Origin of the sequence: Nocardiopsis sp. NPDC057823 (assembly GCF_042797335.1) — a bacterium.
GTDB classification, from domain to species: domain Bacteria; phylum Actinomycetota; class Actinomycetes; order Streptosporangiales; family Streptosporangiaceae; genus Nocardiopsis; species Nocardiopsis changdeensis.
Map to the genome: position 1 here is coordinate 665,098 of NZ_JBHVLR010000001.1, position 57,671 is coordinate 722,768.

Consider the following 57,671-nt stretch of genomic DNA (forward strand, 5'->3'; position numbering starts at 1 on the left):
GACATCGCCCGCCGGGGCGCAGCGATGGGCTGCAAGGAGGCCCTCATCACCCTGGGGGACCGCCCCGAGGACCGGTGGAAGCAGGCCGCCGAGTGGCTCGACGCCCACGGCTACGACGACACCCTGTCCTACGTGCGCGCCGTCTCCATCATGATCCTGGAGGAGACCGGGCTGCTGCCCCACCTCAACCCGGGCGTGCTCACCTGGGCCGACTTCCAGCGCCTCAAGCCCGTCGCCCCGTCCATGGGCATGATGCTGGAGACCACCTCCCGGCGGCTGTTCGAGGAGAAGGGGCAGCCCCACTACGGCAGCCCGGACAAGGACCCGGCCGTCCGCCTGCGCGCCCTGGAGGACGCGGGCCGCACCAGCGTCCCCTTCACGACCGGGATCCTGCTGGGCATCGGGGAGACGTTCGCCGACCGGGCCGAGTCCATCTTCGCGATGCGCTCCGTCGCCCGCCGCCACGGCGGGATCCAGGAGGTCATCGTCCAGAACTTCCGCGCCAAGCCGGACACCGCGATGATGCACCGGGCCGACGCCGAGATCGACGAGATGGCCGCCACCATCGCCGTCACCCGCCTGGTCATGGGGCCCAGGGCGCACATCCAGGCCCCGCCCAACCTCATCGGCGGGCAGGACGGCGGCCGCGACGAGTACGCCCTCATGCTCCGCGCGGGCATCGACGACTGGGGCGGCGTCTCCCCGCTCACCGCCGACCACGTGAACCCGGAGCGGCCCTGGCCGCAGATCGACGACCTGGCCGCCCGCACCGCCGCCCAGGGGTTCGAGCTCAGGGAGCGGCTCACCGCGTACCCGGAGTACGTCCTCGCCGGCGAGCCGTGGCTCGACCCGCGGCTGCGGGCGCACGTCGAGGCCCTGGCGGACCCCGAGACCGGCCTGGCCCGCGAGGACGCCCCCGTGGTGGGCCGCCCCTGGCAGGAGCCCGAGGCCGTGCTGGCCGACACCGGGCGCACCGACCTGCACACCGCGGTGGACACCGAGGGCCGCACCGGCGACCGGCGCGGCGACTTCGACTCGGTGTACGGCGACTGGGAGTCCCTGCGCGAGGGCGTCGACCGCGAGGGCGCGGTGCCCCGCCGGTTCGACCCGGAGGTCGCCGACGCCCTGCGCGCCGCGGAGAAGGACCCCGCCGGGCTCTCCGACGCCCACGCCCTGGCCCTGCTGCACACCGACGGGCCCGAGCTGGAGGCCCTGGCGGAGCTGGCCGACGGGCTGCGCCGCGACGCGGTCGGCGACGACGTCACGTTCGTGGTCACCCGGAACATCAACTTCACCAACGTCTGCTACACCGGCTGCCGGTTCTGCGCGTTCGCGCAGCGCCGCACCGACGCCGACGCCTACACCCTGTCCCTGGACCAGGTGGCCGACCGCGCCGAGGAGGCGTGGAACGCCGGCGCCACCGAGGTGTGCATGCAGGGCGGGATCCACCCCGACCTGCCGGGCACCGCCTACTTCGACATCGCCGCCGCCGTCCGCGAGCGCGTCCCGGGCATGCACGTCCACGCGTTCAGCCCGATGGAGGTGGTCAACGGGGCGGCGCGCACGAACCTGCCCGTCCGCGAGTGGCTCACCCGGGCCCGCGACGCGGGGCTCGGGTCGATCCCGGGCACCGCGGCGGAGATCCTCGACGACGAGATCCGCTGGGTCCTCACCAAGGGCAAGCTCCCGGCGAGCGAGTGGATCGAGGTCATCACCACCGCGCACGACCTGGGCATCCCCACCACGTCGACGATGATGTACGGGCACGTGGACTCGCCCCGCCACTGGGTGGCGCACATCAAGCTGCTGCGCTCGCTCCAGGAGCGCTCCCTGGAGCGCAACGGGCGGCCGGGGTTCACCGAGTTCGTGCCGCTGCCGTTCGTGCACACCAGCGCGCCCATCTACCTGGCCGGCCTGGCCCGCACCGGCCCCACCGTCCGGGAGAACCGGGCGGTGCACGCGCTGGCCCGCCTGCTGCTGCACGGGGCGATCGACAACATCCAGTGCTCGTGGGTGAAGCTCGCCGAGGACACCTGCCGCCTGCTGCTGCGCGGCGGGGTCAACGACGTGGGCGGCACCCTGATGGAGGAGACGATCAGCCGGATGGCGGGCTCGGACCAGGGCTCGTACAAGACCATCACCGACATCCGCGCGCTGGTCGGGCCCACCGGCCGCCCGCTGCGCCAGCGCACCACCCTCTACGGCGAGGTTCCCGAGGAGCGCCGCGCCGTCGCCGAGGCCAGCGACGGCGTCGCCCCGAGCATCCTCCGCCGCTCCCTCCCCCTCGTCTGAGAACCCGCACGCGCCTTCCCGGAGAAGCACGGAGGGGCGGGAGCGCCGGGGGAACGGCGCTCCCGCCCCTTCTCATGCGGGGCCGCGCGGAGCGGGTGGGGGGACGGGCCCCCGCGCGCGGCCCGGGGTCAGCAGGCGCCGACGAGGCGCCAGACGCCCCATTCGCCGGTGGTGCCCGGCTCGTCGCCCTGGGTCCACCACTGGGCGCGCCATTCGGAGCCCTCGTGGGAGACCACGTCGCCGCCGTTGTAGACGGTGCCGGAGGCCCAGGCGGGGGCGGTGCAGTCGCCCGGCTCGCCGCCGCCGGGGTCCCCGCCGCCGGGGCCCTCCACCACGGTGCCCTCGCGCGGGTGGTCGTAGGTGATGGCGTACTCGGTGCCGCCCACCTCGATCCGCCAGTTGGAGGGCTGCGCGATGGGCAGCCGCCAGCTGAGGTCGAACGAGAACGTCCCGCCCGCCGGGATCGACTGCCAGCCCGGCACGGTGATCTGCGCCCGGTGGAAGTCCCCGTCGAGACCGCCGACGTTGTTCGCCCGGTCGTGCCCGATCCGGAGGTGGGTGAGCCCCAGGCCGGACTGGTCGCCCATGTTGCCCGGGGCGGAGGTGCCGTAGTCGAAGGTGATCTTGGACCCGCCGGGGATCTCGACCGCCGAGTTGTTGGTGATGGTGACCTTGGGGTTGATGGGGTAGTTGTTGTCGCCCAGCGCGAATTCCCCGAAGTCCACGTCCACGTCCAGGACCTCGGCCGGGGCCTCCGTCTCGGCCTTGATCGCGCCGTACGGCCCGGCGTCGCTCAGGGTCTCGTGCAGCGACGTGATGAGGGTGTCGCCCATCTCGTACTGGCCCGCGGCGGTGTTGTAGGAGTAGTCGCCCGCCATCTCCCAGATCATGACGCCGCCCAGGCCGGTGTCGGCCACGTAGTCGGCCTTGGTCCGGATGGTCTGTTCGGCGTCACCGGTCAGGAACGTGCGGGTCTGCGCGTTCCACCACCACTCGTTCTTCGTGACGTCGTCCCAGTGCCGCACGTAGGTGCCCTCGAGGGTGCCGTCCACTCCGTAGTCGTCCACGTAGTCCCCGACCACGCCGTCCTCCAGGTTGAGGACGTGCCAGATCGGGTTCGCGCCCGCCGGGATCTCCCCGCCGGTCACCGGGTCGCTGTCGTGCCACAGGTTGTCGATGCCGCCGGCCCCGTTGCCGCAGGGGGTGTTGACGCCGGTGCCGGGCGGGCACTGCGTCTGGTCCGGCAGCGCCGAGGTCCCCCACAGCCCGTTCGTGCCGCCCTGCACGTCCGTCCAGCCGCGTGTGTAGAACGGCACCCCCAGGTTGATCCGGCCCGCCTGCATCGCGCCCCGGAAGTAGTGGTGGGCCCAGTCGGCGTTGAGGTAGCCGATGCCGTTGTAGGCCCCGTACACCGCGCTCAGCTCGGGGTCCAGGCCGCTGTCGTACAGCGCGCCGTTGTGGCCGACGAAGTGGTTCCAGGTGCCGTGCAGGTCGTAGGTCATCATGTTGACGAAGTCGAGGTACTGCACGACCTGGTGCACCTCCTGGCCGCGCAGCAGCCAACCGGAGGCGGGCACCGCGGCGGTCAGCTGGTAGTACGTGCCGTCCTGGGCGGACGCCTCGTCCAGCTTCTCGCGCAGGACGCGCATCAGCTCCTCGTAGCCCTCCCACAGCAGGCCGCGCCGGGCGTCGGAGATCCAGAAGTCGTCCGGGCTGCCCGCGCCGTTGTTGGAGGTGGCGTACTCGTAGTCGATGTCCAGCCCGTCGAACCCGTACTCGCGCACGAACTCCACGGCCGAGTCCGCGAACGTCTCGATGCCCTCGTGGTTGACCCCGGTGGGGGTCGTGGTCATCGAGTAGAACCCGCCGCTGGCCACCCGCTCGCCGTCCGCGTCGAAGTACCCGCCGGTCTCGGCCCAGCCGCCGACCGCCACCAGGGTCTTCACCCCGGGGTGCTCCTTCTTGAAGCTGTTGAGCAGGTTGAAGTGCCCCTGGTAGTCGAACTCCGGGTCGGGCTCCAGCCCCTCCCAGGTCATCCCGGTGGCCGGGTTGTCGGGGGTGTCGGCGCCCACGGAGACCCGGTTGTCCGGGCCCACGTGCGCGAAGGCGTAGTTGATGTGGGAGATCCGGTCCCAGGGGATGTCGTCGGCGAGGTACTCGGGCTGCCCGTTGGCGCCGTTGCGCCAGCTGGTGAAGTACCCGATGACCCGGCGGTCCAGGTCGTTGGGGAGCTTCTCGCGGCCGTCGGTGTCGTAGACGTCGCAGTAGGGGACGTCCACGCCGGGGGTGGGGTACAGCCCGTCGGGGCGGCACTCGGCGTCGGAGGAGGCGGACACCTCGGCCGGAGCGGCCGGAGCGGTGGGCGCGACCGGTGCGGCCTGGGCGACCGCGGGGGTGAACAGCGCCCCCGCCGCCAGGGTCAGCGCCGCCAGGGCGGAGCCGAACCGGCGGGCGGGGCCGCCGCGGGGTCGGGTTTCGGGCATGGGGGACCTTCCTCGGGATCTCGGGGGATGCGCCGGACCCGTCCGAGGGCACGGCAGAGGACCCCGCCGGCCGGTGGCCGGGGGGAGCGGGGGAGGGGAAGGGGCGTGGGCGGGGCGCCCGGCGGGCGGCGCGCGCCCGCCCCCCCAACGGCCGGGCCGGACGGGGCCGCCACGACCCACCCCCCCCCAACACCCCCGGGGGCCGGGGGGGCGGGGGGGTGGGTATGGGGGGGGGGCGGGCCGCCCGGCGGCCTGCGCCGGGCGGCCCGATCAGGGGCGGGTCAGCAGGCGCCGACGAGGCGCCAGACGCCCCATTCGCCGGTGGTGCCGGGCTCCTCGCCCTGCGTCCACCACTGGGCGCGCCATTCGGAGCCGTTGTGGGAGACCACGTTGCCGCCGGTGTAGACGGTGCCGGAGGCCCAGGCGGGGGCGGTGCAGTCGCCGGGCGGGTTCGTCGGAGGGTCGGTGGGCGGGTCCGTCGGCGGGTTGGTGGGGCCGGTGCCGGGACCCTGCGCCAGGCGGTCGGAGATGGTGTTCGCGAACGCGTAGCCGTTGGTGGCGTCCCAGTTGATGGACCAGGTCATCACGCCGCCGATGGGGCCGTACGGGGTGGCGGGGGAGAAGCTGCCGCAGTTGGTCCCGGCCTCCAGGCAGTCGAGGGCGCGGACGACCTGGCTCGGGGCCATGTGCCCGCCGCCGGCGGCGCGGGGCGTGGCCGGCAGTCCCAGGCCGACCTGGCTCGGGGCCAGGCCCATCTCCAGCTGGATGCAGGCCAGGGCGGCGACGAAGTCGGGCGTGCCCTGGGAGTAGACCTTCTGGTCGCAGCCCATCATCGTGCCGGAGTTGTAGTACTGCATGTTGACGATGGTGAGGATGTCGGAGATGTTCGACGCCAGCTGGTAGTACCCCATGGTGGGGGCCTGGAAGTCGATCGTCTGCGGCGCCATCGTGATGATCAGGTCGTTCCCGGCCTGGCCGTGCAGGTCGCGCAGCGCGTCCGTCATGTACTGGGCGTTGATGCCGTGTTCGAGGTCGATGTCGACGCCGTCGAACCCGTAGTCCTGCATCAGCGCGTACGTGGTGTCGGCGAAGTTCTGCGCCTGCGTCGGGTTGGAGACGATCACGTTCCCGCGCTCGCCGCCGACGGAGATGACCACCTTGCGGCCCTGGGCCTGGATGGCCGCGATGTCGGCGCGGAACTGCGCGTCGGTGTACCCGTTCAGTTCGCCGCTGGCCAGGTTGAACGTGATACCGCCGGGGAGGCTCGGGTGGTTGTCGGCGAAGGCGACGGCGACGAGGTTGTACTCGGAGGGGATCTCCGACAGCGGCATGACGGTGGAGCCGTTGTCGAAGTTGTGCCAGTAGCCGGTCAGCCACTGCCCGTTCGCCTGCACGGCGGCCTCCTCTGCGGCCACGGTCTCGGCCTCGGTGGGGCCTGCGGGGAGCTGGGCGGCGCCGATGGCGAACGCGGCGGTCAGGAGCGCGAAAGCCCCGGCCACCAGGGCTTTCGCCCGGGGGGAACGGCTTCGGTGACGGTTCACGGTCGGGGGTTCCTTCCGTCGAGCGGGTGACGAAGGTCGGGGGATTGAATTGTTAAGAAACCTTAGAGTTGCCTTACCCGCGCGTCAATGCAATGGGAAGGAAAGCTTTCAGTTTTCTTCGGGGCCCGGTACCGAAAGGGACTCCATTCGTCCGCCTGGAATTCACCCGCCCTGGAACGGCCCGCCCTTGCTCTCGCCGAGGTCCATGTCCCTGCTCAGCGACTGGAAGACCGCGTGGTCGATGCGCCCTTCCCGGTACAGCGCCTTCAGGGTGTCGCGGCGGGCGCCCAGGATCCGCGCGTGCACCGCCTTGACGCTCTCCGCCCGCTCGAACGCCGAGTCGTCCTCGTCCAGCAGCGCCTGCACCTCGCCCACCCGCCGGGAGTACGCGCTCCGCAGCGACTCCGCGGTCCCGGCGTCGACCTCCCCGGAGGTCTGGAGCTCATCCACCTTGCTCAGCGCCGCGCAGCTCATCGCGTGGTCGGCGATCAGGAACTCCTTCCGGTGGGAGTCCCCGCCGCCCACCCCCAGCCTGCGCAGCACCAGGGGCAGGCTGAGCCCCTGGCCCATCAGCGTGCCCATCACCACCACCCCGGCGACGAAGATCAGCCCCCCGCGCTCGGTGAACGGCTCGCCCCCGACGGTGGCGGGCAGCGACAGCGCGATCGCCAGCGACACGGCGCCGCGCATCCCGCTCCACCCGATGACGACCCTCTCCCGGAAGGACGACACCTCCAGGTTGAGGAAGGGGATCACCCGTTGCAGCGGGATCACCACCATCATCAGCCCCATCCGCAGGACCACCGCCGTGACCGTCACCAGCAGCGCCACCAGTACCAGCCGCGGGAACGAGTAGTGTTCGCGGACGGCCGTGATCACCGCGTCCAGCTGCAGGCCCAGCAGCACGAACAGCATGGACTCCAGCACCGCCACCAGGGTCTGCCACAGCGTCTGCGCGGTCACCCGCACCTTCGGCGGCAGCAGGCCCTCGCCCCGGGTGCCCAGCACGATCCCGGCCAGCGCCGCCGACAGCACCCCCGAGAAGCCCAGCATCTCCGAGGGGACGTAGGCCGCGAACGGGGTGATCAGCACGATCATCAGCTGGACGGAGGAGTCCTCGATCAGCCTGCGCGACCAGGACACCAGCCACGCCACCAGCGCGCCGAACGCCAGCCCGCCCACCACGACCTTCGCCAGCTCCACGACGCCCTCGGACGGGGTCAGCGGATGCGACATCGCCGTCAGCGCCAGGCTGAACAGGGTGAGTGCGACCGCGTCGTTGATCAGCGACTCGCCCTCCAGGATCGTCAGCACCCGCCGGGGCGTGCCCACCCGCTTGAGGATCGCCGACGCCGCCACCGCGTCCGTCGGCGCGATCGCCGCCCCCAGGGCGATCGCCGCGGGCCAGCTCACCGCCGGGATGAGGAAGTAGACGACCGCGGCCAGCCCCAGCGCCGTCACCAGGGTCACCCCGACCGCCATGACCACGATCGGCCGGAGCAGCTCCCGGAAGTCCCTGGGGGAGGTGAAGAACGCGGCGTTGTAGATCAGCGGCGGCAGGAACACCAGCAGCACGATCTCGGGGGCGATCGTCAGCGAGTCCACCCCGGGCAGCAGCCCCAGCGCCATGCCCAGCACCACCAGGACGATCGCGTCCGGGATCCGCAGCCTCATGGCGATCAGCCGGCCGATGATCACCGCCACCACGACCACCAGCGTGCCGACCACGTACTCTTCGACGCCCATACCGCCGCCCCCTCGCCCGCACCCCCGTACGGCACCCCAGGATGCCCGCCGCACCGCGGCCGGGCCCCCGGCGACGCGCCGGGCGCCCCCGGGCGGGGCGGCCCGGAGGCACCGCGGCCGCGGGCCCGGCGCTCGGCGGGGACCCGCGGCCGCGGCGCCGGGGACCGGCCTCAGCGGACCTCGATGAAGTCCTCCGGGTCGCGCGGCGGCCGCTCGCGCGGCGGCTCGGCGGCGTGCCCCACCGCGACCGCGCCCATCGGCCGCCAGTGGTCGGGCACCTCCAGCACCTCCCGCACCACGTCGGCGCAGAACATCGTGGAGGAGATCCAGGCCGAGCCCAGCCCCTCGACGGCCAGCCCCACCAGCAGCCCCTGCACCCCGGCGCCCATCGCCACGTGGAACATGGTCCGCTCGGCGTCGGCCCGCCGCTCGTCGGGATAGGCGTGCGCCCCGTCGGCCACCAGGAACGGCACCACCAGGTAGGGCGCCCCCCGCAGCACGTCGCCGCGCCGGGTGCGCCGGGCGATCGCGCCCTCGTCGAACCCGTCGCCGCGCAGGTCGGCCACCCACGCCTGGAGCATCGCGTCCAGCAGCCGCTTGCGCACCGGCGCCGACTCCACCAGGACGAACCGCCACGGCGTCGTGTGGTGCGGGGCGGGCGCGGTGACCGCCGCCGCCACCGCGCGGCGCACCGCCGCGGGGTCCACCGGGTCGTCGGTGAACGCGCGCACCGTGCGCCGGGCGGGCACCACGTCGCGCGAGCCGTACCGGAACAGGTCGGCGTCCGCCGTGCGCACCAGCGCCGCGGCCCCCGGCCCGTCCGCGTCGGTGACGACCGACAGGCCGCTGACCACCGCCACCGGCACACCGCTCGTCTTGCCCTTGACCAGCTCGCCGGCGGCGGCGATCTCGTCGGCGACCGCGTTGACGGTCGCCTCCATGAGGTTGCCGTGGGTGTCCGTCGTGCCCCGGAGGTCCTGCACCGGGTCCAGCCCGGCCGCGCCGATGGCCACGTCGGTCTGCCCGACCCGCCAGGGCCGCCCGAAGGTGTCGGAGACGATCACGCCCACCCGCACCCCCAGCCGCTCGCGCAGCCCGGCGCGCAGGGCGCGGGCGGACGCGTCGGAGTCCTCGGGCAGCAGCAGCACCGTGCCGGGTTCGACGTTGGAGGCGTCCACCCCGGCGGCGGCCATCACCAGCCCGTGCCGGGTCTGCACGATCCGGGTCCTCCCGGCCCGGGCCACCACCCGCACGGTCTCGGCGTCGACGGCGGCCTCCCGGGCCATCCGGCGCAGCCGCCCCTCGGCCTTGGCGACGATCTTGGAGGTGACCACCAGCACGTCGCCGTCGGCCAGCGGCTCTCCCGAGGCCTCGACGGCGTCGGCGATCAGCGCGACCAGGTCGGCGCCCGCGCCCACCTCCGGCAGGCCCGCCAGCCCGCGCACCCGCACGTCGCTCCCCGCGTCCGCGCTCACTCGCCGCCGCCCTTGCGCCCGGCCAGCTCGCGGCCCAGGTCCAGGGCGGCCCGGGCGATGGCCTCGGTGGCCCGGGGGTCGCTCATGTACAGCGGGCGCGAGCGCACCTCGATCCCCTCGACCTCGGTCCCGGCGTCGGCCTCGTCCACCAGCCACCCGTCGAGCAGGTCGGCGCCCAGGTGGGCGGCGACCGCCCCGGCGCTCGTCTCCACACCGATCGCGTCCAGGCAGGCGTCGGCCATACCGCGCACCGGGGCGCCGCCGATGATGGGGGAGACGCCCACCACGGTCTTGGCGGCCAGCGCCTCCCTGATCCCGGGGATCCCCAGGACGGACCCCACGCTCACCACCGGGTTCGACGGCGGCAGGACCACGAGGTCGGCCTCGGCGATCGCCTCCAGCACCCCGGGCCCGGGTTTGGCGTCCTCCGCGCCCACGCTCACGATGCTCTGCGCGGGCACCGCCGCCCGGTGCCTGATCCACCACTCCTGGAAGTGGATCGCGCGCCTGCGCCCGTCCTCCTCGACGACCACGTGCGTCTCGACCTGGTCGTCGGTCATCGGCAGCAGCCGCACCCCGGGCCGCCACCGGTCGCACAGCGCCTCGGTGACCGCCGACAGCGGGTACCCCGCCGCGAGCATCTGGGACCGCACGATGTGGGTGGCGGTGTCCCGGTCGCCCAGGCCGAACCAGGTGGGGCGCATGCCGTAGGCGGCCAGCTCCTCCTTGACCGTGAAGGTCTCGTCGGCCCGCCCCCAGCCGCGCTCCTCGTCGATACCCCCGCCCAGGGTGTACATCACCGTGTCCAGATCCGGACATATCCTCAGTCCGAACAGAGTGATGTCGTCACCCGTGTTGCCGATGACGGTGATGGCGTTCGTGCTCTGCTCCTCCGGGACCGGGGAGTCGATTCCCAGGGCGGCCTTCAGGCCCCGAAGGAAGCGTGCTCCGCCGATACCACCGGCCGGTACGACTATCCGCATGCGTCCAAGTCTGGCAGGCTGGAAGCATGTACGGGTCGTCTGCCCCACCGTGGGCGCGACCCCGGCGTGACCGTACCGGTACCGCCGGTTCGCCGTTCGGCCGAACCCCGGTACCGTGGCCGCCGTCCCACTTTCACGGTCCGGTCCTCCGGCGTCCCCGTGTTCCGCGGCCGGGATCGACCGATTCCAACCGAACAGCCCGACGACAGAGCCACTCTTCCTCCCACGAGGGCGGCGACGAAGCAGCAGAGGGGAATCTCCCTTGAACAACGAAACACTGGAACGCCTGCGCCTACCCGCGGCGTGGGTCCTGATCGGTGCCGTCGGCGCCGGTGTGCTGGCGGGTTTCATCCGGTTGATAGCCGGATCGGGCTACCCGGGGTCCTTCGCCTCGGCACTGGGGGGCGCGGGGGGCAACTTCTTCGGCCTGTCCGTTGTGGTCCTGCTCGCCGCCGCGGTGCTCCTGGTCCTCACCTCCGAGCGGACCCGGCCGGCGGCCTTCGGCGTCGTGCTGACCGCGCTCATCTTCTCCGGCCTGGGGCTGCTCTTCGCGCTCATCAACCTGATCACCGAGTTCATCGCCGCCAGTGAGATCGACGCGATCAGCCTCGGCTTCGCGGGCTTCCTGAGCACCCTGGGCCAGGGTGCGGTGCTGGGCATCTTCGCCTTCGCGCTGCTCAAGGCGTTCAACGACCCGAACCTGGTGCCGCGGGCCACCCCGCAGGCGCAGACCTACGGCGGCTACCCGCAGGCGTACGGCCAGCCCGGCTACCAGGACCCGACCATGACCGGCGGCCAGCCCGCGGCCGACCCCGCTCAGGCCGTCCCGGGCCAGGCGCAGCAGCAGGCGGCGTACGACCCGAACCAGTACGGCCAGGCGCAGGTCCAGCAGCACTACGCCACGGGCGCCCAGCAGTCCTACGCCCCGCAGCAGTCCTACGACACGTCGGGCCAGCAGGCGCAGGCCTACGACGCGTCCCAGACGCAGCAGCCGCAGGCCGGGTACGACGCGAACCCGTACGGCCAGACGCAGGTGCAGCCGCAGTACGGCACCGGCGCCCAGCAGTCCTACGGCCAGGCGCAGTACGGCACCGACGCGTCCGGTCAGCAGCCGGCCTACGACCCCAACCAGTACGGCCAGGCCCAGCAGCAGTACGGCACCGACACGTCGGGCCAGGCGCAGCCGCAGGCCGGATACGACGCGAACCCGTACGGCCAGACGCAGGTGCAGCCGCAGTACGGCACCGACGCCTCGGGCCAGCAGCAGGGCTACGGCCAGGCCTACGACCCGTCCCAGTACGCCCCGCAGCAGGGCGAGCAGCCGGCCTCCGGCGAGCAGGCGGCCCAGGACGCCATCAACTACGGCTGGTACGGGCAGGGGCAGGCCCAGGGCCAGCCGTCCGAGAGTGGAGTTGAACCTTTCTTTAACTCCGGTGAGAACAACGCCACGGAGACGACCGACCAGGGCGGCTCCGGCTACGGAGACCAGTACGGCTCGGGCTCCGGATACGGCTCTGACCAGCAAGGACAGGGCGGTACCGGGGGCCAGCAGGGCTGGTACGGGGGCGAGGGCCAGCGCTGAACCCTCCGCGTGGGCCCCGAGCCCCCCGCCTCCTTGGAACGTCGTGAATTGCGTGGTAATCCGCAGAACGGACATGAACCGAGCAGCGTTGGCGCTTCGTTACATGATATTCAGTGGATTACCACGCAGGGCGCTTGACGAGTAGCACTGCGTCCACGTGTAATTTCAAGGTGGGATTCTGCCCGGCCCGGGGGACGAAATGGGTCGGGTCATCTATGGGGGGCAACAGGAGGTGCGCATGAGCGAGGTCATCCCGCTGGCGCACGGCTCGGATGAGGATCTGGGCTGGCAGGAACGCGCACTGTGCGCACAGACCGACCCGGAGGCGTTCTTCCCCGAGAAGGGCGGCTCGACCCGGGAGGCGAAGAAGGTCTGTCAGTCGTGCGACGTGCGCGCGGAGTGCCTGGAATACGCGCTCGAACACGATGAGCGCTTCGGTATCTGGGGGGGACTCTCCGAACGCGAGCGCCGAAGGCTGAAGAAAGCCGCCGGAGGGGATTTCGATTTCCTGGCGGACATGCTGTAGCAGGGCGCGCGCGTGAGGCGCGCCCGGGCCGCGAGCCCGGGCGCGCTTTTTTCATGTTCCCGACCGTTCAGGTCCAAAGTGAGGTTTGGCACGCAAGGCCCCGCAATGGCGAATAGGGGGATAAGTCGCCGGACGTCGGACCGGAGGCGAATAGGTACGCAATGGTGTGAGGTGGCGTAGGGTGATGTCCCGCACGCACCCGTGCCACCCCCGACCCGCGGTCGGGACCGGCGTGACCGCACGCCCACCGCCCCGGCGCCCCCGCCCTTCGGCCCGGCGCCCGGGAGGCCCGCCCCTTCCCTCGGAGAGAACCCACCACAGCCGTGCTCGACCTCGACTCAGCCCGACACGTCGTGACCGCGGTCATCGTGTCCCACGACGGGGCGCGCTGGCTGCCGGAGACCATGGCCGCGCTGCGCGCCCAGAGCCGTCCGGTGCAGCGTGCCGTGGCCGCCGACACCGGCAGCACCGACGGCGGCGTGGACGTCCTCCGCGAGTACCTGCCGCCGGACGCGGTCATCGGCCTGCCCGCCCGCACGGGCTACGGCGACGCGGTGCGCGCCGCCCTCGAACTGCCGCGCTCCACGTCGCCGGTCCACGGGTTCGACGAGGACGCCACCGAGTGGATCTGGCTCGTCCACGACGACCTCGCCCCCGAGGAGGACGCCCTCGCCCACCTCCTCGCCGCCGCCGACCGCGACCCGCGCGCCGCCGTCCTGGGCCCCAAGCTCCGCGACTGGTTCGACCGCCGCCTGCTGATCGAGGCCGGCGTGACCATCGACGGCGCGGGGCGCCGAGAGACCGGGCTGGAGCCGCGCGAGTTCGACCACGGCCAGCACGACGGCACCCGCCAGGTCCTGGCCGTGTCCAGCGCGGGCATGCTGGTCCGCCGCGACGTGTGGGAGCGCCTGGGCGGCTTCGACCGATCCCTGCCGCTGTTCCGCGACGACATCGACCTCTGCTGGCGCGTGGGCGGTGCTGGGCTGCACGTCCTCATCGTCACCGAGGCCGTCGCCTACCACGCCGAGGCCTCCGCACGCCGGCGGCGACCCATCGGCGCCACCCGCAACCACCCGCGCCGGGTGGACCGCAGGCACGCCGTGTTCGTGCTGCTGGCCAACCTGCCCTTCGGCGGCATGCTCGCCGCGCTGCTGCGCAACTCCGTCGGGTCGCTGCTGCGCGTGATCATGTACCTGTTCATGAAGCAGCCCGCCAACGCCCTCGACGAGGCGGCCGCGATCACCCTGGTCTACCTGCGGCCGGACAAGCTGCTGCGGGCCCGCTTCCGGCGCCGGCGCGACCGCCGCCGCACCTACAGCGCGATCCGGCCCTACCTGGCGCGCGGTGTGGCGATGCGCCAGTTCGCGGACTTCCTCACCGGGGTGCTCTCCGGCGAGCCGGTCATCGACACCGCGGGCCGCCACCAGGCCGTCACCACCGCCCCCGCCCCCGAGGACGAGGAGGCTCCCACCGACACCGGGGGCTTCCTGCGCCGGGTGGTGCTGCGGCCGGGCCCGCTGCTCGTCATCGCGCTGACGGTCGTCGCGCTCGTCGCCGAACGCTCCCTGCTCTTCGGCCCCCTGCTGGCCGGCGGCGCCCTGCCGCCCGTCGCGGGCGGCGCCGCCGACCTGTGGAACCTCTACCTGTCCGGGGCCCCCGACTCCGGCCTGGGCTCCGACGGCCCGGTCCCGCCCTACGTCGGGATCCTGGCCCTGCTGTCCACGGCCACTCTCGGCAAGCCCTGGATCGCGGTCTCCGTACTGCTGCTGGGCTCCGTGCCCCTGGCCGGCGCGACCGCCTACCTGCTCGCCCGCGAGGTGCTCGGCTACCGGCCCGCCCGCGTCTGGATGGCCGCCTCCTACGCACTGCTGCCGGTCGCCACCGGCGCGATCGCCCAGGGGCGGCTGGGCACCGCCGTGGTCCACGTGCTCATGCCGGTCCTGGGCCTGCTGCTCATCCGCGTGGTGGCCATGCCGGCCAAGCACTCCCGGCGGGCCGCCTGGGGGCTGGGCCTGACCCTGGCCGCCGCCACCGCGTTCGTCCCCCTGGTGTGGCCGCTGGCGCTGGTCACCGGCCTGCTGGTGGCGGCCGCCTTCGGGCACCTGGGCCGCCGCCTGTACGCCGACGTCGGCATCGCCCTGGGCGTCCCCCTGGTCATGCTCATGCCCTGGACCCTGGACCTGCTGCTGCACCCCTCCCAATGGCTGCTGGAGGCCGGGCTGCACCGCCCCGAGCTGTCGGAGCCGGGCGCCACCCCCGAACAGCTGCTCATGCTCTCCCCGGGCGGACCCGGCGCGCCCCCGGTCTGGGTGACCGCCGGGCTGCTCGCCGCCGCCCTGTGCGCGCTGCTGCTCCTGCGCAACCGCGTCCTGGTCGCCGCCGGCTGGTCCCTGGCCGTGTTCGGGCTGCTCGTCGCGATCCTCACCTCCCGCCTGGTGGTCGAGCCCCACTTCGGCGGACCGCCCGCGGCGGTCTGGCCCGGCGTGGCGCTGACCTTCGCCGCCACGGCGGTGCTGCTGTCGGCGGCCACCGCCGCCCGCGCCTTCCGCACCATGCTGTCCCTGGGCGGCCTGCGCAGGGCCTTCGCCGTCGGCGTCGCACTCCTCGCCGTCGCCACACCCCTGGCCGGGGCGGGCGTGTGGATGTGGGAGGGCGTGGACGGACCGCTCACCTCGCGCGCCGCCCCGGTCCTGCCCGGCACCCTGGTCGGCGCCGGGGTCGGCCTGAGCGACGACGGCACCGAACCGCGCACCCTCGTCGTCGCCCCGGACGGCGAGGGCGGTGTGGGCTACACCGTCGTCCGCGGCCGCGAACCCCGCCTGGGGGAGGAGCGCATCCGCCCCGACGACGCCTCCCGGGCGGCCGTGGACCGGGCCGTCGCCGAACTGGCCATCGGGCAGGGCGGCGACCGGCTGCGCGTCCTGGCCGACCACGGCATCCAGTACGTGCTCTACCCCCGGCCGCGGACCGGAACGCTCACCGACGTCACCATCGTGGACATGCTGGACGGCACCCCCGGGCTGATGCGGGAGTCGCTGTCCGACCGCTACGGCCTGTGGCGGCTGGCCGAGCCCACCGGGCGGCTGCGCGTGGTCTCCCAGGACGGGCTGGAGACGGAGCCGCTGCGGGTGAGCGGGCCCGGCCACGACTTCACCGCCCGGGTGGAGGAGGGCGGCACCGGGCGCCGCCTGGCCCTGGCGGAGACCGCCGGGAACGGCTGGCGGGCGGACATCGGCGGCACCGAGCTGACCCCGGCCGAGGGGCCGGGCGGGACCCAGTCCTGGGAGCTCCCGGCGCAGGGCGGCGAACTCCGGGTGTGGCACACCGACCACGTGCACACCGCCTGGGTGGCCACCCAGGGCGTGCTGCTGCTCGTCGTCGCGGTCCTGGCCGCCCCCGGCGTGCGGACCGAGGAGGACGCCCGCCTCATCGAGTCGACCCCCGCCCCCCGGCCCCGCCGCCCGGCGGGGCTGCGCGTACCGCGCCGCGGCCGCCGAGGCTCCCGGGCGCGCACCGCCCCCGGGGCCGACCCGGAGGCCGACGCCGGGGAGCCGTCCCCGGACGGAGGGGCGGAGGAGCCCCCCACCGGGGAGCCCCCCACCGGCGGGTTCGCCACAGGGGAGCCCGCCACCGGCGAGTTCGCCGTCACCGACACCGGGTCGATCCGAGCGGTGCGCGGCCGCCGCCGCGGCACCCGCCGCAAGGGGCGGCGCCGGGCCGGTTCCGCGCGGGACGGTGCGGGCCCCGACACCGGTGCCGACGCCGCCGGCGACGAGAGGGAGGAGTAGGCCGTGCGACTGATCGTGGAGAACCGGTTCGCGCTGTTCGGACTGGTCGCGCTGGCCCTGGCCGCGCTGTTCGGCATCGCCGTGGCGGTCCGGCCGGTGACCGCCGAACTGGGCGTCACCGGCCCCGGGACCGCCCGCCCCTCCCACACGCTGCGGGTCTGCCCGGCACCGCACGACGAGGACGCCGACAGCTCCGTCGCCGCGTTCGCGCCCCGGGTCAGCCGCGACGACACCGGCGGCCTGTGGGCCGTCCCGGTCCCGCCCGCCGCCGAGGACACGGACGAGGACACGGACGGGGCCGGGGGCGCGGCGGGGCGGGACGGCTCCGACGCGCAGAGCACCTCCACCGGCACCAGCGGCGCCCCCGACCCCGACATGCTCCTGGGCGAGGAGCTGACCGAACCCGGCAGCGTGTGGGGGGTCGACACCTCCGGCGCCGCCGAGCCGACCGCCGTCCACGCCCGGGGCTCGCTCGCCTCCGGCCTGGAGTCGGCCCAGATCACCGTCGCCTCCGACGGCGTCACCGAGGTGCGCTGCGCCGAGCCCTCGGTGAGCACCTGGTTCGCCCTGCCCGGCGGCGGCGACTCCGAGGGCGTCCGGCTGGAGCGGATCACCGTCCACCTCGCCAACCCCGAGACCTCCCGGGCCACCGCCAGCCTGGACATCCACACCAGCGGCGGGCCGTCCTACTCCCTCGACAGCCGGGGCATCTCCCTGCTGCCCGGTCAGTCCACGGAACTGGACATCACCGAACTGGCACAGAGCATCGGCGGGATCGGCGTGCAGGTGCGCACCAGCACCGGCCGGGTCGCCGCCTCGCTGCTCGCCGAGCACGTCGAGGGGCACACCGACTGGGTCCCGCCCACCGCGGCCCCCGCCCGCGAGCACGTGATCCCGGGCGTCCCGGGCGGCGGCGGGCGGCGCCACCTGGTCGTCACCGCCCCGGGTGAGGAGCCCGCCCGGGTGCGCGTCCACGTCATCGGGCCCGACGGCGGATCCGGGCAGGCCGGGGAAGGGGCCGGGGAGGGCGGGGAGGACGACGCCGTGGCGGCCGAGGGCACCCCGGACGACCCTCTGGAGCTGCGGGTCCCACCCGCCGCCTCCGCCCGGGTCAGCCTGGACGCCGCCCTGGCCGGGCGGGCCGGAGCGGTCGTGGTGGAGTCCGACGTGCCCGTGGTCGCCGGGGTGGCCGCCGAGTCCACCGGCGACGACCCCGACGAGATCCTGGAGACCGCCTACACCGCGGCCGTGCCGCCGCTGTCGTTCCCGCTGGACACCACGGCGGTGCTGCCCGACTCCCCGGAGGGCACCACGACCCGGCTCGTGCTCACGGCCCCGGAGGGCGACGTCCGGCTGATGGCCACCCCGGTCGGGGCCGACGGCACCCAGGGCGACGCGGTCCGCACCGAGATCGCCGCGGGCACCACGGCGGTGTTCGGCGGGGACGGCGAGGGCTGGACGGCACCGGAGGGGACCGACCCCGCGGACGGCTACACGGTCCGCCTGGACCTGCTGGAGGGCTCGGGGCCGCTGTACGCGGCCCGGATCCTCACCGACGGCGACGGTCTCAGCGCGCTGCCGGTGCGCCCGGCGCCGGTGGAGGTGGCCCTGCCGGTCGTGCGCGACACGATGGTGGGCCTGGTGCCCTGAGCGGCGCGGGCCGGGGCCCGGCGGCGGTCTCCACGGGCCGCCTCCGGGACCGGGACCCGGCCGGCGCGGTCAGTTCTCGGGGTCGACCGACTCCGGTTCCACGCCGAGCAGGTTGGCGACCTCCTCGACCACGGTCTCGTGGACGAGGAGGGCCATCTCCTCCGGGTCCTTGGTCCGGATCTCCAGCGGACGCCGGTACACCACGATGCGGGCCCGGCCCGAGGGATCGGTCTCCAGTCGGGAGAAGGGGATCGCCTCGGTCAGGGGGCCCCGGGGCGGAACCGGCGGGACGTCCTCCACGAGGAAGTCGACGTTCGCCAGTTCGCGCGCCCACAACCGCTCCAGGCGTTCGACCGCGTCCAGCACGAGGTCGTCGAACGCCTGCGCACGGCTGCGGAACACCGGCAGGTCGGAGGGCACGAGAGGACCGCGGATGCCTCGGCCGCGGCGGTCCCGGCGTCGCACTCGGTCAGGTTGGCCATGGGAAGGGCGCACTCGTCGCACACTTCGAGACTAAGCCATCACGGGCGCCTCGCGTAGCCCCGCGGGCGCGCCGATCGACCGGCCCCCCGCGCCGCCCCGGCGGAAGGCGCGTCCGGCACCGGTATCGCGTTGGACACCACGAAACAGACCAGGTCGTGGAACGATGCTGGCGTGTCCCTCAGTAAAGGCATACAGTCGAACGCTGTGAGCCCTGTTCGACGCTGCTCCCGAACCGCCTGCCGGCAGCCCGCCGTCTTCACGCTCACGTACGTCTACGCCGACTCGACGGCCGTCCTCGGACCGCTCGCCGCCTACGTGGAACCGCACTGCTACGACCTCTGCGCCATGCACGCCGACCGCCTGACGGCACCGCGCGGCTGGGAGGTCGTCCGGCTCCCCGTCGAGACGGTGGGCGGAGGTCCCGGAAGCGACGACCTGGAGGCCCTCGCGGACGCCGTACGTGAGGCGGCGCGCCCGCCGGCCCGTCCGGCCGACGACGCCGACGGCCCCGACGGCATGCGCCGAGGACACCTGCGGGTCGTCCGCTCCGACCCCTCCCGGCCGGATCCCCGACCCTGAGCGGCCGGCGCGCCCTCGTACCGGGGGGCCGCCGCGCCCCTTGCTAGGTTGGTACCGCGCGCGGGCGTGCCCGCGCGGCATGACCATTCGGAGCAGGACCGATCCGGCCGGAGAAGACGTGGCAGACCTCGCAGGCATCTTCAAGGCATACGACGTACGCGGTGTGATCCCCGACACCCTCGACGCGGACATCTCCCGGGCGATCGGGGCGGCCTTCGCCCGGACCGTCGGCGGACCGGCGGTCGTGGTCGCCCACGACATGCGCCCCTCCTCGCCGGAGCTGGCCCGCGCCTTCGCCGACGGGGTCACCTCACAGGGCGTCGACGTGGTCTTCGCCGGACTGGGCTCCACCGACCTGCTGTACTACGGCTCCGGCGCGCTCGACCTGCCCGGCGCGATGTTCACCGCCAGCCACAACCCCGCCCAGTACAACGGCATCAAGATGTGCCGGGCCGGGGCCGCCCCCATCAGCGCCGAGACCGGCCTGGCCGAGATCCGCCGGCTGGCCGAGGAGGGCGTGCCCGCCCACGACGGCCCGGCCGGCACGGTCACCGAGAAGGACCTGCTCACCGGGTACGCCGACCACCTGCGGACCCTGGTGGACCTGTCCGGGATCCGGCCGCTCAAGGTCGTCGTGGACGCGGGCAACGGCATGGGCGGCCACACCGTCCCGGCCGTCCTGGAGCAGGGCCTGCCGCTGGAGATCGTGCCGCTCTACTTCGAGCTCGACGGCACCTTCCCCAACCACCCGGCCAACCCCCTGGACCCGGCCAACATCGTCGACCTCCAGAAGAAGGTCCGCGAGACCGGCGCGGACATCGGCCTGGCCTTCGACGGCGACGCCGACCGCTGCTTCGTCGTGGACGAGAACGGCGACGCCGTGCCGCCCTCGGCGATCACCGCTCTGGTCGCGGTGCAGGAGCTGGCCCGGGACCCCGGCGCGACGGTCATCCACAACCTCATCACCTCGCACGCCGTGCCCGAGATCGTCCGCGAGCACGGCGGCGTCCCGGTGCGCACCCGCGTGGGCCACTCCTACATCAAGGCCACCATGGCCGAGACCGGCGCGGTGTTCGGCGGCGAGCACTCCGCCCACTACTACTTCCGCGACTTCTGGAAGGCCGACACCGGCATGCTCGCCGCCATGCACGTCCTGCGCGTGCTGGGCTCCGACGAGCGGCCGCTGTCGGAGATCACCGCCGAGTACTCGCGTTACGCCGCCTCGGGCGAGATCAACTCCGAGGTCGCCGACGCCGCCGGCCGTACGGCCGCGGTGCGCGACGCTTTCGCCGGGCGCGAGGGCGCCGAGGTCGACGAGCTGGACGGCCTGACCGTCACGCTGCCCGACGGCTCCTGGTTCAACCTGCGGGCCTCCAACACCGAGCCGCTGCTGCGGCTCAACGTCGAGGCCCCGGACGCGGCCGCGGTCAACGCGCTGCGCGACGAGGTGCTGGCCATCGTCCGCTCCTGAGAGGGGGCATGATGGAGGGGTGGGACGTTCGGCCGTCCCGCCCCGCACGACGAGGAACGAGGACCATGAGCACGAAGATCGACGGCTGGCTGCTGGAGATCCTGGCCTGCCCGCAGAGCCAGGCGCCGCTGCGCCACGACCCCGAGACCGACGAGCTGGTCTGCGACGAGAGCGGTCTGGCCTACCCGATCCGGGACGGCATCCCCGTCCTGCTGGTCGACGAGGCCCGCAAGATCGGCTGACGGTGTCCCGGACGGGGAAGGGGCCGAATTCATGTCGGACCCTTATGGAACGTTATGGGCATTCCGGTAGTCATAGCGGGTGCGACGAAGTGAGAGACTTCGTCTCCGGGGGGTGACGGACGCACCGTCCCATACCCCCGCAAGCCGTACCCTGTTCGTGCCCACCCCGTCCAACACGACCTCCCTGGAGGACACCGATGCCCGGTCCCGAACCGCTACAGCCGAGCGACCCCTCCGCGTTCGGCGATTACAGCGTGACCGGACGCCTGGGCAAGGGCGGCCAGGGCATCGTGTACCTGGCCGAGGACCCGCAGGGCGAGGAGTACGCGGTCAAGGTCCTCAACGACCAGTGGTCCCGCGACAGCGACCTGCGCAAGCGGTTCGAGAAGGAGGTCCGCGCCGCGCAGAAGGTCGCCTCCTTCTGCACCGCCGCGATCATCGACGCGCAGCTCGACAGCGATCCGCCCTACGTGGTCAGCGAGTTCGTGCCCGGCAAGGACCTCCAGGAGACGGTCGCCAAGGGCGCCCCGCTGCGCGGCTCGGCGCTGCAGCGGCTCGCGGTCTCCACCGCCACCGCGCTCGTGGCCATCCACAAGGCCGGGATCGTCCACCGCGACTTCAAGCCCGGCAACGTGCTGCTGGGCCCGGACGGGCCCCGCGTCATCGACTTCGGCATCGCCCGGGTCGACGACGGCACCGCCACCATGACCAACTCGATCGTCGGCACGCCCTCCTACATGGCGCCCGAGCAGATCGAGGGGCGCGGCATCACCGACAAGTGCGACGTCTTCGCCTGGGGCTGCGTCATCGCGTTCGCCTCCAGCGGGCGTGCGCCGTTCGGCTCCGACACCGTCCCGGCGGTCGTGCACCGGGTCATCAGCGCCCCGCCGGACATCGACGGCGTCGACGAGGCCCTGCGCCCCATCGTCGCGGCCTGCCTGAACAAGGACCCCGCCCAGCGGCCCACCGCCCAGAAGCTCCTCATGCGCCTGCTCGGCCACGAGGACGCCGACGAGGCCCCCTCCACCGAGGATGCCCTCAAGCAGGGCGAGCAGATCGCCCAGACCGGCCTCATCCCGCAGGGGCAGATGCCGGTGCGCCCGCAGACCGGGCCCCAGGGCGGGTTCGGCCACGGCCACCCCGGCACCTCCAACCCGCGGCCCGGCATGGGCCTGCCCGGGCACCCCGGGACGTCCAACCCCCAGCACGGAATGGGCGTGCCCGGCCACCCCGGCTACCCGCACCCGGGCACCTCCAACCCGCGGCCCGGCATGGGCCTGCCCGGGCACCCCGGGACGTCCAACCCCCAGCACGGCATGGGCGTGCCCGGCCACCCCGGCACCTCCGGCCCGCGGCCGGTCGGCCCCTACCCGCAGGGGCCCCAGCCGCAGTTCGGCAACCCGCTGGTCACGGGCAACCCCAACCAGACCTACGGGGGACCGGCGCAGCAGCCGCCCGCCGAGGAGTCGATCCTCCAGCAGAGCTGGGTGATCCCGGCGGTCCTCATGACGATCCTCATCCTCGTCCTGCTGCTGGTCCTCATCGTCGTCTCCTGAACGCGAACGCCCGCGGGGCCCGGCACCGCGCGGTGCCGGGCCCCGCGGGCGTTCGAGGGCGTCAGACCCGGGTGAGCCCGCCCAGCGCCAGGGACACCCCCTCGTCCACCAGGTCGCGGATCCGCGGCCAGCGGTCGTCCACGCAGTCGGCGGGCATCAGGGTCACGGCCTCGGTGCCCGAGATGCCGGGAACGTCGCGCACCCCGTCCGGGTCGGTCAGTCGCCCGTCCACGGTGACCGCCAGCACCCCCGTCCGGGGGCGGCCGATCTCCTGCACCACCACCACGAGCGACAGCGTCGTGTCCTCCACCGTCAGCTCCAGCGCCGTCCACCAGTGAGCGGCGCCCGGGGTGAGCACGGCCCGCCCCGCCTCGGAGAGGCCCTCCGCCCCGGCGCCGGAATCGTGGCCGCCGGTGCGGACCACGGCGCGCGCCGCGGGGTCCAGGCCGCGCAGGATGAGGCCCACCGACTCCCGGTGCGAGCGCAGGTGGTCCGTCACCCGGCGGCGGGTCACCGCCGCCAGGGGCGGCACCGGCTCCCCGGGGTCGGGCGCGGATCCCGGCGGCGTCCAGCTCAGCTCGTCGCGCAGCGCCGCCGTGACGGCCCGGGCCAGCGCCGAAACGGTCGGCGCCAGGCTCTCGTCGGAGTCCGGGCCGGGGCCCGCGGGCGGGTGCACCGGCGGCAGCGGCGGCAGGTCCGCACGGCGCAGCACCAGCGCGGCCACCAGCCACGGCAGCAGCCGCGGGGCCTCGTTCCCGCGGTCCAGCTCGGTGACGGCCGCCAGTGTCTCGGCGTAGGTGTGCGCCGCGCGGACCAGGGGGTGGCCCGGGACCGCCGCGGGGGCGGCCACGGCGCGGGCCCGGTCGTACTCGACCAGGGGCGCGGCCGGGGCGCGGAAAGCGCCCGGGTCGGGCAGGGAGTGGACGCGGTCGGCGAGTTCGAGCACGTAGTCGGGGTCGAGCGCGCGGCCGCCCATCCCGTCCGCCAGCGCCGACTCCAGGTACTCGGCCAGGGGCCCGCCGACCCCGGCCCCCTCGATCCGCGACCGGACCAGGGACCGGCGCGCGGCCTCGCGCGCCTCCCGGGGCTGGGCCTGCCGGTGACCGGACCAGATCCGGCGCAGCCGGTCGACGTCGGTCAGCTCTTCGCGCACGCGGTCGGGGAGCCGCTCCGGGTCCGCACTCAGGCGTAGGGTATCCACGCTCTCTCCGTAGCCCGTGGGCGCTCCGGTGAAACCTGCCCGATGGCCCCTTGACCGGGCGCCCGGGCCCGCCCGTACGGCGCGGCGGCTCCGACCTGCGCGATCAGGGGCGCCGGCCCAGCAGGCGCATCGCCTTCTGCTTCTCGAAGTCCAGGGCGCGGGCCGGCGCCGGGGCCAGCCGCCCCAGCCGCTCCCCGTGGGCGCGCACCCGCGCCAGCACCTCGGGCTCGGACAGCACGCGCAGCGCGAACGCCAGCGCGGCCGGGGGGATGTCGAACTCCCGCTCCAGCTCCAGGCCGGTCGCGATGGTCCGCACGTCCTCCTCGGTGAACCGGCGGTGCCGGTGCCCCCGCCCCGTAGGCTGCTCCTGGGTGCGGGGCAGCAGCCCCAGCCCTTCCCGGTACCGGAGCATGCGCGGGGTCGTCCCCACCCGTTCGGCGGCGGCCGAGATGGGCATCGGAACGCCGTACGCGGCGGAGGTGTCGTGCAGGGCCATGCCGACGACCCTAACCGAGCCCGGCGCCCATACCGGCGCAACCTGACACCGCGTTGTCAGATTCGTGCTGATGGCGGGCGCCCGGGCCTAGAATCAGGGGCGCCACGACCATCACGAGTGAGGAACGCATGGCTTTCGACTTCAAGGTCGCCGACCTGTCCCTGGCCGCCTTCGGCCGCGACGAGATCCGGCTCGCCGAGCACGAGATGCCCGGCCTCATGGCGACCCGCGCCGAGTACGGTGACAGCAAGCCGCTCCAGGGCGCCCGCATCATGGGCTCGCTGCACATGACCGTCCAGACCGCGGTCCTCATCGAGACCCTGGTCGCGCTGGGCGCCGAGGTGCGCTGGGTCAGCTGCAACATCTTCTCCACCCAGGACCACGCCGCCGCCGCGGTCGTCGTCGGCCCCGACGGCACCGTCGACGACCCCAAGGGCGTCCCGGTCTTCGCCTGGAAGGGCGAGACCCTGGAGGAGTACTGGTGGTGCACCGAGCAGGCGCTGACCTGGCCCGGCGGTGAGGGCCCCAACATGATCCTGGACGACGGCGGCGACGCCACCATGCTCGTCCACAAGGGCGCCCAGTACGAGAAGGCCGGGGCCGTCCCCGACCCCTCCACCGCCGACAGCGAGGAGTTCGAGGTCGTCCTCAAGCTGCTCCAGGCGAGCCTGGCCCAGGACCCGACCAAGTGGACGACCATCGCCGAGCGCATCAAGGGCGTCACCGAGGAGACCACCACCGGTGTCCTGCGCCTGTACGAGATGCAGCGCGACGGCAGCCTGGCCTTCCCGGCGATCAACGTCAACGACTCGGTCACCAAGAGCAAGTTCGACAACAAGTACGGCATCCGCCACTCGCTGCCCGACGGCATCATGCGCGCCACCGACGTCCTCATCGGCGGCAAGGTGGCCGTGGTGTGCGGCTACGGCGACGTGGGCAAGGGCGCCGCGGAGGCGCTGCGCGGCCAGGGCGCCCGGGTCGTCGTCACCGAGATCGACCCGATCAACGCCCTCCAGGCCGCCATGGACGGCTACCAGGTCACCACCCTGGAGGACGTGGTGGGGACCGGTGACATCTTCATCACCACCACCGGCAACTTCAACGTCATCATGACCGAGCACATGTCGGCGATGAAGCACCAGGCGATCGTCGGCAACGTCGGCCACTTCGACAACGAGATCGACATGGCCGGCCTGGCGAAGGTCCCCGGCATCACCAAGAAGGAGATCAAGCCGCAGGTCCACGAGTGGACCTTCCCCGACGGCCACACCATCCTGGTGCTGTCCGAGGGCCGCCTGCTCAACCTGGGCAACGCCACCGGCCACCCCAGCTTCGTGATGTCCAACAGCTTCACCAACCAGGTCATCGCGCAGATCGAGCTGTTCACCAAGCCCGACGAGTACCCGATCGGCGTGTACACGCTGCCCAAGATCCTCGACGAGAAGGTCGCCCGCCTCCACCTGGACGCCCTCGGCGTCAAGCTGACCAGGCTCAGCAAGGAGCAGGCCGCCTACATCGGCGTGGACGTCGAGGGCCCCTACAAGTCGGACCACTACCGCTACTAGGGCGTCCGCCATCTCCGGGGCCGGCGCCGCACGCCGGCCCCGGAGCCGCCACCACAGAACGGGCTCCATGACCGGGACTCCACACGAGGTCGCCGACCTGGCCCTGGCCCCGGCCGGGGTGCGCCGGGTCGCCTGGGCCGAGCGGTCCATGCCGGTGCTGCGCAGTATCCACGCGCGCTTCGCCGCCGAGCGGCCCCTGGCCGGGCTGCGCGTCGCCGCCTGCCTGCACGTGACCGCCGAGACCGCCAACCTCCTGCGCGTCCTGCGCGTCGGCGGAGCCGAGGTGGCCCTGGCCGCCTCCAACCCGCTCTCCACCCAGGATGACACGGCGGCCGCGCTGGTCGCCGAGTACGGGGTGGCCGTGCACGCCTGGGCCGGGATGGACCCCGCCTCCTACGACCGCAACCTGGTCACGGTGCTCCGGACCCGGCCCCACCTGCTGCTGGACGACGGCTGCGACCTCGTCCACACCCTGCACGCCGCCCGCCCCGACCTGCTCGAAGGCGTCCTGGGCGGCTGCGAGCAGACCACCACCGGCGTCATCCGGCTGCGCCGCATGAGCGCCGAGGGCGAACTGCGGCTGCCCATGGTCGCGGTCAACGACACCGCCACCAAGCGCATGTTCGACAACCGGTACGGCACCGGCCAGTCCACCATCGACGGCATCCTGCGGGCCACCAACACCATGCTCGCGGGCCGCACCGTCGTCGTCGCCGGGTTCGGCTACTGCGGGCGCGGCCTGGCCGAACGCGCCCGCGGCATGGGTGCCCGCGTCATCGTCACCGAGGTGGACCCGGTCAAGGCCCTGGACGCCGTCATGCAGGGGTACACGGTCGCCGCCATGGAGAGCGCCGCCCCGGTCGGGGACGTGTTCATCACCGCGACCGGCAACCGCGACGTGATCCGCGAGGAGCACCTCGCCCTGATGCGCGACGGCGCGATCCTCGCCAACTCGGGCCACTTCGACCTGGAGATCGACCTGGCCGCGCTGGACCGGCTCGCGGTCGCCGTGGACCGCGGGGTGCGCGAGCACGCCGACGAGTACGAGTTCGCCGACGGCCGCCGGGTCCTGCTGCTGTCCGAGGGCCGCCTGGTCAACCTGGGCGCCGCCGAGGGGCACCCGGCCGCCGTCATGGACCTGTCGTTCGCCGCGCAGGCCCTCACCACCGCCTGGCTGGCCCGCGCCCACGCGGACCTCGCCCCGGGCGTCGTGGACGTCCCGGACGAGATCGACACCGAGGTCGCCGGGCTGGAGCTGGCCGCCCTGGGCGTCGCCATCGACACGCTCACCCCAGAGCAGGAGTCCTACCTGCGCTCCTGGCACCCCTGACCGGGGCGTGTCCCGGCACTGGCCGGGAGGCGGCGCGCGTCAGGAGGCGGGGCGGTGCTGGGAGCGCTGCTGCTGGAGGGCGATCTGCTGGCGGCGCCGGCGCTCGGCCAGCACGGCCGCGAGGAAGTCCGCGGGCGCGACGCCCGGCGGCGGGGGCGGGCTGATCTGCGCGGCCACCGCGTCGGCCAGCCGGACGCCCATCTCGTGGCGGGTGTGCTCGGCCAGCTCGTAGTAGCGCAGGACGTACTGGCGGGCCGCCGCGGCCGTCTCCGGCGCGAGCCGGGACAGGTCGGCCCCCGACGCCCACCCCGCCAGGTACGGCGGCATGGGGATGTGCTCCTGGCGGGGGCGCCCCGTCCGCTCCTCCACGACCATGGTGCCCGCCAGGAAGTCGCCGACCCGGCGCCCGTCCTTGCTGATCATCGAGGTGATCAGCGCGATCACGCCGGTCGTCGCCCAGATCTCGAAGAACCCCGCCAGGGCCCGCGCCAGCGCCTGCCGGAACCGCTCGGGCGTCCCGTCGGTGCCGACCACGCGCAGGCCCAGCGCCATCTTGCCCAGGGACCGGCCGCGCGAGATGGTCTCGAACGCCGTCGGGTAGCCCACGAAGATCAGGATCATGCCGCCCAGGAACACCGCGGCGGTCGCCGCCGGGTCCACGGCGGTGCCCATCCAGGCCACCAGCACCATGTGCAGCACGAAGAGCGCGCCCTGCACGATCACGTCGATGAGCAGGGCCACCGCACGGGTCGCGAACCCCGCCGCGCGCAGGTCCAGGACCACCGCGTCCCCCGTGACCAGGGGCGTCGTACCGTACGCGTCGCCGCGCACCTCACCACCGCCGGGATAGGACACCGGTGCTGCTCCCTCGGGGCCGAACGGAACTTCCGACCCCGACACTACCCGCAGGCCGGGCACCGCGTTCCCACCGGCGGCGTTCCCGGGCCGCGAGACGGTAGGGTCCCTTGCGTGGATATCGACGTTTTCGCCGCGGCGCACAACGGGGACTGGGAGCGCCTGGAACGGCTGGTCCGCCGACGGCGCCGACTCGACGGCGCCGAGGTCGACGAACTCGTCGACCTCTACCAGCGGGTGTCCACCCACCTGTCGGTGGTGCGCTCCTCCGGCCAGGACCCCGCCCTGGTGGGCCGCCTGTCCGCGCTGATCGCGCGCGCCCGCTCCGCGGTGACCGGCGCCCACGACCCCGCCTGGCGCGACCTCGTGGGGTTCTTCACCCGGGTCTTCCCCGCGATCCTGTACCGGCTGCGCTGGTGGTGGCTGGGCATGACCGCGGGCACCGTCGGCATCGCGGCGGCCGTGGCCTGGTGGATCGTCGCCGACCCCGCGGTGATGCACGCGATGGGCACGCCCGAGTACGTCGCCCAGGTGGTCGAGTACGAGTTCGCGAACTACTACGTCGAGAACCCGCGGGGCTCCTTCGCCGCCCAGGTGTGGACCAACAACGCGTGGGTGGCGGCGCAGGCGATCCTGTACGGCGTCGCGTTCGGGGTGCCGACGCTGTACGTGATGCTGTTGAACGCGCTGAACCTGGGCGCCATGGCCGGGCTGATGATCGGCCACGGGCGGGCCGACGTGTTCTTCGGGCTGATCCTGCCGCACGGCCTCCTGGAGCTGACCGCCGTGTTCGTGGCGGGCGGCATCGGCCTGCGGCTGGGCTGGTCGCTCATCGCCCCCGGCGACCGCACCCGGCTGCGCGCCTTCGCCGAGGAGGGCCGCTCGGCGGTGGCGGCGGCGCTGGGGCTCGCGGTGGTGCTGTTCATCTCCGGCCTGATCGAGGGCCTGGTCACGGGGAACACGGTCGCCGGGCACATCCCGATCCCGGTGGCGCTGGGGATCGGCGTGCTGGCGGAGGTGCTGTTCCTGCTGTACGTGTTCGTGGTCGGCCGCCGGGCCCACCTGGAGGGCGAGACCGGGGACATCAGGAACGCGCCCGCGGCGGTGCCGGTGGCCTGAGTGCCCTGGCCCGCCGGGCCCGGGTGTGGCAGTGTCGGGCCCATGAGCGAAGCCCCCCACTGGTTCAAGAGCTCCTACAGCAGCTTCGAGGACGCCTGTGTCGAGGTGGCCTTCGGGGTCCCGGCCGGTGTCATGGTGCGCGACACGCAGAACCGGTCCGCCGTCGTCCTGGCGGTCGGCTCACGTGAGTGGTCCGCCCTCGTCACCTCGGCCGCGCGCGTCTGAACCCTTCACGGCCCGTCTGGCCCGCTCCGCGCGTTCACGGGCCTGGACGACCAGTGTGTTCTCCTCGCCCATGGCCGCGGCCCGTGTCCGGGCGACCTCGTCGAACATCGCGGCGGCGCGGGCGTGGTCCCCGCGCTCGGCCGCGTTGCGGGCCAGGAAGTAATCGGCCTGGCCGGTGTTCGGGTGATCCTCGCCCAGAGCACGGCTCCAGGCTTCGCGGACCCTGAGGAAGCCCGCCTCCGCTCCGTCATTGTCACCGCGGAGCATGCGGATGTAGGCGAGGTTCTGCAGCGCGTGGAGCGCGGTCGGCTCCTCCTCCCGCCCCTCGTAGGCCGCCAGTACCGTCTGAAAGCCCTGTACCGCGGCTTTCAGGTCACCACGCAGCCCGGCGATGAGGGCGACCTGGTGCAGGCTGCTCAGAGTATCGGGGTGGTCGGGTCCGAGCCTGGACGCCCGGTCGCTGTGGACCGAGCGGTAGATCTCCTGGGCCTCGCCCCACCGGTCCAGGGCGCGCAGTGAATCGGCCCAGGCGTGCCGGGCGCGCAGCGTCTCCGGGTGCGTGCCGCCCAGGGCGGCTTCGGCCGTCTCGACGAGCCGGCCCAGGGACCTCTCCGCCTCCAGCCGGTCCCCGAGCAGCATCGCGACCCTGAAACGCCCCACGGAGGCCTGGACGACGGTTGGATGCCGGGCGTGGTGTACACGGGCCAGGACCCCGGCCAGCGCTGCATAGGCGGAGGCCTCCAGGGTGAAATCGCTGTCGGACTGCCACTGGAGCAGACCGCTGACGATGTCCGTCACCGCACTGTCGCCGATCCCCGCGCGGACGGTCTCCGCCACCAGGGGGTGCATCCGCAGCGCCGCCTCCCCGCCGTGCTCGCCCAGGGCGACCAGTCCGTGCACGATCAGGGCGTTGACGGCGCGTGCCAGCCCCACGTCGTCGAGGCCCTCCAGCGGACCGGACGCCAGTTCCGCCGGGGGCAGCCGCCGCAGCGGCACCGGCACCGCGTTCGACCCCAGGACCGCCAGGACCTGGAGCAGGGGGCGGGCGTACGGCTCCCGCTCCGCCACCGACCGCAGCGACAGGTCCCACACGCCCGACAGCAGCCGCCGGTCCACGTCGGGCCCGGTCACGAACGGCGCCGCCAGCTCGTCCAGCCGGTCCACGCCCTCCTCCAGGCGCGCCAGCAGCGCGCGGGCGTCGGGGAACAGCACCCGGTGCGTCGCCAGGATGCGCCCGGCCAGCGACAGCGCCAGCGGCACCCGGCCCAGCCGCTCCGCCAGCTCCTCCGCCCCGGCCGTCCCCGCCAGCGCCGAGTGGTCGGCCAGCGCCGCCGCCGCGGCCCCCGCCTCCAGCGCCTCCACCCGGTGGATCCGTGCGGGCGCCCACTGGGCGGGGTCGTCCACCCGCGTCGTCACCAGCACGAACCCGCCCGGACTGGCCCGCATCCACCCCAGCTGGTCGCCGGGCCGGTTCTCCGGATCCAGCTCCTCGGGCCGGTCGGCGTTGTCGATGACCAGCAGCCACGGCCGCGGTGCGTCGTCCAGGTGCCGCCACACCCACCGCATCGCCAGATGCCGGGTGGTCCGCACCTCCTCGGCCTCCCGCCGCGACCCGCCCAGCTCCACGGCGACCTCGATCATGCTCGCCGCGACGCTGCCGGGCCGCACCCAGAACACCGTCCGCCCCTCGGCCCGCGCCCGCCCGGCCAGCTCCGCCGCCACCGTGGTCTTGCCGAACCCGCCGGGCCCGGTCAGCACGTGCGGCACGTCCGCCCCGGCGCGCATCTTCGCCAGCAGTTCCCCGACCAGCCCCTCCCGGCCGCGCACCGCCGTCGCGGGGCGCGGCGGGTCCAGCACCACGTCCGCCCCCGGCGGGGGAGCGGGCCGCTCCCCGGCGTTGATGGTGAGGCTCTGGATGTCGCGCGCCTGGACCAGCCGCCCGTACACGCCGCCGTCCACCGAGTTCACGTGCGGTCCGGGGGAAGAGTCCATGCCCACATACTGCCGGAGTGCCCCACCGCCCGCGGGCGGACCGCACACGTGCGGGCTCGGTGAGCACGGGAAAGGGCGGGGTGGCCGGAACCGGCCACCCCGCCCCCGGGGACCCGCGCCGCTACAGGCGGCCCTGGGCCTTGAGGTTGATGTAGGCGTCGGCCAGCGCCGGGGCGATGTGCTCGGGCTCGGCGTCCACGACCTCCACCCCGACCCGGCGCAGCTCCGCCGTCACCCGGCGCCGCTCGGCCAGCGTGCGCTCGGCGGCGGCCGCCCGGTACACGGCCGCGGAGTCGTCGCGACCGGCCGCCATCGCCGTCACGGCGGGGTCCTGCACGGCCGCGACCAGCAGCAGGTGCCGCGCGGTCAGCGCCGGCACCCGGGGCAGCAGCCCCTCCTCCAGCGCCGCCGCGTTGAGGTCGGTGAGCAGCACCACCAGCGAGCGGGTCCGGCCCTGGGCGGTCAGGATCGCGCTCGCCGTGCCCGCCGGGTCGGACTCCAGCAGCTCCGCCTCCAGCGGGGCCATCGCCTCCACGATCCGGTGCACCTGGCTGCCCTTGCCGGCCGCCTTGACCTGCGCCCGCACCCGGCGGTCGTAGGCCAGGAAGTCCACCCGGTCGCCCGCCTTGCCCGCCAGCGCGGCCAGCAGCAGGGCAGCGTCCATGGCGTGGTCCAGGCGGGGCGTGTCGCCCACCCGGCCCGCGGAGGTGCGGCCGGTGTCGAGCACGATGAGGATGCGCCGGTCCCGTTCGGGGCGCCAGGTGCGCACCACCACCCCGTCGTTGCGCGCGCTGGCCCGCCAGTCGATGGACCGCACGTCGTCGCCGGGCACGTAGTCGCGCAGGGAGTCGAACTCGCTGCCCTGGCCGCGCACCATCGCCGTGTGCTGGCCCTCCAGCTCCCGCAGCCGCGACAGCTTCCCGGGCAGGTGGCGGCGGCTGTGGAACGGCGGCAGCACCCGCACCGTCCACGGCGCGGGCAGCGTGCGCTGCCGCCCGGCCAGCCGCAGCGGGCCCAGGCTGCGCACGGTCACCCCGGCGGCGCGGGCGTCGCCCCGCCGGGTCGGGACGAGCGTCGTGCGCACCCGGCGCCGCTCTCCCGCGTCCACCCGCAGCGGCTGCACCCGGGGCCCGGCGTGCGCGCTCGGCGGCCAGGCGTCGCGGACGGTCCCGCGCAGGCGGCGCCGCGTCGGGTTGGCCACGGTGACCTCGACGGAGGCGGCGTCCCCCAGTCGCAGCGACGTATCGCCCGCCCGGGACAGCCGCAGCGCCCGGGGGCTCGCCGCCAGCAGCACGTCGACGGCGACCGTCACCACCAGGGCGGCGACGGCGGCCGCGGCCGCCCACGGGCCCAGGGAGCCGGAGAACGCCACGGCGACGGTCAGCACCCCCGCGAGCAGGACCGCCCGGCCGGTGACCACCATCAGCGCGGCACCGGGACGGAGGACAGCACGCCCTCCAGGATCCCGTCCGTGGTCGCGCCCTCCAGCTCCGCCTCCGGGCGCAGCGAGATCCGGTGCCGCAGGGTGCCCTTGGCCAGCGCCTTCACGTCGTCGGGGGTCACGTAGTCGCGGCCCGACAGCCACGCCCACGCCCGGGAGGTGCGCATCAGGGCCGTCGCACCGCGCGGGGAGGCGCCCAGCTGCAGCGACGGCGACTGCCGGGTGGCCCGGCACAGGTCCACGGTGTACCCGAGCACCTCGGGGGCCACCCGCACGGTCTCCACGGCCCGGCGGGCCGCGTGCAGGTCGGCGGCCCCCGCCACCGCGGTCACCCCGGCGGCGCCCAGGTCGCCGGGGTCGAACCCGGCGGCGTGGCGGCCCAGGATCTCCACCTCGGCCTCCCGCGGCGGCAGCGGGACCGTCACCTTGAGCAGGAACCGGTCCAGCTGCGCCTCGGGCAGCGGGTAGGTGCCCTCGTACTCCACCGGGTTCTGGGTGGCGGCCACCAGGAACGGGTCGGGCAGCGCCATCGGGCGCCCCTCCACCGTCACCTGCCGCTCCTCCATGGCCTCCAGCAGCGACGCCTGGGTCTTGGGCGGGGTCCGGTTGATCTCGTCGGCCAGCAGCAGGTTGGTGAACACCGGGCCCTGGAGGAACTCGAATTTGGCGGTGTTCTGGTCGTACACCAGAGACCCCGTCACGTCGCCGGGCATCAGGTCGGGGGTGAACTGCACCCGCTTGTGGTCCAGCGACAGGGCCGCCGACACGGTGCGCACCAGCAGCGTCTTGGCGACACCGGGCACACCCTCCAGCAGTACGTGGCCGCGGCACAGCAGCGCCACGACCAGCGCGGTCACCGTCTCGTCCTGGCCCACGACCGCCTTGGCCACCTCGCGGCGCAGGGCGACCAGGGCCTGCCGCGCCTCATCGGCCGAGGGGGGTGCCTCGTGTGTGAAGGCGCTCACGTGCCGTCCACCTCTCTCGCTCTGTCGGAATTCTCCGTCGGTCCGGTCACCGCAGCCTCCGGGACCGTTCGTCCAGTTCGGCGGCCAGCCGCAGCAGGCCGCCGTCGTCGGCCGCGTACGGGTCGGCCCCCTGCGGGTACAGCAGCCCGCGCACGGTTCCGGGGTCGTCCCCGGTGCGCTCGGCGACCGCCGCGATCACCGCGTCGGGCGGGGCGTCCGGCCCCAGCCCCAGCCGGGCGCCGTGCCGGTCCAGGAAGCCCGTGCGCAGCGCGCCGACCACCCGGTCGCGCGCCGCGCGCGACCGGTACAGCCCGGCCCGCCCCTCGGTGGTCTCCGAGGCGCGCACCACCACCGGCAGCGACTCGGGCACCAGCGCGCCCATGCGGCGGCCCTGCCACAGCACGAGCAGCACCAGGCCCGCCGCCAGCGGCAGCAGGGACCAGCGCACCCCGGCGGGCAGCAGCTCGGGCAGCGAGGCCGTCCCCTCCTGCCGGGGCGGGTCGGGGCGCAGCCACACCACGGTCCCGGCGTCCAGCAGGTTGAGGGCCAGGGCGGCGTCGCCGCCCCGGTCCAGCAGCCGGTTGGTCCACGGGTTCCCGTTGCCCAGCACGGTGGTGGTCGTGCCGTTCTCGGTCACCTGGACCAGGGCGTCGCCCGCCCCGGCCGGGTAGCAGCCCACGGCGTCGGTCCCCGGAGCGGCGGTGTACAGCTCGCCGTGCACGTACGCGGAGCCCGCGGCCTCGGCGGCGGGCAGGTCGCAGTGCGGCTCCAGCGGCCGCTCCAGGATGTCGCGGGGCAGCTCGCGGCCGGTCATCTCCACCCCGGGGGCGAACGCCGACAGCGACCGCACCGAGGGGCGCACCAGGACGGTGTCCACGTCCAGGGCGGCCAGCCGGTCCAGCTCCTCGGGCAGCAGCCGGTGGTCCAGGAACACGACCAGGACCGCGTCCTCGGCGGCGCCGACCGCGTCGGCGGCGTCGCCGGAGGAGCGGACCACCTCGACCTCGCGGTCCTCGCCCAGCACGTTCACCAGGGCGCGGGTGCCGTCCGGGGCGACGCTGCCGGGCTCCAGGTGGCCGGTGGGGAACTGCTCCCCGCCCAGCGACATCAGCACGGACACCACGACGAGCGAGGCCGCCAGGATCGCGGGGAAGCGGGCGGCCCGCCAGAGGCGGCGGACGGCCGACTCCGGGGGAGCGCCGGCGGGGGGCACCGGGTCGACGGGGGCGGCCGGGCCGGCGGGGGCCTCGGGGGAGTGGACGGTCATCCGCGCGCCTCCTCGGGATCCAGGGCCGGACGGGCCGCGCGCAGGCGCTCGTCGAGCTCGCGCAGCACCCGGGCGGTGTCGGCGGTCGCCGGGCGGTCGCCGTAGACGACGTCGTTGAACAGGCGGGCGCCCTCGCGCAGCCCCCCGGCCTCGCCGGGCAGCGCCTTCGCGGCCTCGGCGGCCAGCTCCGTGGCCGTGCGCCCGGCGCGCGGCGCGATGATCGTGCGGTCCTCCAGGTCGACGCTGATCGCGCGCATCCGCTCGGTGACGGCGGCCGTGTACTCCCCGGCCTCCTCGTGGGCCAGGGCGGCCGCGCGGTGGTCGGCCGCCGACCGGGGCGCGGTCCGGTGGACGGCGCCCTCGCCGCGGCGGGTCCGCGAGGGGCGCAGCCACAGGACGAGCCAGAGCACCAGCAGCGCGACCACGACGAGCAGGACCGCGGTGGCCCACCCGCCGCCGACGCCCGGGACGGGGACCTCCAGGCTGGAGAGCCATTCCAGGAAACGGTCCAGCAGGGAGGGCTCCTGCTGCCCGTACACCGGGTCGCTCAGCTCCTCGACGGCGCGGCGGCGCCCCTCGTCCCCGGTCACCTCCAGGACGGCCGCGAACGGCGCCGTCACGCCCGCTGCTCCGGCAGGTAGATCTCCGGGCCGACCTCGCGGCCGGACAGGGCCGCGGTGTGCAGCTTCAGGTCCAGGCCCTCGCGCCGCATCCGCAGGTCGACGTAGAGCAGGGTGGTCACACCCACGGTGAAGGGGGTGGACACGGAGTAGATCAGGACGTTGCCCAGGTAGATGAGGGCCCCGGACGCGACCGTGGCCCACAGGGCCTCGGGCGCGATGAACACGGGCACGATCCCGGCGATGCTGAACGGCATGCCCAGCAGGTTGGTCACGAAGCCGATGAGGATCATCGACAGCAGGACGATGCCGAAGATCCGCCACCAGCTCCCCTGGGTCAGCCTCCAGGAGCGGGCCAGGGCCTCCCCGGCGCCGACGCGCTCCAGGATCACGATGGGCATGGCGAAGTAGAGCCGGATCAGGATCCAGGCGGACAGCGCGATGCCGCCGATCAGCCCGACCACCAGGGAGAGGATGATGACGGTGATGCCCGCCCCCTCGCTCCCGGCGTAGGCCAGGGCCACGCCCGCGACCACGCCCCCGATGAGGAGGAGCGCGACGACCATCGTCAGGGCGAACCCGATGAGCAGCTGGAGGACGGCCACGCCCACCGCCGGGCCGAGCCGCGCCCGGAAGGCCGCCCAGGTCTGGCCGGGCGTCAGGGTGCGGCCCAGCACGGCCATGCCGACCGCCGTGGTGAGCAGGCCGGTGAGGAAGACGATCCCGGCGTAGTTCACCAGGGCGCCGCCGTACATCGTGAGGACCGACCAGAGGCTGAAGGGCATCGGGTCGTTCGGGTCGACGGACATCGGGTCGTTGATGACCTGGTCCATGAACGTCCCGTAGTCGGCCATGTAGCCGCTGAAGCCGATGGAGGTGACGATGCTGGAGACCGCCATGATGATCAGCGACAGGCCGACCATGGTCTTGGGGTTGCGGCGGATGAGGGTGAACGCGCCGTTGAGGATGTCCCCGAGGGTCATCGGGCGCAGCGCCACCACGCCGGGCTTGGGAGCCTGCGGCCGGAACGGGCCGTGACCGGGCGGGTACTGCCCCGGGGCCGCCTGCCACTGGCCGGTCTGCGGACCGGTGTGGGGGCCGGCCCAGGGGCCCTGTCCGGGCTGCGGACCGTACCCGGGGGCGGCGAACCCCTGCGCGGGCGCCTGTCCGTACGCCGGCTGTCCGTACGCGGGCTGCTGGTAGGCCTGCTGTCCGTACCCGGGCGCCCCGTGCCCCTGCGCCGCGGGCTCGCCCGAGCCCGGTGCGGCGAACCCGGAGGGCGCGCTCTCCGCGGGGGCGCCGCCCGCGGGCGGCGCGAAGGACGGGTACTGGGAGGGGTACCGCGGCTCCGCGGACCCCGGCGCGCCCTGCGCCCCGGCGGGGTCGCCCCCCTGTCCCGGAGCGGCCCAGGACTCCGCGCCCCCGGCGCCGTCCCGGGCGTCGGGCACGGGCGATCCACCGTCGGCGGGCACCTCCGGGGCCTCCCCCGACGGGTTCCGGTGGTCGTCCTCCTGGGTCATCTGCCCCCGCCCTCCGTGAGGTTCGGTTACGCTGCGCAAGCGGACCGGGTTCCGCATTCACGTCTCGGAGAACAACCTACCGGCCGGTTCCCCCGAAGTCGGGCACGGTCCGGGCCCCTTCGCGGGCAACCGACGCACTTCATTCTTTTTGTATGCTTTCTGTTACCAACCGGTCGGGCGTTATCAAGGGCGCCATCACCCTCCCGGCCAGGGAGGACGCCCGAAGTGGCCGAAATCGGCCCCGGAAGGTCCCAAAGACATCGACCGCGCCTCCCACCGCTCCAGGAGATGGCAGGGTGGGGGACAATGACGGTTCCCCGCGTCGGACCGTGACGGCGCACCCGTAGACCGCACCGACGACGTTCGTGTTCTTCCGAGGAGAGAGGAGTAGGCGCCGCGAACTCCGCCCCACAGGGTGGGACCGACGCCCGGCGCCGGACACACCGATGAAGGGACGTGTACTGGTTGTCGACGACGACCTCGCCCTCGCAGAGATGCTCGGCATCGTGCTGCGCGGCGAGGGCTTCGAGCCCTCGTTCGTCCATGACGGCGACAAGGCGCTCGAGGCCTTCCGCGAGACCAAGCCCGACCTGGTCCTCCTCGACCTGATGCTGCCCGGCGCCGACGGCATCGACGTGTGCCGCCAGATCCGCGCCGAGTCCGGCGTGCCGATCGTCATGCTCACCGCCAAGAGCGACACCATCGACGTCGTCCTGGGCCTGGAGTCGGGCGCCGACGACTACATCGTCAAGCCGTTCAAGCCCAAGGAGCTCGTCGCCCGCATCCGCGTGCGCCTGCGCCGCACCGAGGAGCCCGCGCCCGAGGTGCTCCAGATCGGCGACATCACCATCGACGTCGCCGGGCACGCCGTGCGCCGCGACGGCGAGCAGATCAGCCTCACCCCGCTGGAGTTTGACCTGCTGGTCGCCCTGGCCCGCAAGCCGCGCCAGGTGTTCACCCGCGAGGTCCTGCTCGAGCAGGTCTGGGGTTACCGCCACGCAGCCGACACCCGCCTGGTCAACGTGCACGTGCAGCGCCTGCGCGCCAAGATCGAGAAGGACCCCGAGCACCCGGAGGTCGTCGTGACCGTCCGCGGTGTCGGCTACAAGGCCGGTACGGCCTGATCCGCACGAAGCGCCCATGACCGCAGCCGCACCCGAGGAGCAGCGGGGGGCCGACCCCGAGGGGGAGCGGCCGCCCCGGCCCTCCGGACGAACCGAGTCCGGAGGGGGCCGACGTGATGCCCGGGACGCCGACTCCGGGCTCACCCGCGCGTACCTGTTCGCCCAGCGGGCGGCCCGCGCGCTGGTCCGCGGCGTCCACACCAACTGGCGCCGCTCCCTGCACCTGCGGGTCATCTCCACGACCCTGGTGCTGTCCCTGGTGGTCATGGCCGGCCTGGGCTACGTGCTCATCTCCCAGGTGCGCAGCGGGCTGCTGGACGCCAAGATCGCCACCGCGGTCAACGACCACCGCGCCGGGCTCAACTACGCGCTCGCCGAGATCCAGGAGAACGAGACCGGCGACCGCGACCGGCTGATGTACAACATCGTCAGCGAGCTCGCCGGGCGCAGCGGCGACACCGGCCTGTACGGGGTCGTCATCCTCCCGTCGGTGGACGACGAGCTCGGCTGGGTGGGCGAGGAGTCCCCGGACAAGCAGCTCGACCTGAGCGTCCCGGAACGGCTCATCGACCAGGTCGGCGACTCGATGGGCGACCAGCAGTACCACACCTACGCGCGCATCATGAACGAGGCGGAGGGCACCGAGGAGCCCGCCCTGGTCGTGGGCGCCGAGCTCACCCACGCCTACGAGCTGTACTACGTCTTCCCGCTCCAGCACGAGCAGGAGATCCTCGACCTGGTCCAGCGCACCGTCGTCCTTGTCGGCGCGCTGCTGGTCGTCCTCCTGGGCCTCATCGCCTACGTCGTCACCCGCCAGGTCGTCTCGCCGGTCCGCTCCGCCGCCCAGTCCGCCGAGCGGCTGGCCGCCGGCGACCTGTCCGAGCGCATGACCGTCCAGGGCGAGGACGACCTGGCGCGCCTGGCCGTGTCCTTCAACGACATGGCCGGGACCCTCCAGGAGAAGATCCAGGAGCTGGAGGAGCTGTCCAAGCTCCAGCGCCAGTTCGTCTCCGACGTCTCCCACGAGCTGCGGACCCCGCTCACCACCATCAAGATGGCCGGCGACCTGCTCTTCGACGACCGCGACGAGCTCGAACCCGCCATGCGCCGCTCGGTCGAGCTGCTGCAGAGCCAGGTGGAGCGGTTCGAGGAACTGCTCGCCGACCTGCTCGAGATCAGCCGCCACGACGCGGGCGCGGCCACCCTGGGGACCGAGCCCTCCGACATCCGCGACGCCGTGATGAAGGCGGTCGGCGACGCCGAGCAGATCGCCGAGAAGCGCGGCATCAAGGTCGTCATGCGGCTGCCCGCCGACCCGTGCGTCGCCGAGTACGACCCCCGGCGGATCAACCGCATCCTGCGCAACCTGGTGGTCAACGCCATCGAGCACAGCGAGGGGCGCGACGTGGTGGTCACCGCCGCGGGCGACCGCGACGCCGTCGCCGTCGCCGTGCGCGACTACGGCGTCGGCCTCAAGGAGGGCGAGGAGCACTTGTGCTTCGACCGCTTCTGGCGGGCCGACCCGGCGCGGGTGCGCACCACGGGGGGCACCGGACTGGGCCTGTCCATCGCCAAGGAGGACGCCGCCCTGCACGGCGGCTGGCTCCAGGCGTGGGGCATGCCCGGCCAGGGGTCCCAGTTCCGCCTGTCCCTGCCCCGGCTCGCGGGCGCCGAGCTGCGCGGCTCCCCGCTGCCGCTGGTGCCCCCGGAGTTCTCGCTGGGCCGCGCCTACCCCCGTGAGGGGGGAGAGGACCACCCGTGAGCAGAAACCTCCTGGTGTTCGGCGCCTCCGCGCTGTCCTGCCTGTTCCTCACCTCGTGCGCCAGCGTGCCGATGACCGGCCCGGTGGTCCCGGGCGAGGGCGGCGACGGCAGCGCCGACCCCTACGGCGGCTACGTGCGGCTGCTGCCCGCCGGCCCGCAGGCGGGCATGAACCCGGACGGGCTGGTCGGCAGCTTCCTCAAGGACATGGGCAGCTTCGAGGAGGACCACGGGGCGGCCCGCATCTACATGCTGCCCGACACCGGCCGGGAGTGGTCCCCGGACGGGTCCGTCAAGGTCTTCACCGACCTGGACACCGTGGACCTGGAGACCGAGGTGTCCGAGGACGGGCTCACCGCGACCGTGCGGATGCGCACCCCGCTGGTCGCCACCATCGACGAGGACGGCAAGTACCGCCCCGGCACCCCGGGGACGCTGATGGACGAGACGTTCACGCTCGCCCGTGAGGACGGCGACCCCGAGGGCGAATGGCGGATCCAGAGCCTGCCCGACGACCTGATCCTCAGCCAGCTCGACGTGGAGCGCACCCACCGGCCGTTCAACCTGTACTACTTCAACCCGGAGGGCACCTCCCTGGTGCCCGACCCGATCTACCTCCCGGTGAGCACCGACCGGCTGGCCGAGCGGCTGCTGGCGCGCCTGGGGGAGGGGCCGACCTCCTGGCTGGGGCCCGCGGTGCGCTCGGAGTTCCCCGAGGACTCCCGGGTCGGCGTGACCGTGGACGCGGAGAGCGTCGTGGTGGAGCTGGACCGCGTCGGCGACATCGACGAGTTCCGGCTGGGCGCCCAGATCGCCTGGACGCTGCGCCAGATCCCGGACGTGCAGGAATTCACGCTGGTCGTGAACGGCGAGGAGGTGGCGTTCGCGGCCGCCGACGGCGACAGCGCCGACCGGCCCCGGCCCGCCAGCACGTTCTGGAACGGGGTCGGCCCGGGGGCGCTGCGCTCGGGGGTGCGCGCCTACTACTCCCACGAGGGGCAGCTCTGGTCCGCCTCGGAGTGGGACACCGATGTCTTCGGCGACGCCGAGCGCGTCCCGGGGCCGCTGGGCGCGGGCGACGTCCTCCTGGAGCGGTTCGCCGTCTCCATCGACGAGAGCACCGTCGCGGGCATCACCATGGGCGGCGAGACGGTCGTGACCTCCGCCTCCGCGCCCGGCGCCGCGGTCGAGGAGGTCCTCGACGAGGGCGCCTTCACCGAGCTGTCCTGGGACATCGACGGGAACCTGTGGGTGGTCGAGGAGATCGGCGGCCCGGAGGACGACCCCGGGGAGGGAGAGGGGGACGGGTCAGAGGAGGAGCCCTCCGATCCCCCCGCCGACCCCGAGACGCTCGCGGACCCGGCCCCGCCGGAGCCGGGGGCCTCCGCGGTCTGGGTGCTGCGCGACGCCCAGGAGGTGGTCCGGGTGGACGTCGGCGACCTGCGCGACGAGTCCCTGGTGCACTTCCGGGTGTCCCGCGACGGCGCGCGCGCCGCCGTGGTCACCGAGGTGGACGGCCGGCGCTCGCTCAAGGTGGGCCGGGTGGTCACCGACGAGGACGGCCGGGTGTCGGTGGAGGACTTCGTGCCCCTGGCCGGGGAGCTGGAGGAGGTCACCGAGATCTCCTGGAGGTCGGCCGACCAGCTGGCCGTGCTGGGCCGCCGCGAGGCCGGCACCGACCAGGTGTTCCTCGTCGCCCTGGACGGCGGCACCCCGCCCTCCAGCGCCGGCAACTCGGTCACCGGGCTGGTCACCATCTCCGGCGCGCCGGGCCAGCCCCTGGTGGCGGGCACCGACGACGGCAACATCTGGATCTCCAACGACCGCCTGAACTGGCAGACCGCGGTGGAGGGCAGCTCCCCCACCTTCCCGGGCTGATCCGGGGCCGACCCCCGGGGCCGACCCCCGGGGCCGACCCCCGAGGGCCGGTCGACGCCCGGGGGGGGGCGACCTCGATCACCGCGGTGGAGGGCGGCTTCCCCGGCTTCCCGGGCTGATCCGGTGGCCGATCTCCGGGGCCGACCTCCGGGGGTGTCCTCCGGGACCGGACGACGCCCGGGGGTTGACCTCAACCATGGTTGAGGCCCGATGCTCGGGTCATGGACACGACACAGCCGGACGATATGACCCGCGAGACCGAGACCGAGCGCCTGCGCGCGGTGGTCGCGACGCTCGAACACTCCCAGCGCGAGAGACTGCCCGAGGAGTTCATCGGCCTGTTCCGCGAGGACGCGATCTGGACCACGGCGCACGGCAAACGGCTGTTCGGCCGGAACGAGATCGCCGCGTTCACGCGCAAGGTCCTGCCGGGCTCCGTGCAGGAGGGAACGGTCTTCTACGAGGTCGAGCACGTGCTGTTCCTGCGCCCCGACGTCGCCGCCGTCAAGGCCCGCGCGACCTACCGCGACCCCGACGGCGCGCAGATCGGCAACCAGGGCAGCCCCATGTACGTGATGACCAAGGAGGGCGACCGCTGGTTGCTCACCGCCAACCAGAACACCGAGATCCTCGACGGCTGACACCCGCCGCCCGGGTTTTCCACAGGTTCGGGGAAGGGGTGGCGGGGCCGCCCCCGGTCGCAGATCCTCGAAGTATGGATGTCGGGAAGGCCCTTGTCAGGGCACTCGTGCGGATCCGGGACGCGCTCCTGGATCTGCTGCTCCCACGGGCCTGCCCCGGGTGCGCGGGACCGGCCGGGGGCGGCGCGCCGCTGTGCCCCATGTGCCGCGACGCGCTGGTGCGGCGGCCGCACCGGTGCGCGCCGCGCCCGGGGTGTCCGCCGGTCTGGGCGGCCGGCCCCTACGCCGGGCTGCACCGCCGGGTGCTGCTCGCCTACAAGGAGGGCGACGACGCGCTGGCCCGCGTGTGGGGCGGGCGCCTGGCGGCGGTCTGCGAGGCGAGCGGGCTCGTCGGCGCCGACACCCTGCTGGTGCCGATCCCCGGGCGCGGGCCGCCGCACGATCCGCGCGCCCCGGTGGCCCGGCTCGCGGCTGCGGCCTGCGGGGAGCACCGCGGCGGGACGCTCCTGCCGCTGCTGCGCCACCGGGGCCGGGTGCGGCGCCAGGCGGGCCTGGGCCGCCGGGAGCGGCTGGCCAACCGGGCGGGCGCGTTCCGAGCGGACCCGGTCCCGGCGTGGGCGGCCGGCCGCCGTGCCGTGGTGGTCGACGACGTCGTCACCACGGGCGCGACACTGGCCGAGGCGACGCGCGCGCTGCGCGCCGCCGGGCTGCGCGTGGCCGGCGCGGTGGTGCTCGCCGAGCGCCTTCCGACTGTGGACGGAGGTGAGACCCCGTTCCACGGGGAGAAGGTTTTACGAACGCCCCCGAAACCATGAAAAGTCCTTGTGTACAGGGGTTCGCGGTGTTTTTCCGGGGCTCGGGGCCGGGGTCGCCACCTGACATCCTCGCCAGGACAGGTTACGGTCACCGTATGGCACCCGTCCGGGTCCGTGGTTGCGTCGGAGTTCCGGTGTTCCTGGGAAGACCAGGGCACTCCTCCGGCAAGCCGATGCCAGGCGCAGGCGAAACGGCCCACGTAAGGCGACTTTTCGTCGACCGATCACGGTGCGCCTTAGAGGTAAGCCCTGCCCCGCGGAGGGTCCCGATGTCCCTCACGACAGGGAGAAGAGCAGTAGTCGCGGATAAGAGCGGCGACACTCTCAGCAGGCGGATGTGGGGACGAAGACCAGGTCGGCCGGACGGGTGGCATCCCATCGGGGGCCTCGCCATCGGGCGAGCCCCCGGGGAGCCCCTCGCGTGCCGCTTTTCCCCCGGCCGCGACGAAAGTCCCTTTCCCCAGTTCAGGGCTACCCGCGATCATGTGCGTGGGACGCGTGATGACCGTGTCCCCGGTGGGTATACGCACTTTCAACCGAGACGTGATCCGCGCAGAACCGGATCACCCGCAGAAGGGGGCTGACAGCGCGAGACCCTTCCGTCCCCCGAACGACGGAAGGTGCAGAAGCCAGGCTGGCCGTCACCTTCCCGACGGCCACGCGATGAAGGGGGTCCTATGGACATCATCGTCAAGGGTCGACGCACCGGTGTGAGCGACAAGTTCCGACAGCACGTCGAGAACAAGCTCGACAGGCTCTCCAAGTGGGAGAAGAAGGGCATGACCGTCGATGTGGAGGTGTCCACGGAACGCAATCCCAAGCTCGCCGACGTGAAGGAACGCGTCGAGCTCACCATCCGCTCGAACGGCAACGGCCCCGTCGTTCGCAGCGAGGCGGCCGCCGTGGACCGGCACGGCGCCCTGGACCTGGCCCTCGACAAGATCGAGGCGCGCCTGCGCAAGGCCGCCGACCGCCGCAAGGTGCACCGGGGCACCCGGGCCCCCGTCTCAGTCTCCTCGGCCACCGCGCACCTGCCCGGAGACCTGCCCCCCGAGGACACGATCGTGCAGGCGCCCCCGGCCCGCCGCAGCACGGAGGAGGACACGGACTCCGGCGCCGGACGGGCGGGCTTCTCGGACGAGTTCGTCGAGCTCGACACCCAGGGGGAGGCCCCCCTCATCGTCCGGGAGAAGTCCCACCAGGCCAAGCCCATGAGCATCGACCAGGCGCTGATGGAGATGGAGCTCGTCGGACACGACTTCTTCCTCTTCCACGACGAGGTCAAGGACGCGCCCAGCGTCGTCTACCGGCGTAAGGGCTTCAACTACGGGGTCATCCGCCTCGTCGACTGATCCGGCCCCTCCCCGAGGGCCGAGGCGGTCACGGGGGCGGCGGGCCGAGCGGCCCGCCGCCCCCGTGGGCCCTGGCGGGCTACACGGCGGTGGCGCCCCGCGCCCTCCGGCCGCGCCGCCGCTGCCTCAGCTCGTTCCGGCGCTCGCGCCGCTGCTCCTTGCGGATCCGGTGCAGTGAGACGCCGTGCGGCTCCTCCGGCTCCACCGACGGGGCGTCCAGCACGACGTCCTCGAAGATGCGGGTGACCGCGGCCAGCACCAGCGCCGCAGCGAACAGTACGCCGGCGACCACCAGCAGCCACACGGACATCCCCTGCACGATGGCGATCGCGGTCACGACGGCCCCGGCCACGGCCAGTGCCACCACCACCCAGGACCCGGCCCGGCCCCGGTGCCGTCCGGTCGGCGCCAGGCTGCCGCCCTGGCGCTGGAAGCCCCGGATGCGGCCGAAACGCTGCTCGTCGTCGGGATGGTGCCGTTCCCAGCCCAGGCTGGGGTCGGACGACGACGGGTGCCGCCGTCTCTCGATCAGGTCGTCGAGCACCTCCACGGGTGTGCGGGGCGATGGAGCCCCGTTCTCCGCGGTCTGCGCCCTCTCGGGCCCTTCACCGGTTCGCATGGCGGTCCCCCCTGAACGCTCATGTCGTCGGCCCGGCCGCTCCGGCACGGGCCGGGCGTCTATCGAAGGGTCTACCCGGATCCGGTGGATGAACGCGGTCCGCCCGGGACCGCGGCCTCCGTCGGCCGGGTCTCCGCTCCCCGGCGCCGGGCACGGTGCCCGGCCCGGTCCCGCCCCGCCTCGGCCGTCCGTCCGCCGCGGGCACCGGCGGACGGGGGCCGTCCACCGGGCGGGGCTGCGGCCCGCCCGCCCGCCCGCGACGGTTGGAAAACGGTGTGAATCTCCGGCGCCGGGTGCGCACGGCACCGGGGCGCCCGTACGTGCGAGGGGAACATTCTCCGCTGTTTCGATCGTTCACCTGGGGGAAAGGGCCTCCCGTCCCTCCGTCGCCGAGCGGACCGGGTACAGGGTGCACGTCCTCTAGGATGTAGGCCCGAGGGCCCAGGGACCCCCGCCGCCCTCCGCGGCCACGGGACAGCGGTCAGCGGGCCTAGATCTGATCTCCACGCGTGCCGTGGAGCCAACCGCGATCTGCGAGGAGCGCATAGGAAGTGCCAGGGATACTCAGCAAGCTCCTGCGCGCGGGTGAGGGAAAGATCCTGCGCCGGCTCAACAAGCTGAAGGACCAGATCAACTCGCTCGAGGACGAGTACGTCGACCTCTCCGACGAGGAGCTCCGGGACCTCACCCGGGAGTACAAGGAACGCCACGAGGACGGCGAGTCCCTCGACGACCTCCTCCCGGAGGCGTTCGCCACCGTCCGCGAGGCCGCCAAGCGCACCCTGGGCCAGCGCCACTTCGACGTCCAGCTCATGGGCGGTGCCGCGCTCCACCTGGGCAACATCGCCGAGATGAAGACCGGTGAGGGCAAGACCCTGACCGGTACCCTCGCGGTCTACCTCAACGCGCTCGCGGGCAAGGGCGTCCACGTCGTCACCACCAACGACTACCTGGCCAAGCGCGACGCCCAGAACATGGGCCGCATCTACCACTTCCTCGGCCTCGAGGTCGGCGTGGTCAGCCCCAACATGACCCCGGCCGAGCGCCGCAAGGCCTACCAGGCCGACATCACCTACGGCACGAACAACGAGTTCGGCTTCGACTACCTGCGCGACAACATGGCGCTGTCCCTGCGGGACACCGTCCAGCGCGGCCACTTCTTCGCCCTCGTCGACGAGGTCGACTCGATCCTCATCGACGAGGCGCGCACCCCGCTCATCATCAGCGGCCCCTCCGAGCAGAACTCCCGCTGGTACGGCGAGTTCGCCAAGATCGCGCCCCGCCTCAAGCGGGACACGGACTACGAGGTCGACGAGAAGAAGCGCACGGTCGGCATCACCGAGTCCGGTGTGGCCAAGGTCGAGGACTGGCTGGGCATCGACAACCTCTACGAGGCCGTCAACACCCCGCTGATCAGCTTCCTCAACAACTCCCTCAAGGCCAAGGAGCTGTACCGCCGCGACAAGGAGTACATCGTCAAGGACGGTGAGGTCCTCATCGTCGACGAGTTCACCGGCCGCGTCCTGGCGGGCCGCCGCTACAACGAGGGCATGCACCAGGCCATCGAGGCCAAGGAGCGCGTCAAGATCAAGGACGAGAACCAGACGCTCGCCAAGATCACGCTCCAGAACTACTTCCGCCTCTACGACAAGCTCGCGGGCATGACCGGTACCGCCGAGACCGAGGCCGCGGAGTTCCACCAGACCTACGGCGTCGGCGTGGTGCCCATCCCCACCAACAAGCCGATGATCCGCGAGGACGTCAAGGACCTCGTCTACAAGAACGAGGACTCCAAGTTCCAGGCGGTCGCCGAGGACATCGCCGAGCGCCACGAGGAGGGCCAGCCGGTCCTCGTCGGCACCACCAGCGTCGAGAAGTCCGAGCTGCTGTCGCGGATGCTCAAGCGCGAGGGCGTCCCGCACGAGGTCCTCAACGCCAAGAACCACGCCCGTGAGGCCGCGATCATCGCCCGCGCGGGCAAGCTCGGCGCGGTCACCGTCGCCACCAACATGGCCGGCCGCGGTACCGACATCATGCTGGGCGGCAACCCGGACTTCCTCGCCGACGAGGAGCTCCAGGCGCGCGGCCTGAGCCCGCTGGAGACGCCCGAGGAGTACGAGGCGGCCTGGCCGGACGCGCTGGAGAAGGCCAAGTCCGAGTACGAGGAGGAGCACGAGAAGGTCGTCGAGCTCGGCGGCCTGTACGTGCTCGGCACCGAGCGGCACGAGTCCCGGCGCATCGACAACCAGCTGCGCGGCCGCTCCGGCCGCCAGGGCGACCCGGGTGTGTCCCGCTTCTACCTGTCCCTCCAGGACGACCTGCTGCGCCTGTTCAACAGCAGCCGTCTGGAGGTGTTCATGAACCAGCTGAACATCCCGGACGACCAGCCCATCGAGTCCGGCATGGTCAGCAAGGCGATCGCCTCCGCCCAGGGCCAGGTCGAGACCCAGAACTTCGAGATCCGCAAGAACGTCCTCAAGTACGACGAGGTCCTCAACCGGCAGCGCAAGGTCATCTACGCCGAGCGCCGCAAGGTCCTGGAGGGCCAGGACCTGCGCGACCAGGTGCTGGTCATGCTGGAGGAGGTCCTGCGCGGCTACGTCACGGAGGAGACCGCCGAGGGCGACCCGGCCGACTGGGACCTCGACAAGCTGTGGCGCGCGTTCAAGCAGGTCTACCCGATCAGCTTCACGGTGGACGAGTTCATCGAGGAGAACGGCGACCTGCACACCCTCACCGGTCAGCTCATCGCCGACCGGGTGGTCGAGGACGCCCTCGCCGCCTACGACGCTCGCGAGTCCGAGCTGGGCGAGGAGGCGATGCGCGAGGTCGAGCGCCGCATCATCCTCCAGGTCATGGACCGCAAGTGGCGCGAGCACCTCTACGAGATGGACTACCTCCAGGAGGGCATCGGCCTGCGCGCGATGGCCCAGCGCAACCCGCTGATCGAGTTCCAGCGCGAGGGCTTCGACATGTTCCAGCAGATGCTGGAGGCCATCAAGGAGGAGTCGGTCGGCTACCTCTTCAACCTCGAGGTGCAGGTCCGCAAGAAGGAGGAGCCCAAGCTCACCGCCGCCGCGGCCGCCACCACGGCCGCGACCGTGGGCGGGAGCTCCGGTGCCGGGACCGTGGCCACCGCCGTGGACGAGGACGCGGAGGCCGCCGAGGCCGAGGCGCCCACCGAGGAGGCCGGTGCCGCCGAGGACGTGGTGGTCCCGGGCTTCGGGGAGGGGCAGCCCAGCCGCCTCCAGTACTCCGCGCCGAGCGAGGACGGCTCCGTCGAGCGCCACAGCGAGGAGAACGACGAGTACGCGGGCGTCTCCCGCAACGCGCCGTGCCCCTGCGGCTCCGGCAAGAAGTTCAAGAAGTGCCACGGTGACCCGGCCAACCGGTAGCCGTCGCTGAAACACGCCTGTGGGCGCGCTCCCCGAGGGGACCGCGCCCACACGTGTTCCCGGCCCCGGGCGGTTCTGGAGCGGCGGCCGTTCCCGCCCGGGTGCGCTGCCGCTCCCGGTGCTCCGGAGGGCGGTCCGGGAAGCGGTCGCTGACGGGAGGCCGGCCGCCCGGGTTGCGCCCCGCGGCCGGTGGGCGCTCCCGGACGGGGTGCGGCGTCCGCCGCTCCTGGCGGGCGGCCTGAGAGGCGTTGGCTGACAGGAAGGCCGCTGCCCCACCCCGGTTGCGCCGCCACGACCGCGGCCCGTGGGATGTTCCCCGGCGGGGTGCGTCCGCCGCCCCGGGCGGTTCTGGAGCGGCGGCCGTTCCCGCCCGGGTGCGCCGCAGGGGGCGGGGCGCGGGGGACGGACCTGCGGCGTGAACGGGTGCGGGCCCGCACCCGGGAGGGTGCGGGCCCGCGCCGCGGACGGACCGGTCAGTCCCCGTCCCCGGAGCCCGACCGCTTCGGGGCAGGCCCGCCGGGGCCGTCGGCGCCCGCGGAGGCGGCCGCCTCGGCCCCCTCCGCCGGCTCGCGGCCCGGGGTGGGCAGGTTCATCTTCTTGATGAGGAACATGAACACGAAGTAGTAGAGGAAGAAGTACGCGACGCCCATCACGAGGATGATCCACAGGCCCTGGGTATTGGACTTCGTGGCGTTGAGCAACAGGTCGATCAGGCCCGCCGAGAACCCGAAGCCCAACTGGGTGTCCAGGGCGTTGAGCACCGCCATCGAGATGCCCGTCAGCACGATGTGCACGCCGAACAGGACCGGGGCGATGAAGATGAACGCGAACTCGATCGGCTCGGTGATGCCGGTGACGAAGGCCGTCAGCGCCGCGGCGATCATGAGGCCGCCGATGTTGGTGCGCTGGGAGGGGTGGGCGCAGCGCCAGATCGCCAGCGCCGCACCCGGCAGGCCGAACATCAGCACCGGGAAGAAGCCCGACAGGAAGCCGCCCGCGTCCGGGTCCCCGGCCAGGTAGCGGCTGATCTCGCCCAGGTACACGTCGCCCGTCTCCGGGTCGGTGTAGGAGCCGAACACGAACCACACGACCGAGTTGACGATGTGGTGCAGCCCCAGCGGCAGCAGCAGGCGGTTGATCACGCCGTAGATCCCGGCCCCGACCGCGCCCAGCCCGATGATCCACTCGCCGAGGGAGTTGATCAGGGAGCCGATCAGCGGCCAGATGAGCCCGAACGCCACGGCCACCAGGATGCCCACGCCCGCCATGAGGATGGGGACGAAGCGGCGCCCGCCGAAGAAGCCCAGCCAGGTCGGGAGCTTGATCCGGTAGTAGCGCTGCCACAGCCACGCCGACAGGAGGCCGATGACGATGCCGCCGAGCACGTCGCTCGGGTTCTTGGCACCCCAGTTGACGATGAACTCGCCGCCCGATTCGAGGGTGACCCGCTCACCGACCTCGCTGCCGCCCTGGAAGAAGAGCAGCTTCGACACCCGGTCGAACACGAGGTAGCCCACCACGGCGGCCAGGGCGGTCGACCCGTCGGCGCGCTTGGCGAACCCGATGGCGACGCCGACCGCGAACAGCAGCGGCATCGCCTGGAACAGGGAGTCGCCTGCGGCTCCCACCACGTCCGCGACCCGCTGCATCCAGGCCAGGCCGTTGATCGAGGCCAGGCCGTCGGCACCGAGCAGGTCGTTCTGCCCCAGCCGCAGGAGGATGGCCGCCGCGGGCAGGACCGCGATGGGCATCATCAGGCTGCGGCCGAAGCGCTGCAGGGTGGCCAGCGCGGAGGAGGAGCGTTTGGGGGTGCCGGCCGCGGCTGCCGTGGCCGGTGTGTTGTCCGAACTCAAAGGGGGGGTCCTTCCCTCGGACCTGCGCCTTGTGGGCGCGGGGGTGGGTCAGTCGCCGTGCCGGCGCGGGTCCAGCCGCGAGTGCAGCTGGTACCGGTCGGCGCGGTAGGTGGACAGGGCCAGTTCGACGCACTGTCCCTTGGTGAAGCTGCGGCGCTGCATCACCAGCACCGGGCTTCCAGCGGGCAGGCCCAGGAGGCGGGAGTCGGCCGAGTCGCAGATCCCGGCCTCGATGGTCTGTTCCCCGGAATCCAACAGGATGTCGTACTCGTTTTCCAGGACCTCGTACAGAGAGCGTTCCGCGAGGTCGAAGTCCTCGAGACCGGGGACCATGGCCGCGGGGATGTTGGAGCGCTCCACGGCCATGGGTTCGTCGTCGGCGGTGCGCATCCGCTCGATGTGGTGCACCAGGGTGCCCGGCTCGATGTCGAGCATGCGGGCGGTGTGCCCGCTGGCCGGGATGACCTGGCGGATGAGCTCGCGCGCCCCGGGCTCGTACCCGCGGGCGCGCATGTCCTCACTGAACGAGGCCAGGACCAGGGACATCTCGATCTTGGGACGTGCGATGAAGGTCCCCTTGCCGGGGACCCGGTACAGCCGCCCCTCCGAGACCATCAGGTCGATGGTCTGGCGGACGGTCATGCGGGAAAGACCGTAGGAGGCGCTCAGCTCCCGCTCTGAGGGGATCATGTCGTCCACGCCCAGTCCGGCCTCGGTGATCCAGTCCAGGAGCAGGTCGCGGAGTTGGACGTACTTCGGCAGCGGGTTGCTGGGGTCGATCGGCATGGGTGCGGGTGGCCTTCTCGGTCGGCGACGGGTCGGGGTGGTGCGGTGCGCTCCCGGTTCGGTCGTGGTCGGTCTCCTGTGACGCGGTGGCTCCGTGAGCGCGGGATACATCCTCCTGTACCCCGGGTATCGGGACAATCCCGGAGCCACTGGTATAGTCCGGACTAGACCATAGCTCTGTCCGCGTGTCAATCCACCCAACGGCAGGCGGTTCGCACCACTTCACGGGAGTGCCGGGCACCCGGCACGAGCAGGGAAGGCCCTCATGACCACCACGACGAGCGTGATGCGCTCCGAGATCGCCGAGCAGCCCGACGCGCTGCGCCGCACCTTCGCGGAGCTGCTCCCGCTCCGTTCGGAGATCGCGGCCCTGGGACGCGCCACCAAGCACGTGCTCTTCATCGCCCGCGGCTCCTCCGACAACGCCGCGGTGTACGGGAGCTACCTCCTCCAGGCCCACGCCGGCCGGCTGGCCACCCTGGGCTCGCCCTCCATCGCCACCGCCTACGGCTCCAAGATCGACCTGTCCGACGTCCTGGCCGTGGCCATCTCCCAGTCCGGCAAGACGGAGGAGATCGTCGAGACCATGCGCTGGGCCGCCGACTGCGGCGCCCGCACCGTCGGCGTCACCAACGGCGCCGACTCCCCGCTGGCAGCCGAGGCCGACGTCGCCCTGGTCACCCGGGCCGGGAACGAGGTCGCGGTGCCCGCCACCAAGACCTACAACACCCAGCTCGCCGCCCTCGCGGTGCTGGCCCTGGGCCTGGGTGCCGACCTGGACCCGGCCGACCTGGACCGGGTGCCCGACGCCATCGAGGAGACCCTCGCCGCGCCCACCGACTCCCTGGAGGAGATCGTCGAGCGCATGGTCGCGGTGCAAGGGGCGGTGATCTCCGGGCGCGGCATGGCCTTCTCCACCGCCCTGGAGGCCGCCCTCAAGCTGAAGGAGGCCTGCTACCTGCACGCCATGGGCCTGTCCTACGCCGACCTGCTGCACGGCCCGATCGCGGTCGTCGACCCGCGCACCCCGGCGCTGCTGGTGGCCGCCCCCGACGGCCCCACCCTCGCGGGCACGGTCGCCCTGGCCGAGCGGGCCCGCTCGGCCGGCGCCCCGGTGTTCGGCTTCGGCGGCGGGTCCGCCCTGGCCGCGGCCAGCGACCTGTCCGTCCCCGTCCCGGACGTGCCCGAGTGGGTCTCCCCGATGAACCTCATCGTCCCCGCCCAGCTCCTCACCGAGCGGCTGGCCCGGCGCCTGGGCTACAACCCGGACGTCCCCCGGGGCCTGAACAAGGTCACCCAGACGGCCTGAGCCGCGCCCGGGACCCGGTGCCTGGCGCCCCGGGTCCCGGAGCCCTAAGCTCCCCCCACGGGGACGTAGCGGTCCCCACGGCACAGCAGGAGGACGACACATGGCGGACAAGGCAGCGGCGATCGTCGCGGGTCTGGGCGGCGCGGGCAACATCGAGGACATCGAGGCGTGCATCACCCGCCTGCGCACCGAGGTCTCCGACGCGTCGCTGGTGGACGAGCAGGCCCTGAAGAACACCGGGGCGCACGGCGTCCTGATCTCCGGCAACGTCGTCCAGGTGGTCGTCGGCCCCGAGGCCGACTCCCTCACCGACGACATCCGGGACATCATCGACGGGTAGCGCGGGCGGCCGCGACGGCGGACACCGCGCCGGGCGACGGGTGGAACGCAGGCCCGTTTCCCGTCGGTCCGGATGAAATCCCCCTGACAGGGAAGAGAGCCCCCATGCCAGACCTCAACGGATCCCTCAGCGTGTCGTCCCCCGTCCGCGGCACCGCCCTCCCCCTGGAGACGGTGCCCGACCCGGTGTTCTCCCAGGGGATGGTGGGGCCCGGCGTCGCCGTCCACCCCGAGCCCGGCCAGGAGGGCGGGCAGGAGGGCACCCAGGAGGTCACCGCCCCCATCGACGGCACCCTCGTCAAACTGCACCCCCACGCCTTCGTGGTGATGGCGCCCGACCAGCGCCGGGGCGTGCTCGTCCACCTGGGCATCGACACGGTCAAACTCAAGGGCGAGGGGTTCACTCTCCTGCTCGGGGAGGGCGCCGAGGTGACGGCGGGCACGCCCGTCGTGCGCTGGTCCCCGGGGTCGGTGGCCGCGCGCGGGCTCCCCGCAGTGGTCCCGGTCGTCGCCCTGGACGCCGCGCCCGGCGACCTGGGCTCCGTCGCCGAGGGCGGCGTGGACAACGGCGAGACCCTCTTCACCTGGGCCTGAACGGTACGGTCGGCGCGCCGCGCCGCGCGCCGGCCGTGGTGTTCCGACCACCCCCGCCGAGGGGGTAGTCTCCGGCGGACCAGCGATCCGCCGGAGATGAAGTCCCACATGAGAAGCCCCGTCACCCGAGCCCTGGCCTGCGCGGGAATCGCCCTGCTCGCCCTCACGGCCTGCACCACGGCACCCCAGGAGGAGGACACCTCGCCACGCGAAGAACCGTCGCCGTCCGAGCCGCCCTTCGAGCCGGTCCTGGCCCCGCGCCTGCTCGCGGAGATGGACCTGGACGCCAAGATCGGCCAGCTCCTGGTGCTCACCGCCCAGGGCACCACGGCCGCCGACAACGCCGCCCAGATCGAGGCGTACCGCCCTGGCGGCATCATCTACTTCGACGCCAACCTCACCGGCGCCGCCCAGATCGCCGAGTTCTCCAACGGGGTCCAGGAGCTCTCCCAGACCCCGCTGTTCGTCGGAGTGGACCAGGAGCAGGGGCTCGTGGTGCGGCTGCCGGTCGGCACCCGCTTCCCCGACGCCATGGCCGTCGGCGCCACCCGAGACCCCGAGTTGGCGGCGCTGCGCGCCACGACGACCGCCGCCGAGCTGGCCGCCCTGGGGATCAACCTCAACTACGCGCCCGACGCCGACGTCAACACCGACCCGGCCAACCCGGTGATCGGCATCCGCTCGTTCGGCTCCGAGCCCGACCTGGTCTCCGAGATGGCGCTCGCCGAGGCCGACGCCTACGCCGGGCAGGGGATCGTCCCCGTCGTCAAGCACTTCCCGGGGCACGGCGACACCGACGTGGACAGCCACACCGGGCTGCCCGTCATCGACCTGCCGCGCGACCGGTGGGAGGCCGAGCACCTGCCGCCGTTCCGCGCCGCGGTCGAGGCGGGCGTGGACGCGGTCATGACCGCCCACGTGCTCATGCCGCAGCTGGACCCGGACGAGCCCGCCACCCTGTCGTCGGAGATCATCGGCGGCATCCTGCGCGACGAGCTCGGCTACGAGGGCGTGGTCACCACCGACGCCCTCAACATGGAGGGCGTGCGGCAACGCCACTCCGACGGGGAGAACGCGGTCCTGGCCCTGGAGGCGGGCGTGGACCAGCTGCTCATGCCGCCGGACCCCGCCGCGGCGGTCGCCGCGATCAAGGCGGCCGTCGAGGAGGGGCGCCTCACCGAGGAGCGCATCGACGAATCCGTGCTGCGCGTCCTCTCCCTCAAGGAGAAGCGCGGCATCCTGGAGGCGGACCCGGTCGATCCGGCGGCGGCCGAGGAGGCCGTGTCCGACCCGGAGCACGCCGGGGCCGCCCAGCGCGTGGCGGACGCCTCCGCCACCGTGCTGCGCAACACCGACGGGGTCCTCCCGCTCGCCCCGGGCGCCCGGGTGCGCGTCGAGGGCACCAACGCCGACCGGCTCGCCGCCGCGCTCACCGAGGCGGGGCTCGAAGTCGTCACCGGCGACGCCGACGCGGTGATCGTGGGGACCAATACGGCGCCGGTCGGACGCTCCACGGCGCCCACCGTCGCCGTGTCCCAGGGCGGGCCGTATTCGCTGGCCTCCTCGGACGCGGACGGGTTCGTCGCCGTCTACTCCGCCGTCGACGCCTCCCTGGCGGCCGCCGCCCGGGTCATCGCGGGTGAGGTGGAGCCCACCGGCACGCTCCCGGTGTCGATCCCCGACACGGCCGAGTTCGGCGCCGGCCTGTCCTACTAGGGGCCGGGGCGGGGCGATCGGGCGGAAGGGTTGAAACGGGCGGGGAACGGGAAGAACCGTTGCCCGCCCGATCCCGGGCATCCGAGGTCGGGTGATACGACGACACGGATGGAGGGGATCGGATGGACGGCATCCGCCGAGGAGTCATCTCCGACTGGGGAGGCGTGCTCACACCCCCGCTCCCGGACGGGATCCGGGCCTGGCTGACCGCCGACCGGATCGACGCCGCGCACTACTACGAGGTCATGACCCCGTACTTCGACGGCAGCCTGGTCGACGACAATCCGGTGCACGCGCTGGAGCGCGGGGAGATCGACACCGCGCTCTTCGAGCGCGACCTGGCGTCGCTGCTGCGCTCCACCCACGGGGGGCCGGTGATCGCCGAGGGCCTCATCGAGCGCATGTTCGCCTCCTTCGCCCCGGTCCACGACATGTACGAGGCGCTCCGCGACGCCCGCCGCTCGGGCGCGAGCACGGCGCTCCTGTCCAACTCGTGGGGGAACGGCTACCCGCGCGAGCACTTCGACACCACCTTCGACGAGGTGGTCATCTCCGGCGAGGTGGGGATGCGCAAGCCGGAACCGCGCATCTACCTGCACACCTGCCGGCGGATGGGGCTGCGGCCCCAGGAGTGCGTGTTCATCGACGACCTGGAGCACAACGTCCGCACGGCCGAGGAGCTCGGGATGACCGGCATCCTGCACACCGACGTGGCGACCACCACGCGCGAACTGCGGAGCTTCCTCACGGCGGATCGCGAAGCCGCCTGACGGGTGCGGCAGACTTCAGGGTGACCGTCCCACCTTCCGGAGAGCCGCGATGTACGTCTTCCTGCCCAGCACCCTCCCCGCCCTCGCGACCGTCCTCGACGAGGGGAGGGTCCGGGTGCCGGTGGCGTTCGCGGCGGACACCGACGACGAGGAGGCGGAGTACGAGGCGATGTACGCGGCCGCCGAGGAGTCGCTGCGCCTCCTGGCGCAGGACCCCGCGGCCCCCCGGCGCCGCGTCGTGCTCGTCGCGAACCTGGCCGACCACCTGGTCGAGGAGGAGGGCCGCGAGGGCCCGGACGTGGTCCGCGTCCGCATCACCGGCGATTCGATCCCGTACAAGCGCCTGGCCTCCGCGCACATCGACGACGAGGCGGCCGCCCCGGACGTCGCCGCGGCGGTGGCCGACCCGGACTCCGGCGCCGCGGACGACCACGAGCTCATGTGGTACGCGCTCCAGGAGCTGCGCCACCTCCTCGCCTGATGCCGGGGCGGCCCCGACCCCGGTCCCGGGCCCCTTCGACGCCGTCATGGGCGGAGGCCCCCTGCCCGGGGCCTCCGGACCCGCCGGAGGGCGGACCGCGTCATCCGGTTCCCGAGGGCCGGGGAGGGCGTCCTTCGCGACGCGAGGACGCGAGCGGCCGTCGTCCACGAGGCCCGTACCCGTGCCTCCGAACCCGGGAGCTCCGCCCCGCCCCGGGAGGGCCATCGGAGGCCTGCTTGAAACCGCCGTCAGGGGGTTGACGTCACAGCGCTGTTTCGGGGAGGGTCGTGCAAGCGATTGCAGCCAACTTCCGTGGCTTTGGAAAGCGCTTTCCCCCAGAGAGGCCCCATGCTCCGTCGCAGCTTCATCACCGTCTCCGCGACCGCCCTCGCCGCGCCCCTCCTCGCCGGCGCCCCCGCCTGGGCGGCGCCCTCCCGGCCCGACCGGGCACCGCGCCTCTTCGTCGCGGGGGACTCCACCGCCTCCACCTATGCCGCCCACGAGGCGCCGCGCGCCGGTTGGGGGCAGGCCCTGGGCCTCTTCCTCGGCGGCGGGGCCACCGTGGACAACCGCGCGCTGTCGGGGGCCAGCTCTAAGAGCTTCGCCGACCTGGGCCTGCTGGACGGCGTCCTGGCCGACATCCGCCCCGGCGACCACCTGCTGGTCTCCTTCGGGCACAACGACTCCAAGTCCGACGACCCCGCCCGCTACACCGAGCCCTGGAGCACCTACCAGGAGCAGCTCACCGCCTACCTCGACGGTGCCCGGGAGCGCGGCGCCCGGCCGGTGCTGGTCACCTCGGTCGAGCGGCGCCGCTTCACCGCCGACGGCACTCCCCGGGAGTCCCACGGCGACTACCCGGCGGCCATGCGCGCCCTCGCCGAGCGCGAGGGTGTGCCGCTCGTCGACCTCACGGCGCTCAGCCTGGAACTGTGGGGCGGGCTGGGCCCCGAGGGCACCAAGGGCCACTTCCTGTGGTCGGAGCCGGGCGGGCATCCCAACTACCCCGACGGCGTCCGGGACAACACCCACTTCCAGGCGCACGGCGCGATCGAGGTCGCCCGCCTGGTCGCCGCCGAGCTCAAGCGCCTGCGCGTACTCGCGCCGCGCCACGTGCGCAGGCTCGGCGACGCCGTCCCCGACTCCGAGGTGACCTGGCCCGACCAGCGCCCCGTCTGACCTCCGGCATCCAGGCCCTCCTCTCCCCCCGACCCGCTGGAAGGAAAGCCCTTGCGCACCCCCTCG

General features: G+C 73.4%; 46 protein-coding genes (2 of these 46 only partly in view). 28 read left to right on the forward strand and 18 right to left on the reverse strand.

Annotation, left to right across the window (positions count from 1 at the left end):
- On the forward strand, positions 1-2,292 hold the 3' portion of the coding sequence (locus ACFVNO_RS03120; protein WP_355256717.1) for a bifunctional FO biosynthesis protein CofGH. The gene continues 324 nt to the left of window position 1, outside the view; 2,292 of the gene's 2,616 nt are visible here — the last part of the coding sequence; its start codon lies beyond the left edge, outside the window; the stop codon is at positions 2,290-2,292.
- Positions 2,293-2,420: 128 nt separating this feature from the next.
- Here ACFVNO_RS03120 and ACFVNO_RS03125 read toward each other — a convergent pair whose 3' ends face one another.
- The 5 genes from ACFVNO_RS03125 to cofD form a co-directional block, all read right to left on the reverse strand.
- Complete coding sequence (locus ACFVNO_RS03125; RefSeq protein WP_378888775.1) at positions 2,421-4,775, reverse strand: chitinase C-terminal domain-containing protein; 2,355 nt, start codon at positions 4,773-4,775, stop codon at positions 2,421-2,423.
- A 281-nt stretch (positions 4,776-5,056) separates the two neighbouring features.
- Positions 5,057-6,316, reverse strand: coding sequence for a glycosyl hydrolase family 18 protein (locus tag ACFVNO_RS03130; protein WP_378888777.1), 1,260 nt, complete (start codon positions 6,314-6,316; stop codon positions 5,057-5,059).
- Positions 6,317-6,478: 162 nt separating this feature from the next.
- Positions 6,479-8,062 carry a Na+/H+ antiporter gene (locus tag ACFVNO_RS03135; protein ID WP_378888780.1) on the reverse strand — a complete coding sequence of 528 codons (1,584 nt, stop codon included), beginning with the start codon at positions 8,060-8,062 and terminating at the stop codon, positions 6,479-6,481.
- 170 nt (positions 8,063-8,232) lie between these two features.
- On the reverse strand, positions 8,233-9,537 hold the full coding sequence (locus ACFVNO_RS03140; protein ID WP_378888782.1) for a coenzyme F420-0:L-glutamate ligase: 1,305 nt from the start codon (positions 9,535-9,537) through the stop codon (positions 8,233-8,235).
- Entirely contained in the window at positions 9,534-10,520 is a 987-nt protein-coding gene (gene cofD, locus ACFVNO_RS03145) for a 2-phospho-L-lactate transferase (protein ID WP_378888785.1), read from the reverse strand. Before cofD ends, ACFVNO_RS03140 begins: the two co-directional genes overlap by 4 nt.
- Before the next feature lie 262 nt (positions 10,521-10,782).
- Between cofD and ACFVNO_RS03150 the strand changes: the two genes are divergently transcribed.
- The 4 genes from ACFVNO_RS03150 to ACFVNO_RS03165 all read left to right on the forward strand — a co-directional run bounded on the left by ACFVNO_RS03150 (position 10,783) and on the right by ACFVNO_RS03165 (position 18,066).
- Positions 10,783-12,102: a hypothetical protein gene (locus ACFVNO_RS03150; RefSeq protein WP_355256734.1), complete on the forward strand. Its 1,320-nt coding sequence runs from the start codon at positions 10,783-10,785 to the stop codon at positions 12,100-12,102.
- 238 nt (positions 12,103-12,340) lie between these two features.
- Positions 12,341-12,628, forward strand: a complete 288-nt coding sequence (locus ACFVNO_RS03155; RefSeq protein WP_211715498.1) for a WhiB family transcriptional regulator — start codon at positions 12,341-12,343, stop codon at positions 12,626-12,628.
- 323 nt (positions 12,629-12,951) lie between these two features.
- The gene (locus ACFVNO_RS03160) at positions 12,952-16,416 is read left to right on the forward strand and encodes a glycosyltransferase (protein ID WP_378888789.1); all 3,465 of its coding nucleotides are present in this window, start codon (positions 12,952-12,954) and stop codon (positions 16,414-16,416) included.
- 3 nt (positions 16,417-16,419) lie between these two features.
- Positions 16,420-18,066, forward strand: coding sequence for a DUF5719 family protein (locus ACFVNO_RS03165; RefSeq protein ID WP_378888792.1), 1,647 nt, complete (start codon positions 16,420-16,422; stop codon positions 18,064-18,066).
- 69 nt (positions 18,067-18,135) lie between these two features.
- On the opposite strand, the gene ACFVNO_RS03170 is transcribed toward ACFVNO_RS03165, so the two are convergent.
- A complete protein-coding gene (locus ACFVNO_RS03170; protein WP_255647077.1) occupies positions 18,136-18,486 on the reverse strand; it encodes a metallopeptidase family protein in 351 nt (116 codons plus the stop codon).
- 267 nt (positions 18,487-18,753) lie between these two features.
- Between ACFVNO_RS03170 and ACFVNO_RS03175 the strand changes: the two genes are divergently transcribed.
- The 4 genes from ACFVNO_RS03175 to ACFVNO_RS03190 all read left to right on the forward strand — a co-directional run bounded on the left by ACFVNO_RS03175 (position 18,754) and on the right by ACFVNO_RS03190 (position 22,397).
- Positions 18,754-19,128: a DUF3499 domain-containing protein gene (locus tag ACFVNO_RS03175; RefSeq protein ID WP_220565046.1), complete on the forward strand. Its 375-nt coding sequence runs from the start codon at positions 18,754-18,756 to the stop codon at positions 19,126-19,128.
- A gap of 118 nt (positions 19,129-19,246) precedes the next feature.
- A complete protein-coding gene (locus ACFVNO_RS03180) occupies positions 19,247-20,599 on the forward strand; it encodes a phosphomannomutase/phosphoglucomutase (protein ID WP_355256744.1) in 1,353 nt (450 codons plus the stop codon).
- A gap of 65 nt (positions 20,600-20,664) precedes the next feature.
- Entirely contained in the window at positions 20,665-20,841 is a 177-nt protein-coding gene (locus tag ACFVNO_RS03185; protein WP_013154764.1) for a Trm112 family protein, read from the forward strand.
- 197 nt (positions 20,842-21,038) lie between these two features.
- Positions 21,039-22,397 carry a protein kinase gene (locus ACFVNO_RS03190; protein ID WP_355256748.1) on the forward strand — a complete coding sequence of 453 codons (1,359 nt, stop codon included), beginning with the start codon at positions 21,039-21,041 and terminating at the stop codon, positions 22,395-22,397.
- Between the two features lie 61 nt (positions 22,398-22,458).
- Here ACFVNO_RS03190 and ACFVNO_RS03195 read toward each other — a convergent pair whose 3' ends face one another.
- Both ACFVNO_RS03195 and ACFVNO_RS03200 read right to left on the reverse strand, forming a co-directional pair.
- Positions 22,459-23,598, reverse strand: a complete 1,140-nt coding sequence (locus tag ACFVNO_RS03195; RefSeq protein WP_378888797.1) for a hypothetical protein — start codon at positions 23,596-23,598, stop codon at positions 22,459-22,461.
- A gap of 103 nt (positions 23,599-23,701) precedes the next feature.
- Positions 23,702-24,094: a MerR family transcriptional regulator gene (locus tag ACFVNO_RS03200; RefSeq protein ID WP_220565050.1), complete on the reverse strand. Its 393-nt coding sequence runs from the start codon at positions 24,092-24,094 to the stop codon at positions 23,702-23,704.
- A 128-nt stretch (positions 24,095-24,222) separates the two neighbouring features.
- On the opposite strand from ACFVNO_RS03200, the gene ahcY reads away from it, so the two are divergent.
- Both ahcY and ACFVNO_RS03210 read left to right on the forward strand, forming a co-directional pair.
- Positions 24,223-25,659 carry an adenosylhomocysteinase gene (gene ahcY, locus ACFVNO_RS03205; protein WP_355256754.1) on the forward strand — a complete coding sequence of 479 codons (1,437 nt, stop codon included), beginning with the start codon at positions 24,223-24,225 and terminating at the stop codon, positions 25,657-25,659.
- Between the two features lie 67 nt (positions 25,660-25,726).
- Positions 25,727-26,989, forward strand: coding sequence for an adenosylhomocysteinase (locus tag ACFVNO_RS03210; RefSeq protein ID WP_355256757.1), 1,263 nt, complete (start codon positions 25,727-25,729; stop codon positions 26,987-26,989).
- Between the two features lie 39 nt (positions 26,990-27,028).
- On the opposite strand, the gene ACFVNO_RS03215 is transcribed toward ACFVNO_RS03210, so the two are convergent.
- Positions 27,029-27,844 carry an RDD family protein gene (locus ACFVNO_RS03215; protein WP_355256760.1) on the reverse strand — a complete coding sequence of 272 codons (816 nt, stop codon included), beginning with the start codon at positions 27,842-27,844 and terminating at the stop codon, positions 27,029-27,031.
- A gap of 114 nt (positions 27,845-27,958) precedes the next feature.
- On the opposite strand from ACFVNO_RS03215, the gene ACFVNO_RS03220 reads away from it, so the two are divergent.
- Positions 27,959-28,963: a stage II sporulation protein M gene (locus ACFVNO_RS03220; RefSeq protein ID WP_355256763.1), complete on the forward strand. Its 1,005-nt coding sequence runs from the start codon at positions 27,959-27,961 to the stop codon at positions 28,961-28,963.
- Positions 28,964-29,005: 42 nt separating this feature from the next.
- The gene (locus tag ACFVNO_RS03225) at positions 29,006-29,188 is read left to right on the forward strand and encodes a DUF397 domain-containing protein (RefSeq protein ID WP_220565055.1); all 183 of its coding nucleotides are present in this window, start codon (positions 29,006-29,008) and stop codon (positions 29,186-29,188) included.
- On the opposite strand, the gene ACFVNO_RS03230 is transcribed toward ACFVNO_RS03225, so the two are convergent.
- The 6 genes from ACFVNO_RS03230 to ACFVNO_RS03255 form a co-directional block, all read right to left on the reverse strand.
- Positions 29,144-31,180, reverse strand: a complete 2,037-nt coding sequence (locus ACFVNO_RS03230; protein ID WP_378888804.1) for a tetratricopeptide repeat protein — start codon at positions 31,178-31,180, stop codon at positions 29,144-29,146. The genes ACFVNO_RS03225 and ACFVNO_RS03230 overlap by 45 nt on opposite strands.
- 121 nt (positions 31,181-31,301) lie before the next feature.
- On the reverse strand, positions 31,302-32,603 hold the full coding sequence (locus tag ACFVNO_RS03235; RefSeq protein ID WP_355256769.1) for a DUF58 domain-containing protein: 1,302 nt from the start codon (positions 32,601-32,603) through the stop codon (positions 31,302-31,304).
- Positions 32,603-33,586, reverse strand: coding sequence for a MoxR family ATPase (locus tag ACFVNO_RS03240; protein ID WP_355256772.1), 984 nt, complete (start codon positions 33,584-33,586; stop codon positions 32,603-32,605). The genes ACFVNO_RS03235 and ACFVNO_RS03240 overlap by 1 nt, the downstream gene beginning before the upstream one ends.
- Positions 33,587-33,632: 46 nt before the next feature.
- Entirely contained in the window at positions 33,633-34,853 is a 1,221-nt protein-coding gene (locus tag ACFVNO_RS03245; RefSeq protein ID WP_355256775.1) for a DUF4350 domain-containing protein, read from the reverse strand.
- On the reverse strand, positions 34,850-35,473 hold the full coding sequence (locus ACFVNO_RS03250; RefSeq protein WP_378888809.1) for a DUF4129 domain-containing protein: 624 nt from the start codon (positions 35,471-35,473) through the stop codon (positions 34,850-34,852). The genes ACFVNO_RS03245 and ACFVNO_RS03250 overlap by 4 nt, the downstream gene beginning before the upstream one ends.
- A complete protein-coding gene (locus ACFVNO_RS03255) occupies positions 35,470-36,993 on the reverse strand; it encodes a glycerophosphoryl diester phosphodiesterase membrane domain-containing protein (RefSeq protein ID WP_355256779.1) in 1,524 nt (507 codons plus the stop codon). Before ACFVNO_RS03255 ends, ACFVNO_RS03250 begins: the two co-directional genes overlap by 4 nt.
- A gap of 446 nt (positions 36,994-37,439) precedes the next feature.
- On the opposite strand from ACFVNO_RS03255, the gene mtrA reads away from it, so the two are divergent.
- The 6 genes from mtrA (at position 37,440) to hpf (ending at position 44,564) form a co-directional block, all read left to right on the forward strand.
- A complete protein-coding gene (gene mtrA, locus ACFVNO_RS03260; RefSeq protein ID WP_073376517.1) occupies positions 37,440-38,117 on the forward strand; it encodes an MtrAB system response regulator MtrA in 678 nt (225 codons plus the stop codon).
- Positions 38,118-38,133: 16 nt separating this feature from the next.
- Positions 38,134-39,879 (forward strand): MtrAB system histidine kinase MtrB, encoded by a 1,746-nt coding sequence (gene mtrB / locus ACFVNO_RS03265; RefSeq protein WP_220565062.1) that lies wholly within the window; start codon positions 38,134-38,136, stop codon positions 39,877-39,879.
- Positions 39,876-41,756 carry an LpqB family beta-propeller domain-containing protein gene (locus tag ACFVNO_RS03270; RefSeq protein ID WP_355256784.1) on the forward strand — a complete coding sequence of 627 codons (1,881 nt, stop codon included), beginning with the start codon at positions 39,876-39,878 and terminating at the stop codon, positions 41,754-41,756. The genes mtrB and ACFVNO_RS03270 overlap by 4 nt, the downstream gene beginning before the upstream one ends.
- Positions 41,757-41,977: 221 nt before the next feature.
- The gene (locus ACFVNO_RS03275; protein ID WP_355256787.1) at positions 41,978-42,397 is read left to right on the forward strand and encodes an SgcJ/EcaC family oxidoreductase; all 420 of its coding nucleotides are present in this window, start codon (positions 41,978-41,980) and stop codon (positions 42,395-42,397) included.
- Positions 42,398-42,471: 74 nt separating this feature from the next.
- Positions 42,472-43,212, forward strand: coding sequence for a phosphoribosyltransferase family protein (locus ACFVNO_RS03280; RefSeq protein WP_355256790.1), 741 nt, complete (start codon positions 42,472-42,474; stop codon positions 43,210-43,212).
- 677 nt (positions 43,213-43,889) lie between these two features.
- Positions 43,890-44,564, forward strand: a complete 675-nt coding sequence (gene hpf / locus ACFVNO_RS03285) for a ribosome hibernation-promoting factor, HPF/YfiA family (RefSeq protein ID WP_355256793.1) — start codon at positions 43,890-43,892, stop codon at positions 44,562-44,564.
- Positions 44,565-44,643: 79 nt separating this feature from the next.
- On the opposite strand, the gene ACFVNO_RS03290 is transcribed toward hpf, so the two are convergent.
- Positions 44,644-45,183: a hypothetical protein gene (locus tag ACFVNO_RS03290; protein WP_355256796.1), complete on the reverse strand. Its 540-nt coding sequence runs from the start codon at positions 45,181-45,183 to the stop codon at positions 44,644-44,646.
- Positions 45,184-45,734: 551 nt separating this feature from the next.
- Between ACFVNO_RS03290 and secA the strand changes: the two genes are divergently transcribed.
- Positions 45,735-48,578, forward strand: coding sequence for a preprotein translocase subunit SecA (gene secA / locus ACFVNO_RS03295; RefSeq protein WP_355256799.1), 2,844 nt, complete (start codon positions 45,735-45,737; stop codon positions 48,576-48,578).
- Positions 48,579-49,051: 473 nt separating this feature from the next.
- Here the strand turns inward: secA and ACFVNO_RS03300 are convergent, their stop codons facing one another.
- Complete coding sequence (locus tag ACFVNO_RS03300) at positions 49,052-50,431, reverse strand: PTS transporter subunit EIIC (RefSeq protein WP_355256802.1); 1,380 nt, start codon at positions 50,429-50,431, stop codon at positions 49,052-49,054.
- 48 nt (positions 50,432-50,479) lie between these two features.
- Entirely contained in the window at positions 50,480-51,217 is a 738-nt protein-coding gene (locus tag ACFVNO_RS03305; RefSeq protein WP_220565069.1) for a GntR family transcriptional regulator, read from the reverse strand.
- Between the two features lie 265 nt (positions 51,218-51,482).
- On the opposite strand from ACFVNO_RS03305, the gene ACFVNO_RS03310 reads away from it, so the two are divergent.
- From ACFVNO_RS03310 to ACFVNO_RS03345, 8 genes are all read left to right on the forward strand, one after another.
- Complete coding sequence (locus ACFVNO_RS03310; protein ID WP_220565070.1) at positions 51,483-52,526, forward strand: SIS domain-containing protein; 1,044 nt, start codon at positions 51,483-51,485, stop codon at positions 52,524-52,526.
- Between the two features lie 100 nt (positions 52,527-52,626).
- The gene (locus ACFVNO_RS03315) at positions 52,627-52,866 is read left to right on the forward strand and encodes a glucose PTS transporter subunit EIIB (RefSeq protein WP_220565071.1); all 240 of its coding nucleotides are present in this window, start codon (positions 52,627-52,629) and stop codon (positions 52,864-52,866) included.
- A gap of 104 nt (positions 52,867-52,970) precedes the next feature.
- A complete protein-coding gene (locus ACFVNO_RS03320; protein ID WP_220565072.1) occupies positions 52,971-53,459 on the forward strand; it encodes a PTS glucose transporter subunit IIA in 489 nt (162 codons plus the stop codon).
- A 108-nt stretch (positions 53,460-53,567) separates the two neighbouring features.
- Positions 53,568-55,175, forward strand: coding sequence for a glycoside hydrolase family 3 protein (locus ACFVNO_RS03325; RefSeq protein ID WP_378888820.1), 1,608 nt, complete (start codon positions 53,568-53,570; stop codon positions 55,173-55,175).
- A gap of 122 nt (positions 55,176-55,297) precedes the next feature.
- The gene (locus ACFVNO_RS03330; protein ID WP_355256812.1) at positions 55,298-55,945 is read left to right on the forward strand and encodes an HAD family phosphatase; all 648 of its coding nucleotides are present in this window, start codon (positions 55,298-55,300) and stop codon (positions 55,943-55,945) included.
- 49 nt (positions 55,946-55,994) lie between these two features.
- Positions 55,995-56,426 carry a DUF6912 family protein gene (locus ACFVNO_RS03335; protein WP_220565075.1) on the forward strand — a complete coding sequence of 144 codons (432 nt, stop codon included), beginning with the start codon at positions 55,995-55,997 and terminating at the stop codon, positions 56,424-56,426.
- 348 nt (positions 56,427-56,774) lie between these two features.
- Complete coding sequence (locus tag ACFVNO_RS03340; RefSeq protein WP_378888824.1) at positions 56,775-57,605, forward strand: rhamnogalacturonan acetylesterase; 831 nt, start codon at positions 56,775-56,777, stop codon at positions 57,603-57,605.
- Positions 57,606-57,656: 51 nt separating this feature from the next.
- Positions 57,657-57,671: the start of a pectinesterase family protein gene (locus tag ACFVNO_RS03345; RefSeq protein ID WP_378888827.1), read on the forward strand. Its footprint extends 1,110 nt past the window's final position; only the first 15 of its 1,125 coding nucleotides appear in the window; its start codon is at positions 57,657-57,659; its stop codon lies off the right edge, out of view.

Bases quoted from the DNA above. Each gene is read 5' to 3' on its own strand.
- ACFVNO_RS03125 (WP_378888775.1), bottom strand. From the start codon at position 4,775: ATGCCCGAAACCCGACCCCGCGGCGGCCCCGCCCGCCGGTTCGGCTCC.
- ACFVNO_RS03135 (WP_378888780.1), bottom strand. From the start codon at position 8,062: ATGGGCGTCGAAGAGTACGTGGTCGGCACGCTGGTGGTCGTGGTGGCG.
- cofD (WP_378888785.1), bottom strand. From the start codon at position 10,520: ATGCGGATAGTCGTACCGGCCGGTGGTATCGGCGGAGCACGCTTCCTT.
- ACFVNO_RS03155 (WP_211715498.1), top strand. From the start codon at position 12,341: ATGAGCGAGGTCATCCCGCTGGCGCACGGCTCGGATGAGGATCTGGGC.
- ACFVNO_RS03185 (WP_013154764.1), top strand. From the start codon at position 20,665: ATGAGCACGAAGATCGACGGCTGGCTGCTGGAGATCCTGGCCTGCCCG.
- ACFVNO_RS03190 (WP_355256748.1), top strand. From the start codon at position 21,039: ATGCCCGGTCCCGAACCGCTACAGCCGAGCGACCCCTCCGCGTTCGGC.
- ACFVNO_RS03200 (WP_220565050.1), bottom strand. From the start codon at position 24,094: ATGGCCCTGCACGACACCTCCGCCGCGTACGGCGTTCCGATGCCCATC.
- ahcY (WP_355256754.1), top strand. From the start codon at position 24,223: ATGGCTTTCGACTTCAAGGTCGCCGACCTGTCCCTGGCCGCCTTCGGC.
- ACFVNO_RS03210 (WP_355256757.1), top strand. From the start codon at position 25,727: ATGACCGGGACTCCACACGAGGTCGCCGACCTGGCCCTGGCCCCGGCC.
- ACFVNO_RS03225 (WP_220565055.1), top strand. From the start codon at position 29,006: ATGAGCGAAGCCCCCCACTGGTTCAAGAGCTCCTACAGCAGCTTCGAG.
- ACFVNO_RS03230 (WP_378888804.1), bottom strand. From the start codon at position 31,180: ATGGACTCTTCCCCCGGACCGCACGTGAACTCGGTGGACGGCGGCGTG.
- ACFVNO_RS03235 (WP_355256769.1), bottom strand. From the start codon at position 32,603: ATGGTGGTCACCGGCCGGGCGGTCCTGCTCGCGGGGGTGCTGACCGTC.
- ACFVNO_RS03245 (WP_355256775.1), bottom strand. From the start codon at position 34,853: ATGACCGTCCACTCCCCCGAGGCCCCCGCCGGCCCGGCCGCCCCCGTC.
- ACFVNO_RS03255 (WP_355256779.1), bottom strand. From the start codon at position 36,993: ATGACCCAGGAGGACGACCACCGGAACCCGTCGGGGGAGGCCCCGGAG.
- mtrA (WP_073376517.1), top strand. From the start codon at position 37,440: ATGAAGGGACGTGTACTGGTTGTCGACGACGACCTCGCCCTCGCAGAG.
- mtrB (WP_220565062.1), top strand. From the start codon at position 38,134: ATGACCGCAGCCGCACCCGAGGAGCAGCGGGGGGCCGACCCCGAGGGG.
- ACFVNO_RS03275 (WP_355256787.1), top strand. From the start codon at position 41,978: ATGGACACGACACAGCCGGACGATATGACCCGCGAGACCGAGACCGAG.
- ACFVNO_RS03280 (WP_355256790.1), top strand. From the start codon at position 42,472: ATGGATGTCGGGAAGGCCCTTGTCAGGGCACTCGTGCGGATCCGGGAC.
- hpf (WP_355256793.1), top strand. From the start codon at position 43,890: ATGGACATCATCGTCAAGGGTCGACGCACCGGTGTGAGCGACAAGTTC.
- ACFVNO_RS03290 (WP_355256796.1), bottom strand. From the start codon at position 45,183: ATGCGAACCGGTGAAGGGCCCGAGAGGGCGCAGACCGCGGAGAACGGG.
- ACFVNO_RS03305 (WP_220565069.1), bottom strand. From the start codon at position 51,217: ATGCCGATCGACCCCAGCAACCCGCTGCCGAAGTACGTCCAACTCCGC.
- ACFVNO_RS03310 (WP_220565070.1), top strand. From the start codon at position 51,483: ATGACCACCACGACGAGCGTGATGCGCTCCGAGATCGCCGAGCAGCCC.
- ACFVNO_RS03315 (WP_220565071.1), top strand. From the start codon at position 52,627: ATGGCGGACAAGGCAGCGGCGATCGTCGCGGGTCTGGGCGGCGCGGGC.
- ACFVNO_RS03320 (WP_220565072.1), top strand. From the start codon at position 52,971: ATGCCAGACCTCAACGGATCCCTCAGCGTGTCGTCCCCCGTCCGCGGC.
- ACFVNO_RS03325 (WP_378888820.1), top strand. From the start codon at position 53,568: ATGAGAAGCCCCGTCACCCGAGCCCTGGCCTGCGCGGGAATCGCCCTG.
- ACFVNO_RS03330 (WP_355256812.1), top strand. From the start codon at position 55,298: ATGGACGGCATCCGCCGAGGAGTCATCTCCGACTGGGGAGGCGTGCTC.
- ACFVNO_RS03335 (WP_220565075.1), top strand. From the start codon at position 55,995: ATGTACGTCTTCCTGCCCAGCACCCTCCCCGCCCTCGCGACCGTCCTC.
- ACFVNO_RS03340 (WP_378888824.1), top strand. From the start codon at position 56,775: ATGCTCCGTCGCAGCTTCATCACCGTCTCCGCGACCGCCCTCGCCGCG.